Source organism: Polaribacter pacificus (genome assembly GCF_038024035.1).
GTDB classification, from domain to species: Bacteria; Bacteroidota; Bacteroidia; order Flavobacteriales; family Flavobacteriaceae; genus Polaribacter; species Polaribacter pacificus.
In genome coordinates this window covers 461,370-519,040 of sequence record NZ_CP150664.1, presented here as the reverse complement: position 1 = coordinate 519,040, position 57,671 = coordinate 461,370, and the positions used below count along the sequence as shown (strand labels likewise).

Genomic DNA, 57,671 nt, shown 5'->3' with positions numbered 1-57,671 from the left:
AGTATTTGAATCTACTCAACCAACTAAAGTAACTAAAAATGAATGCCTTGATTTAATATCAACAAAAAAAGATGACATCTTAACCTTATTGAAAAACATGAAGGATTTAATGAGAAAAACAGAATAAAACTGTACACAACACTGTATATAATTCATTGCTAGTTCTAGCCTACTTACGAAAATCCTCGCGGATTTTCTATTCGGTTTTTATTTGCTAACTTAGTTGCTTAACCACGCAACAAATCATATACAAACACGTTGGCAAACATTTGAAAAAAAACCTACAACCGAACAAATAAATGGGATTTGGATTTAACCTTGGAATGATTTTTATAATTCTTCCTTTGACTTTAATATTGTTTTTCGGAGGAGCTTTTACGAAAAAAAAAAGGGTTCTTTAAAGCTATTGGTTGTATTTGGATTCCTATACTTTGCATTTTTGTACTTTCTCTTATTGCGGAATTATTTCCAGATAATGTTCTTGAAAAAGAAGATTATTATGGAGAATATGTAATTGACCGAAACTATTTTCCGGGAAAACAAGCTGATTGGCAATACAATCATTTTAAACTGAAAATAACGGAAAATGATTCGATTTTTTTATATACAATGGAAAATGGAAAGGTAATTTCAATAAACAAAGGAACTATAACAACTGTGAAACCATATAATTCTGAACGATTAGTTCTGAATATGGACAAACCTAATCATCATATTACCGAAACGAATCCAACAACTTATAGAGAACCTTGGTGGAATTTTTATTTGGTTTTTAAATCTAAAAAATTTAACAATATGTATTTTAGAAAAGGAAAATGGAAGAAAATAAATAACGAATAAAAACGATTTGCCAACAATGTGTATAGTTCATTGCTAGCTTCGTTTTTAAATCAAAAAGGGTAGGGGTGTTTAAGTTCAGAATATTTCATTAAATTTAGGGCTAAGAATACGCAACGAAACCATACACAAACACGTTGTACGCAATATCCGAAAAGTCTTACGAATACATAAATGTTCAGCTTCAGAAAAAATAATTTAGAAAAAATCAAGTCATTCATTCGGAATTCGGAAGAAATCGAAATTGAAAAAAAGGATAAGGAAAAACTAATTGAAATGATTAGGCCGACAGTTGGAATCAAAACTAAACCGAGTAATGACGAAAACGTAAAAGTTGGAAAATCTAAAATTGGTGGCAAACCTGACTTACCTAAAGATTTTGAATGGCCAAGGGTAAAAGAAAAGCCAATGCTATTTTGTGCACAATACAACCTTTCTGAATTGTCAAAATTCGACAAGGAAAGTATGTTACCAAATAAGGGTCTTTTCTACATCTTTTTGAGTCTTGATGAAAAATGGAATGAATTTAATGGAATAAATCAAGAGTTTAGGTTTTTATATAGCGAATCTGAAAATCTAAACAGAACAGAATTCCCAAATGATCTTGAAGAAATCCAAACCTTTAAAACAGCTTTAATAGAGTATTTTGAGTTCTATACCATACCAGACAACGAGAATTATAAGCTATTTGAGTTCAATAAAAAATACGATGATTTCTATTTTAATTTTTATCAACCAACAGAAGAATATATAATTGAAGAACTATATGAAGATTCAAATGCGATGCATCAAATTCTTGGATACGATAGGTCAATTCAATCAAGTGTAGTTTATGAATTCGCATCTAAAGAATTAGGTCTTTATGGTGCAGAAAGTTCAGAATATAAAAAGAAGTGGAATGATATATTAGAATTGTCAAAAACTTATGAATTACTCTTGCAAATGGATTGCGATGATTCGAATACTGATTTGTCTAAATTTGGCGGAAGTGGAACATATTATTTTGGAATTTCTAAAACTGATTTAGAAAGAAAGCATTTTGACAAAATTAAGATGTCGTTCCAGATGACATAAATACTGCGTACAACACTGTATAAAATCAATTGCTTTAGGCGCGTTTTTAAAACGAAAAGAGTAGGAGTGTTGAAGTTTGTATTATTTCATTAAACCTGCCTGCCGGTAGGCAGGTTTATCGCTAAGAAACCGCAACTAATCTTATACAAACACGTTGTACACAATACGAAAATGACATTCAGAAACATATTTATAATTTTGATTTTGACTTTCTTCTCTTGCAAAACTGCAAAAGTGGAAACAAAAACTGAACAACCAAAAACGGAAATAATTGCATCGGAATTTCCACAAAAAGTTGGTTTTGTAAATGATTTTGAAAATATTTTCACAGAAGAAGAAATTAAGTTTTTGGAAAATATCCTTGTGAAATATGAAAATGATGTTAACCGAGAAATTACAGTAATTACAATCGATTCAGTTCCAGAAAATATGGAATTTGATTCTTATGCAGTTAAAATTTCTGACAATTGGAAAGTTGGAATAAATAATAATGGAAATGGGCTTACAGTTGTGTTGAGCAAATCGTTGAGAAAAGTTAGAATATCAACAACTGACAAAACGAGAGACCTATATTTATCTGACGAATTTTGCAAAAAAGTAATTGACCAAAATATGATTCCTGAATTTAAAAAAGGAAAATATTACGACGGACTTTTACTCGGATTAAATGAATTAATAAGAAAATGGATATAAAAGTACTGTGTACAACACCGTATAAAATTAATTGCTTTAGGCGCGTTTTTAGAACGAAAAGGGTAGGAGTGTATAAGTTTATATTATTTCATTAAATTTATCGCTAAGAAACCGCAACTAATCTTATACAAACACGTTGTATGCCATATGAAAAAAACATATGAATAAATTTCAAAATATTCCTAAACCTAAAGGAAAAGGCAGACTTTCTATCTGTGATTAATTTGCTAACTTTAGTGCTGAAACACGCAACGAAATCATACACAAACACGTTGAAACAATTAGAGCATATTTTAAACAAATGAGTGATAAAATATTTGAACACCCTAAAATTTCTGGAATAGTTTTAATCATAATTGGTGGAGCAATATTAACCTATAATTTAAAGAGAGAGAATAGGTTTAATTTTGAAGATTTTGGATTTTTAGACTGGCAAGCTTTTTTATCTACTTGGATATTAACAATATTGACCTTTGTATATGGTGTAAATTTATTAATAAAATAAAAGGTCTTTGAAACATGAATAAATCAGGGGAATTTGTCCAGTATTGTATAAATAATTTTGTAAATTTAACTCAAGAATGATTGTCAAATGAACTCAAATAAATTCAATAGTTAGGTCAACAAATCGGTCAACATAATTTACAAGGCTAATTCCAAGTATTATAAATACTGGTCATTACGGATTCAGTTCGAGTCCCGTCCAGACCGAAAAAAGCTTCTCAATTTATTGAGAAGCTTTTTTTGTTTCCGTACATATCGAATGGTTTCGGTTATGTTTGGAAACAAAAAAGGTTTAAGCTCACGATAGTGAGCTGTCTTTATAAGAGGCATTTCAAAAACTCATCTCCCACCACCTCCAAAACTTTTTTATAATGCTATTTTTCTTACTTTAGTAAAAAATTGAAAACTAATTATTTACAAGCATAGTCTTTTAACATGATCTTCATGCGAGATAAAAGGATTAAAATGCATTATATTACTAGTTGTATGCCATTTGGAAAAAGAAAAGCCCACCGCACGTTCAAGCACATTTGTCGCTTCGTACCTCAGCAACAAAAGAGCTTTCACCCCCCCTCCGCCACCCAAACTGCATGATTATATTAATGCTCATTTAATGAGATAATAAATTATTATTCCTATTTTGCGGACTGAATTAAACAATTCAATAAATGAACCGAATAAAAGAGGTTTTAGAAGAAAAAGGAATTAAACAAATTTGGTTAGCTGAACAATTGGGTAAGAGTTACAATATGGTAAACTCATATGTCCAAAACAGAAGGCAACCAAGTATAGAATGCCTTTATGAAATTGCTGAAATATTAAACATCAGTGTAAAAGAACTTTTAGTTGAACATGAATAAGAAATATACATTTATAGACCTATTTGCCGGCTGCGGTGGATTTAGTGAAGGATTTTATCAAGAAAAATTTGAGTCTGTAGTTCATGTTGACTTTGATGCGCCAGCCTGTGAAACCGTTAAGGAAAGGATGCGCTATTACAATTATTCGGAGAACGCGATTGAAAGTGCAGTTATATGTGGAGACCTCACTTCTGATGATGTGCATAACCAGATTGATAGTGTTATCGGCAATAGACAAGTAGATGTTTTAGTCGGTGGACCACCGTGCCAGACATTCTCATCTGTTGGGAGAGCACAAGATAAAAATTCAATGCGGAATGATCCTAGAAATTATCTTTTCCGTTCCTACCTTGAAATTTTGGAGAAACACAAGCCTAAGATATTTGTATTCGAGAATGTTTCAGGATTACTTTCAGCTAAACCTAATGGCAACTATATATTTCCTGAAATAGTTGAAAATATGTCAGAGTACTATTCTATCTGTGATGACAGAGATACAATTCTGTTGAATTCAGTTCATTATGGAGTTCCACAAATAAGAAAAAGAGTCATCCTAATTGGTGTAAGAAAAGACCTTAAAATAAACCCTTTAGACATTTACAAGGCTATAGAAAAAACTCATTACAGTCCAGATATGGAAGCTAAGAATGAAACTAATGGTCTCCAAAAATATTTAACAGTAAAGGATGCTATTTGGGACTTGCCAAAATTGTTACCGGGGGAAGGTAAAGAAGAGATTAATCATAAAATAGTAAGCAAGAATTCATTCATACAGATAGTTAGACCTAATGGGTTTTCAAAACTTTTTAACCATGTTGCCCGAAAACATAATAATATGGATCAACAGAGGTATGAACTGTTGAGCAAGAACAAATGGCAATTAAAAGACCTTGCGAAAACAAGACCTGATTTAATTCATCATGACCCAAAACATTTCGGAAACAGATACACTGTTCAAGTAGCAAACAAACCAGGTAGAACAGTTGTGGCTCACTTATATAAAGATGGGAACTTATTTATTCACCCAGACCATAAGCAAAAGAGAACATTTACAGTTAGAGAAGCAGCAAGAGTGCAATCCTTTCCAGATGATTTCAAATTTGTTGGCTCAAGAACAAATCAATATAAGCAGGTAGGAAACGCGGTACCACCATTAATGGCAAAACAAATTGCGAAAGCAATTAAACAATTTTTAAAATAAAGATGGCAAACAAAAAATATAATTTCATTGATCTATTCTGTGGTGCAGGAGGTTTTGCTAAAGGCTTTGTAATGTCAAATAAATTCAATTGTATTGGTGGGATTGACAACAAAAAGGCAGCAGTAGAAACTCATAAATTAAATTTTAAAAATTCAGTATCTGTGCATGCTGATATTCGAGAGCTACCTCCACAAAAATTTCATGAATTAATCAACGGGCAACAAGTTGATGTTATAATAGGTGGTCCTCCTTGTCCTACCTTTAGCACAATTGGTCATGCAAAAATACAATCTGTTAATAAAAATAAAGGTGATTGTATTACGGAAGATCCTAGGAACATTTTGTTTATGGATTATCTTGAATACGTAAAGTATTTCAAACCTAAAATGTTTGTTATGGAAAATGTTCCTCAATTTCTTACGAAATATAAAGGTGCAACATACAAAGAAGTTAAAAGAATAATTGAAAGAGATTTACCAGAATACCATATTGTTGAAGAGGTTAAAGTTCTTAATAGTGTTAATTATGGAGTTCCTCAAAATAGAAGAAGGATGATATTAGTTGGCCATCTAAAAAATCACACATTCAAATATCCAAAAATCACACATTGGTTTGAGGGCTCTAATTACAACATTGATCCTAATGATGAAAATATTGATTCTAATAAACTAAAACCTCATGTTAATGTAAAAAGTGCCATTTCTGATTTGCCTAAAATCACAGATAATTGGCGAATTAATGAGTGTGAATATTCCAAACATGAGAATCTTGATACATATCAAAAACTTATGCGTCAAAACACGAATGGATTAGTCGCTAATAATATCTGCAGAATGTCCAATGAAAGAGCAAAAAAGGTGTTTGGTCACATGAAACAAGGGGATATTTATATGGATTTACCAAAAGAAGTGCGTCAAATCTTGCCTTTCCGTGAAGATATTTTCAAGGATAGATTAAAACGATTGGTGCTGAAAAATCCTTCTTGGACGATTTTAGCGCATATTGGTATGGATGGCTATATGTATATACATCCAACTGAATTGCGCACTCTTTCTGTTAGAGAGGCTGCAAGAATTCAATCTTTCCCGGATGATTTCGTTTTTGTGGGTAATCAGCAAGAAACTTATATGCAAGTAGGTAATGCGGTCCCTCCTATAATGGCAAAAGCAATCGCAGAGAGTGTCTATATTGGTTTAACAAATTCAAACAAATGAGAAGATGATTTATATTAGAAATATTTTCAAACAAGATATGGTAGGTGGCAAGCAAGTTGCCTTTACAAAAGAACCTTCAAATGTGTTTTTCAAATTCAATTACAACACACCTGACCCTGATAGACAGATTACATTTGAATTTAAAGTACAAGATCCAAATTCCCCATTTATAAGTAAAAGTGGCCGAAAAATTACTACTCGCTTATATGCAAACCCTGGAACTGAGGCAAGAATTGACGGAGAATTAAAACAGTTTCTGAGAGATGAATTAAAATGGGAACTTAACGACATAGTAGTTTTTAAATACAAAAAAGATGATTTGTTTGAGTTTGATTTTATTCCTAAATCTTCTAATTCATATAATAGCTACAAGGAAATCTTGAAAAACAACAATCATGAAGTTATAATTAACGAATCCGACTCAGCTATCCAAAATTCAACTATAGAAGAAAAGAACTTTATTGAGTCGAAGAAAATTCGAGAGTTTGTTTTTAGTGTTTTTAAGTTTGTTCACAATGAATTTGGAGATGAATTTCTTATTGAGAAATCAGCAATAGCAAAAAGAAAATTATCTGACATAAATTACGAAGCTTTTATTTTTCCTGATTATTTCAAAACCCAACCAATTTTAGGTTCATTTACTGAGGAGCAATCAGAAAATAGTTTAAAAACATCAAATACGTTAAGATTTTTTGCTGAAAATCTTGAAATACTTGACCAAAAGTATATTTATTTCTCAACGCAATGGGGCTTCCCTGAGTTTCAGAATAGCATTTCCTTTATTGCTTTCAATCAGTTTATCCTTGATTATTCCAACAAAAAATACAAAATCGAATATGATGACAAATCAGAATCATACAAATTGGTTTTGAACAAAGAAAGTACGGTGATAACACCAATAGATTTCAATTTAGAATCATTTCAAACAAAAACAGAAGAAGCAGGATTAATCTTCACCCCTCAACTCATCCAACGTTTTGTTGCCTCATTATGTACCAAACCTTTTGTGATTTGTAGTGGTCTTTCAGGTTCTGGGAAAACAAAATTGGCGCAAGCTTTTGCGCAATGGATTACATCTGACAAATCTCAATATTCAATTATTCCTGTTGGTGCCGATTGGACAAATCGCGAACCTCTTTTAGGTTACCCTAATGCACTTAATAAGGAAGAATATGTAAGCCCAGAAAATGGTGTGTTAGATTTAATGATTAGAGCAAAACAAAACATTAATAATGCCAATGAAGCTACAAAACCATACTTCTTAATATTAGATGAAATGAATTTGAGTCACGTTGAACGGTATTTTGCTGATTTTTTAAGCACTATGGAATCGGGTGACAAAATTCCTTTACATAAAATCGAAAATGAATCATTGATTGTTCCTTCCGCTATAAAACTTCCTAAGAATTTATTCATTGTTGGAACCGTAAATATTGATGAAACCACCTATATGTTTAGTCCAAAGGTTTTGGATAGAGCTAATACCATTGAATTTAGATTAACTGAAAAGGATTTAGAAAATTTTATTGCAAGCGAGATCAAACTTGATATGGATATTCTTACTGCTCAAGGGGCAAATATGGGGCAAAGTTTTATGAGTATGGCATTGCTTGAAACAGATAAGAATTTAAAACCTGTAGAGGATGATTTAAAACTGTTCTTTACCGAATTAAAAAAATCTGGAGCTGAATTCGGATATAGAACTGCAAGTGAAATTGGAAGGTTAATGTATATGCTTGAAGAATTAGGCGAAGCTGGTGAAAACCTTCTTGACTTAGCCATAATGCAGAAATTGCTTCCAAAATTGCACGGTTCACGAAACAAATTAACTAAAGTACTTCCAGTTTTGGGCGGTTTTTGTTTGACAGATAAATCAAATATCAAAGAGGAATACTTGGATAAATACCTAAGCAATAATTTAACTGAAGCAGAGATTAAATCTGACATTAATGTTAAATACAAAATATCATTCGAGAAAATTTGTAGAATGTATAAGAATGCAGTTGAAAACGGTTTTGCAAGTTACGCTGAAGCATAAAAATGAAAATAGAACTTTCACATATAAAACATGGTTTGATTTTAGAAATAAAAGGTGAAGAAAACACCCTTTTTGAAATTTCTGATGAAGATGTTATACAATATGGAGAAGCTAAAATTCAACTCAAAGAAGGATGTACATATGAATATCAATTTTCTGAAGAAACTACAAAATTCAAAGAAGGAAGTAAAAAAAATGCAATTGTTAGTCATTCCAAATTTGGTAAACACAAAGGCACCATTAACCCAAACATATTTGTAGGCACTCATTCATTAGAAATTGAAAATCATTCTACATTATTACCCATTGAAGTACGTTCTGTAAAAAGTAAATATAGGTCTGATTATCGCTATATGCTTGAAAGTATTACAGAAAGATGCACGGACTTAATCATGCAGATAGATTCGCCCATTAATCAACATTTCGAAACGAATTTTGATACTGATAGTCAAACCTTATATCAACGGTTTTCATTTGTAAAATCATTAATTGATTCATTAGAATTTGAGGAGGCCATTCAAAAAATAGTGTCCAATCCTACAACAAAATGGGAAGAGGAACGTGAAGAAAAAGACATACGAAGAATTCGAAGATTTAATCAAAAGAATATAAGGCAATTGGTTACAAATAGTAATCGAATAGAACTAAGCAGAGATCATTATTTAAATAAATCTTTTGGATTAAACTCAATACCAACAAAAATCAATAGCACGCGGAAAATAGAATCTATAGACACTACTGAAAATCGCTTTATTAAATATGCCTTAGAAGAATTTTTATTTTTCTGTGAAAACTGCGAATTGAAATTTGAAAAGTATTCAACCGCAAAATTTGAATCAGGATTACTTGCAGCTAAAATTTCTACTTTATTAAATCAGTCATTTTTCAAACAAATATCAAGACCAACATCATTAAAACTAAATAGTCCAGTACTTCAAAGAAAAAGCGGCTATAGAGAGGTATTAAGTGCTTGGCTAAAATTTGACTTAGCGGCAAAATTGATTTGGCATGGTGGCGATAACGTTTATGATGCTGGTAAAAAAGACATTGCTACGCTATACGAGTATTGGTTGTTTTTTGAATTATTAGAGTTGTTTAAAGAAGTGTTTGATATTGAACCAAAAAGTATTGAAGAATTAATTCAATATGATAAAGGTCAATTGTCGCTTAACTTAAAACAAGGAACTGCCATTGCAATGAAAGGTTTATACAAATCACCTTCAAGAACTCTAAATATTCAATTCTCTTATAACCGATCTTTTGGTGGAGGTAAAACTTTTCCTAATCCTGGGAGCTATACAACCACTCTAAGACCAGATTACACTTTATCCATTTGGCCAGAAGAAATAACAAAAGCAAAAGATGCCGAAAAAACGGAATTGATTACTCACATTCACTTTGATGCAAAATACAAAGTCAAAAACTTCTATGAATTAATATCAAAATCAAAAGACGAAGAATTATCCGAGCAAGAAAATAAAGAGCTTATTGAAGAAGAATCAGAAGAAATTAAGAAAGGAACATTTAAGAATCAGGACTTACTCAAAATGCATGCATACAAAGATGCAATAAGAAGAACTGGAGGTGCATATGTTTTATATCCGGGCGAAGGAAAAGAAGAGCCATTTAGAGACTTTCATGAATTAATTCCCGGTTTAGGAGCTTTTGTAGTTAAACCTAACAAAGACAATAAAGATACAGAGCATTTAAAAAGGTTCATTAAAAAGATTATCGCAAACTTTATTGACAGAGCTTCTCAAAGAGAATATACTGCAGCCAAAATCTACGATATTCATAAAGATGAAAAAGACGACACGAATATTCTAAATGAATCAATGCCTGAATATTTGGACTCAGCTAAAAAAGAAAAATTAATTCCAGATGAAACATTTGTCTTAGTTGGGTACTGCAGGAATAATTTGAATATTAATTGGTATAAGAAAGAAGGAAAATATAATTTCAGAATGGATGATGATAAGGGTTCATTAAGTTTAGAAACCAATGTTGTAAATGCGAAATATTTACTTCTGAGAGAGTCTGGAAAGGATACAGCAAATAAACTTTTCAAGTTAAAAAGTAAAGGCCCAAAAGTTATTCAAGGAAAGCTTTTACCAGATGGTTATATCACTAAAAAACTTAGAGATTATTATTTAGTGGTTGATATCGAAAAAGAAGAAAGTACAGACTTTAACGGAGCTAGTTTTAATTTTAAAGAATTAGAAAAATACAAAAACATTAAATCGAAGAATAATCACGTGACGGCAGCTGGAATTCCTTTTGCAGTCACAGTGACAGAGCTTATGAAAACAAAAGTGAAGAATTAACCTACGCAAGTTCAAGCACATTGCAATCCTCGTTCCTGCGGTTGCAAAGAGCTTTCTCGCCAACGCTAAAAACGAAATGAATAAAATATAAACGGCATACAACAACACCTATACGCAATGCCCTGCGGGACACTGCGCATAGCCAAACCGTTGTACCTAATTTGAACTACATCAGACTTAACTGAAAATATGAACAACGATTTATCTATACTTTCAGATTGTTTAAAGTTCGCTAAAAACACATTTGGTTCAATATATTTAGAGAATTCCGATTATGATACAGTTGGAAAAAAGGAAAATTTAGCAAATAAAATAAAAGCTAAAACTCCTAAAATCATATCCTTATATAAGTCTGCTAAAAAAGAATTTATAAATAACTCTAATATATCCGAATCAACTATCGAGTTCGTCCAATTAATTTTGATGATAAAGCAAGGAAATATTGAACAAGCCTTTTTTAATGAAATTGTTTCAGAGTTAAAAAATCCATTACCTAAGGATTATTACGGTATTAAATGCGAACTGAGTGTTTACCAGCAACATATAGCTTCAGGTATAAAAATAATAAAAATTCCTAAAAACACTACCGAAACGCCAGACTTTAAAATTGAAATAGATGACAAGTTTATCTATGTCGAGTGTAAAAGTATAATTTCTGAGTCTGTAAAATTAACTCCACGATTAAGCTCTTTAATTCAGAAATTGATGAATTTGGTAAAAAACAACTTAGCTGTAAATATTGTTTTAAAATCAAAAAAACCAAACATTTATGAACCTGAGGTGGAAAAACTTGTACGTAACGCAGTTAAAATTAATCAAGAAAAACTATATGATGGAGATTATTGCAGTGTACAATTAATAAAGCCAATAACTAAAAACGGGAATGATGAATTTGTAATTCCAAATTTCAATCCTTCTCAAAACATAGGAGACTTTATTGTTAAAATTATTGATGGAAAAATGATTGGTCGTTGTGTTAATTTCTTTCCATTTTTCCCTAATGATTATAAAAATGAACTTGCTAATCATTTGAAAAAAGGGAATAGTCAAATAAGTAAATTAGGAAAAGGTATTCTTCACATACAATTGCCTTCTATGAATGTTAACGAATTACAAATGCTTATTTCACAACATGGGCATAGAATTCAAGATTTCATTAATAAAAACTCGCTATTAGCAGTAGTACTAAATATTCCTTATTTAATTCAAAAAAACAATGTTAAAAATGAGCTTGTCAACAATATTAATTTATCTTATTTCAAGCCTAGTTCGGTTCTACAAAAACTAGTGGATGAAAAGCCTTATTGGTTAAAAAACTACAAACTCATCGATACAATTGAAAAAGGAAATGTTATATTTTTTGAATTTGAAACCTATACTCCATTAAATTCTTTTGTTTTAAATATTAGAAACTCAAAACTTAGTCTTAACATTAAAGTTTTCATTATTGGAAATCAAGTATTGTACGAAAGTATAATTGAAGAGTCTTGTAAAGTTAGGATTATTAAGATTCCATTGAATTTAATAAAGAAGAGTAATAAACTCGCATTAACAGTTGGAGATGTTGAATCCATATATATAAACGGACAAAAACTAGGTACAACACCGTATAAAATTAATTGCTAGTACAAGCCTATTCACGAAATTACTTGCGGACTTTCTATTTGTGATTTATTTGCTAACTTTAGTGCTTAAACCACGCAACTAATCTTATACAAACACGTTGGGTTTCATTGGGGAATTAGATTTAATATTGAACTTTTAGTTTTTTTAGATTATTTTTTATTGCCGAGAAATTCTTCCATTATCTACATTCTAAAAATACTTTTAGAGGCATGAATGGAGTTAATATTAATCAGCCAACAAATTTAAATTAAGAATGGGATCTCAGATTTTAAAAGAATCAAAATTCAGTTATATAGTTCTATGGGTTCTATCCTGTATTCCATTTGGAATTTATCCTTTTTTACTTTTAACAAATATGATGTCACTTGCTGGACACAGTTCTGGAAATGAATCATTTTTAGATATGCTTTTGCCTTATTCTTTTTTAATTTTCTCAACCCTTTATCCTTTGACTTTTTTATATAGTTGGACAAAAAGGAAAAAGAAAAATTTAATTATTTCACTTCTTCCAATATTTCACATAATTATCAGTTTAATTTTGTTTTTCCTCTGGCTAAACTTTGGAAAAGAGTTTTAAAAACAATTACTTTATTTGAGCAGATGAAAACAGAATAGAACAGCGATTTAAAGCCAAAAAGAGCCATTCTAAGACATTTTTACAAGTCCGAGAGAGATTTGCTATAGTGGTGGAATTGAATACAACTGCGAATCTGAGTTGACTTAGATGCCAGGGTTTTAAAGCGAGAGGACACGAATTAGATCTTGACTTTACTTACAATAATCGACAAAAAACGAAAACCCAACACTGTATAAAATCAATTGCTTTAGGTACGTTTTTAGAACGAAAAGGGTAGGAGTGTATAAGTTTATATTATTTCATTAAATTTATCGCGGTAAGAAACCGCAACTAATCTTATACAAACACGTTGGCAACAAGCTGAAAAATGAACAAAACTCTACAAACTGACTTATTAGAAATTGAATCTCTTCTTGAGCTTGTAAAAAAGCAAGGAATAGAATATTTAAACAAAATAGATGAGCGAAAAACTTCAGCAAATGTTCACAAAGTTGAATTAATAAATCTAGATTCAAAAGGTCTTGGTGCTCGTAATACTTTACAATTATTCAACGAAACATTCGAACCTACAATAGTATCATCTTCTGGACCTAGATTCTGGGGTTATGTTATTGGTGGTTCTACACCAGCATCTATAATGGGAGATTGGTTAGCAACAATCTACGATCAGAATCCACAAGCAATAAATGGAGAAGGAGACATTTCTGCAAATATTGAATTAGAAACTATTCAATTAATTTTAGACCTATTTAATTTACCTAAATCTTTTGTTGGTGGTTTTGTAACAGGTGCTACTATGTCTAATTTTACGTGTTTAGCAGTAGCGAGACAGTGGTTTGGAAAAAATTATGGTAAAGATTTTGCAAAAGAAGGTATTACTGAAAAAATAAATATCCTAACAGCGACACCACATTCTTCTGCTTTAAAATCACTTGCTTTATTAGGTATTGGCAGTAATAATATTATAAAAGTAAACACAATAGAAGGAAATAGAGAAGCCATTTCGATTGATGATTTAGAATCGAAAATAAAAACATTAAACGGTCAACCATTTATTCTTATATCAAGTGCAGGAACAGTAAATACGGTTGATTTTGATAATTTTAATGCCATAAAGAAACTAAAGAAAAAGTATAATTTTTGGTGGCACACAGATGCTGCTTTTGGTGGTTTTGCAGCTTGTTCAGATACTTATAATCATTTTGTAAAAGACTGGGAACATTCTGATAGTATAACCATTGATTGTCACAAATGGCTAAATGTACCCTATGAAAGTGCTGTGTTTTTAATAAAAGAAGAACATAGTTCATTACAAGTTGAAAGTTTTCAAAACTCTAATGCACCCTATCTTGGAAACCCAATGGAAAACTTCAATTATCTTAATTTTCTTCCTGAAAATTCAAGGCGTTTAAAGGCATTACCTGCTTGGTTTTCCTTAAGAGCCTATGGAAAAGAAGGATATAAGAATATTGTAGAAAACGCAATTGATTTAGCAAAATATTTTGGAAGTAAAATAAAGGAGTCCGAAAACTTTAAGTTACTAGCACCTGTAAGGTTGAACAACATTGTTTTTAATATAAATAACAATCGGAACAAAGAAAATATCGACAGTTTTTTAACCCAATTAAACAAAACGGGAAAAGTATTTATGACACCAACACTTTACAATGACCAAAAAGGAATTAGAGTATCATTTGTGAATTGGAGAACAACTAAAAATGATATCGAATTAGTCCTTAAAGAAATGAACCGAATAATAAATACAATTGAATAAAGCCAGTTGCCAACACCGTGTATAGTTCATTGCGGTTGAATTTCCTCATCGGAAATTCACGCATTTTTACTAATTTAGTGCACTGCGGAAAGTGACTCGCGTCCATTTCCGCAACGAAACCATACACAAACACGTTGCCCACAATTTGAAAAACGAAGATACTGAATGACAGAAATTATTGATTTAAGTCAAGAAATTTACGAAGGAATGCCAGTTTATAAAGACCTTCCGCAAGTTAAAATGACAGTTCATAATTCCCACGAAGAATGGAATGGAATAGAAAATCCTGAAACCAAAACACCTGCTGTTCATAAATTGGAATTAGGAGAACATACCGGAACACACGTTGATGCTATAAATCATATGGCAATTGAACATAAAGGGAAATCAATTGACAAGATGCCTTTATCAATGTTCTATACAAAAGGAATCTGTTTAGACTTTTCTCATAAAGGGTTAAAAGAATTAATTGAGCCTAACGAAATTGAAAATGCTTGTAAAAAGGCTGATTTGAAAATAGAAAAAGGAGATACTGTATTGATTTATACTGACCATTACCGAAAAAATTTTAACGGAAAAGACTGGAGTAATGGACCCGGAATTTCGATAGAAACAGCTCGTTGGTTAGGCGAGAAAAAAATATCTGCATTTGGTGTTGAAACTATGTCACCTGGAGTTCCAGGAATCTCAAATAAACAAGTTCATCATATTTGTGGAGAATTGAATTTCACTCATTACGAGAATTTGATAAATCTTCATTTACTAATTGGAAGAGGAAGATTTCAGTTTATTGGGCTTCCGTTAAAAATTAAAGATGGAACAGGCTCGCCTGTTAGAGCAGTTGCAATATTTGAAAAATAAAAACTGTGGGCAACACTGTATAAAATTAATTGCTGGTTCTAGTCTACTTACGAAAGCCCTAGCGGACTTTCTATCTGTGATTTATTTGCTAAATTTAGTGCATAAAACACGCAACTAATCTTATACAAACACGTTACCTGCAAGCTGAAAAGCCAACGCGCAGTCAAGCCCATTTTGTTTTTCTCGTACCTCAAAAAACAAAAAGAGCTTGCCTTTACCAACCACTTACGAAATTTGAAATTTATTTTATACTCATAATATGAGATATTGAAAATACTTTTTATACATTAGACGACTGAATTAAAATGATTCAAAAATGAACCGAATAAAGGAAGTTTTAGAGCAAAAAGGGAAAAAGCAAGTTTGGCTAGCTGAACAGTTAGGTAAAAGTTACAATATGGTAAACTCATATGCTCAAAACCGAAGACAACCGAGTATAGAAATACTTTATGAAATTGGAAAGATTTTACAAGTAGATGCTAAAGAACTATTAATAAGTTCAAAATTATTAGTGCATAATGAATAGTCCTTTAAAAAACAGTTTTCGCGTTCAAATTGAATCTCTAAATTTATTCAAATTTCAAGATTTTATAACTGAACTTTTCATTTTAAGATATGGTTCTGAAAACTATATTCCACCAAGAGAGATAAAAGATAAAGGTGCAGATGGAATTATAACTTCATCAAATACATTAGTTGCTTGTTATGGTCCAAAAAGTGTTGACAAAAATAGATATTTAAAAAAAATTGAGGATGATTTTGAATCATACGAAGATAATTGGATAGACGATTATAAAAATTGGATGTTTGTAACGAACAATGATATTCCAGAATACGCTATAAAAAAAATAAATGCTTTAAAGCCTGATGCGACTCAAATTGGTATTAAAAACATACTACAGTTTATTGAAGAACTAACTAGCTCTCAAAAAAGAACATTAGGCACTTTTTTAAATATCAGTCGTGATTTATTTGCCAGAGATTACTTGAAAGAGTTAATTGAAGATTTAATAAAAGATTCAGAGTTTACTATAGAGAACGTTGATTATAAAACACAAATCTATTTTCCTGACAAAGTTTCAATAAATTTTAAACAGAAAGACATTAATAAGGTTTTAGACGAATATGATAGTTATTTCGAAAATGGAGTTTTCAATGTAATAGGCGGTTTGTTATTTGGTTATGAAGACGAAGATTTTGAAAAGTTAAAACACAAAATAAAATACGATTATACAAATGAATCAGGAAGCTTTAAAAAAAGATTAAAGCAAATGATAGATAAATACTTAAACAAATACTCATCTGAAAATGACGATGAATATTTATATTATTTAAGAGCCATTTTACTATATTTATTTGAGCAATGTATTATTGGAGATAAAACCAAAGCAGAGAAATGATTTTACCACATCCAGAAACAGATTTTTCAACCAACATTTTAGTTGTTGCATCTGATATTATTAAAGAACTTCAAAAACATAAGACATCGGTTCTTTTAGAAAAAATTATGGACTCTTTTTTGAAAAAAGATATAAAACGTACACCAGATTTATTTATCAAAAGCATTACTTTTTTATATAGTTTCGGTTTGATTGAATACTCAAACTATAAAGTAAAATTAATTCCAAAAGAACCTAAATACCAACAACAGAATCTATTTTAATAAAAAATGCTAAAAAAATTATTTTCAAATACAGGATTAATAGATGAAGTTGTTTTTCACGCTGGAATCAATATTATTCTTGGTAAATATTCAAAAGACAAAGAGGCTCAAGGAATAAATGGAATTGGTAAATCTACTTTAATTCGATTAATAGATTACACCTTTTTATCAGATAGTGCTCAAAAAATATTCTTAAATAAAAAATATGATTTTTTAAGAAAAAGTGAACACGAAATAACATTAGAATTTGAAATAAATAACAAACCTTATTTCATTCAAAGGGATTTCAGTACTAAAATGAAAATTCAATTTGGCTCTTCACTTCATAAGTTAGATAATTTTGAAAAAAGTGAATTGAAATCAATATTGACTAATTTGTATTTGCCTGTTGAAAAAAATGACGTATTCTTCACAGGTAACAAATTTAGAACGCTTTTTGACTTCTTTATAAAAGATGATTTAGACAATCAAAAAAGATTTGAACCTCTCAATTTTCTTAAATACAATGCAAATTTAAAAGAAAAAGCAATATTCAATTTTTTCTTACTTGACTTACCTACTTCACATTTGATAGACTATAACGAACAATCAAAAGAGTATGATAAATTCAAATCTGCAATTGATACATCAGAACAAAAAATAAAGATTGACACAGGTAAATCTATTCAAGAATATAGAAGTGAAAGATTTAATATAGAACAAAGAATTTCACTTTTAGAAGAAAGTTTAGATAGCTATCAATTTATAGAAAAATATAAGGATATAGAAAAACAATTAGCAAAAGTAACTAAACAAATAAATGATAAACTGAAAGAATATAATTCTTTAGATATCAAAGTTTCAAAAATAAAAGAAAGTTATGATTTAGACCAGAATGTGGAAACACAAGAAATTAGAAAAATCTATAACGAAGTATTAGAAAATTTTGGAAATCAAGTTGCAAAAACATTAGAAGAAGTTATTGATTTTAAGAATAACATTCTTAATAATAGAAAAAAGTATTTATTACAAAAAGAACAAAAATTACAGTTAGTAATCGATAGCGTTCTTCAAGACATTTCAATACTTGAAAACAAAAGAAGTCAACTTTATAAGGCTTTAGATGAAAAAGGAGCACTTGACAGTATAAAAAACACATACGAAGAACTAGTAATCGAAAAAACAGACCTTGAAAAAAACCTTCAATTAATTAAACAAATTGATGAGTACCAAGAAATGTTAACCAACCTCAATGTTTCAATTAGTGAAGTAAGAAGATTAATTTCTGTAGAAATAAAGGAATTTCAAAGACATATAGATGACTTAAGAAAGTTATTTATAGATATTCTCAAAAATGCAATATTTGTAGATGAATCTTACGAAAATGCATATTTTGATATTACACCCAATCCTTCTTCTAACAGAAAAAAATTACCATTTAATATTGAGATTGAGATACCTAAAGCTGATGCACTAGGACAATCAAGACTTAAAATTGTTGCCTACGATTTAATGGTTTTTTTATACAATATTGAAATTAACAGAAAGGTTCCTGATTTTCTGATTCACGATGGTGTTTTCCACGGAATTTCAATGAAGACGAAAATTAATACAATCAATTATGTTTATCATAAATATCTTGAACATATTGACAAAAAACAATTCCAATATATTTTGACATTTAACGAAGATGAAATAATCACAAATGATGATGACTCGGAGTATGGAATTTTTGATTTTGATTTTCACAAAAGTGTAATAGCTGAATTTCAAGATGTCCAAGATAAAACTATATTTAAACGAATTTTTGGATAGTGGAATTGCCAACGCTTAAAGCCATACACATTTACAGTCGCTTAAGCCAAAACATCACCAAAACTGTAAAAGAGTATAGCTCTGCCAACGCTAGCAAGTTTGCGGAATGAAAAGCCAGCAGGTAACACCGTGTATAATTAATGGCTAGTTAGAGCCTACTTACGAAAATCCTCGCGGATTTTCTATTCGGTTTTTATTTGCTAAATTAGTTGCTTAAACACGCCACTAATCATACACAAACACGTTGGCAAACATTTGAATGAAAACCGAAAAAATTAAAAAAGGTTGTGGAATCACGTTAATAATTCTGATAATTATCATTATCGGATTTTTCTGGATGGTTAGAACTGCATTCGGACCGACTTTTAGAACTGTAAAAATTGACAATCCAGTTGGACAACTAATTTGTGAAGAGGAATATAATGCAGATATGGCTGCTGTCTTTTATGATGTTGACTTTAAATTGGAAACTGGAGAAAAGCAAATAATCGATTTAGGGAAATTATATTTTCAAAAAGAAGATTGGCAAACGGAATTTGAATTAAAAGAAAATGAAAATTGGTATTATTTGAGTTCTAACAATTCTAACATTTATGATTTGATTTTGACCGACAAAATTTCTCAAGAAAATTTTTCCTTCGATATGAAATCTAGTCAGCCTAAAAATAAAGAATTGTGGAAAACAGTAAAATATACCATCTGACTTCCTTATTCTACAAATTTTACAATTGACTCTATAAAACATAATTCACTTTATGTAAAATATGAATATCGGAACAACGAAAATTCTAAACTCATTAAAAATCAATCGGTGGAATTTAAAATTGACAAATTGAATAAATCTTTGGAAATTGAAAATAAATCTGATTTAAAATAAAAAACGATTTGCCAACACTGTATAAAATCAATTGCTTTAGGCGCGTTTTTAGAACGAAAAGATTAGGAGTGTTTAAGTTTATATTATTTCACTAAATTTATCACTAAGAAACCGCAACTAATCTTATACAAACACGTTGCCATTCATTGGCGAAACGAAATAATAATAATAACTAAAAACTAATTGAATATGAATATCAGTATCAAAACAGGATTAATAATTTCAACTATTTTACTTTTTATATCAATAATAACATTACAATATAATGTATTTGGAACAAAAACAATTATAGATATTTTTATTAGTTCTGCCTTAATAATTAATATTTCACTCTTAACTAAAATATTGAAAAATAAAAAAAAGACAGCTGAATAATTACAATGATTTTTCACTCTAATACTGAATGAAAAATTTATTTTTCTGCTTATTTATCAAATCTGGAACTGAACTGAAAATAAAAAACTGAATAATTTTTGGGAGACTAAATAACTAATCTGAATTTTATCTAAAACGGAAAAATTTTCTCTTGCGGGAAATCTGAACAGAATTAAAAAAAATGTAATATTAAGCAATATATTGTTTTGAAAACTGTAGGAAAATCGGAAAATAAAAAGATATATAAATTTCGAAATAAAAATGGAATAAAAACAACGAAATGGCAACACCGTATAAACTTTATTGCTAGTTATAGCTCACTTGGGAAATTCCTTCGGAATTTCGCCGTTCGTGTTTTATTTAGTAAATTCAATGCTTAAACAACGCAACAAAGCTTATACAACAACGTTCTACGCAATTTGAGAATAATTTTGAATTTATACCAATTTTTGGTATATTTGAATTAAATTAATTTCAAAATGAACAAAAATACATCAATATCACTCGGGAATTATTTTGACGAATTCGTTCAAAGTAGTATTAGCGAAGGAAGATTTAAAAACGTTAGCGAAGTTATTCGAGCAGGATTAAGACTCTTGGAAGAAGAAGAGGCCAAAGTGATTGCATTGAAAAATGCAATTCAGGAAGGAATTGACAGTGGAATTGCTCATGATTTTGATCCCAAAAAACACCTTGAATTATTAAAAGCGAAAAAGCACTCGAATGTCTGAATACAAACTGACGAACAAAGCTGTTGCTGATTTATCAAAAATTTGGGAATACACATTTGAAATTTGGTCGGAAAAACAAGCTGACAAATATTATGATGAATTAATTTCAAATTGTGAGGAAATAGCTGGAAATCCAGATTTAGGAAAGAACTACAAAGGGATTTCAAAGCAACTATTTGGAATTAAAGCAAACCGACACATAATATTTTATCGAACATTAAGTGAAGATTATGTCGAAATAACAAGAATCTTACACGAAAGAATGGATTTGAAAAAAAGAATTGTTGAATAAAAACTGCGTAGAACACCGTGTATAGTTCATTGCGGTTGAATTTCCTCATCGGAAATTCATGCATTTTTACAAATTTAGTACACGGCGGAAAGTGACTCGCGTCCATTTCCGCAACGAAACCATACACAAACACGTTGTGTTTCATACATAAAAAGCCACCACACATTAGGCACATTTGTTTTTTGCCAACACAAAAGCCAAAACGAAAAAACAAAAGAGCCTAATTTTTCCAACGCTAAAAGAACTATTGAGTAATGAGTATAAACTGGAATAATATAAGACCTTTAGAAAATTCACAAAATGAAGGTTTCGAGGAATTAGTTTGTCAAATAGCTAGGAAAGAAGATATTGTAAATAAGAAAACTTTCATTCGAAAAGGTAAGCCAGATGCTGGCGTTGAGTGTCTTTGGATATTAAACAATGATGACGAATTTGCTTGGCAAGCAAAATTCTTCACAAGTAGTCTTGAGGAAAGCCAGTGGGGTCAACTCGATAAGTCGGTCAAAACAGTACTAGACAAACATCCAAATCTCAAAAAATATTATATAGCCATTCCCAATGACCCACCAGATGCCAGAATTGATGGACAAACTTCAATGCTAGATAAATGGAATTCAAGAGTTACGAAATGGGAAGGTTGGGCTTCTGGAAAAGGGTTGACAGTAGAATTTATTCCTTGGTGGAGTTCCGATTTAATAGAAAAGTTGCAAAAGCCTGAAAACGTAGGATTGACCTTCTTTTGGTTTAATAAAGAAGAATTTACAGATGAATGGTGCAAAGAACAGACTGGGCTTTCAATTACTGACTTAGGGAAAAGATATACTCCAAAACTTAATGTCAAATTAAAGATTGCCGAAATTTTTGATGGAATCTCAAGAGATGAAAAATTTAATAGCCAAGTAGTAAGTTTATTTGATGATTTACTAATTAAGGGTAATAAAATCATACCCAAAATAAAAGAATTAGATTCTTACTCTTCCAATATTCAAAGTGAATTAAAGGCAATACTTGCACTATTTAGCAAAACAGATTTTAAAGGAATTCAGACTTTGCCAATTGATGAGTTTTTGAATTTACTGAAAAAGGCAAATCAAATAGTAAACCATATTAAGAATTTCTATTTAGATGAAGAATCTAAATTGCAAGTAAAACCTGATGACTACAGGTATTATAAAAAATTCGGTTATGAAATTAGCCATATTAGAGATTTTGAGGACTCAATATATGAGCTTACAAGATTTCTTGAAGGCACAACAATGAAACTAGCTAACCATCCATTTTTATTATTAGAAGGTGAAGCAGGTATAGGTAAATCACATTTGTTAGCAGACATAATTACTACACGCAACATAAATAAACTAATTAGTCTTTTCTTTTTGGGTCAACATTTTGTGACTGATGAAGACCCTTGGACTCAATTATTTAAAAAGAATGATATTCATTGTTCTGTAAATGAATTTTTAGGTGCACTAAATTCTAAAGCTCAAATTTCTGGACAACGAATAATTATTTTTATTGACGCTGTTAATGAAGGAAGAGGGAAATATTTTTGGGATAAGAATATTAAAAGTTTTCTTTCGAAAATAAAAAAACACGAATGGTTAGGTGTTGTGTTGTCAATACGTACATCATACTCTGATTTGATATTTCCAAAGGATGAAATTAAAGAGGATGAAATAATCAGATACACTCATTACGGGTTTAGAAATCAGGAATACGAGGCAACAAAATTGTTTTTCAATAATTATGGAATAGAATTACCAAGCATTCCATTATTGCATCCCGAATTTCAAAACCCCTTATTTTTGATACTTTTTTGTGAGGGGCTAAATAAATCTGGCTATACTAGAATACCAGATGGTTTACAGGGGATTACAGCAATTATTGATTTTTTCATAAATAGTATTAATAACATTCTGTCAACACCATCTAGATTAGACTACCCCAGCAGTATAAATGTTGTTAAAAAAGCAATTGAATCTATAATTGCTTATAAAATTGAAAACCAATTAAGATATGTTTCTTATGAGCAAGCATTTATAATTGTTAATAAACTATCAAATGACTATAGTACTAAAAGAGGTTTGCTAGATGAATTAATATCTGAGGGAATATTATCGAAAAATTTGTTTTGGAATCCTGAAAATCAATATGAAGAAGGTGTTTATCTAGCTTATGAACGATTTGAAGACCATCTTACAGCTACTTTTATTATTGACAAAAATCCTGAGATTGAAGTAGCCTTCAAAGAAGGTGGAGCTTTATTTCATCTTGTTAAAGATGAACGTGATTGCAATATCAATAAAGGGGTAATAGAGGCTCTTACCATTCAAATTCCAGAAAAAACGGGAAAGGAATTTTATGAGTATGTTCCGCATATTAAGGATAGTTATCCAATTGTTGAGTGTTTTGTACAAAGCTTACTTTGGCGAAAAACTGAAACAACCTCTGAAAAATTAATCGGATATGTGAATTCTACAGTTCTTAAATATCAAGGAACTCATGATTTATTTTGGGATACAATTTTATCTGTAACATCTATTCCCGATAATTATTTCAATGCTTATTCACTACATAAAAATCTAATGAAAAGAAGTCTACCAGATAGAGATGCATGGTGGACAATTTATTTAAAAGAACAATTTTATGATGAATCAGCGGTAAAAAGACTTATTGACTGGGCTTGGAATACTCATGATAAAAGCCATATATCTGATGAATCAGTTAAGTTGACTTCAATAACGTTGTCCTGGTTTCATACGAGTACAAATAGAAAGTTACGTGATTCTGCAACAAAAGCTCTAATATGTCTTTTAGAAAACCGAATTCATGTTTTAATAGAACTTCTTAAAGAATTTGAAGACGTTAATGACCCATATATTTATGAAAGACTTTTTTCTGTTGCTTATGGATGTGCGATTAGAACAGAACAACGAGAAAAGCTAAAAGAGCTTAGTAATTATATTTTTGAAACAATATTCAAGGATAAAGAAGAAGTATATCCTCATATTCTTCTTAGGGACTATGCTAGAGGTGTTGTAGAGTTCACTTCTTATATTGGGTACGATTTAGACTTTGATATATCAACAGTAAGACCACCATATAAAAGTGCCTATCCTGCAAATTTCCCATCAAACGAGGAGATTGATAATAAATATAAGTTTGATTACAAGGCTAAGGATTTTAAAGAACATTATTGGGCACAAAATAGCATTTTAAGTTCGATGGTTACCGAATACGGCAGAGGTACGGCTGGCTATGGAGATTTTGGACGTTATACTTTTCAGAGTGCTTTTAGAACATGGGATGTTGATGAAAATGCATTAAGTAATCTTGCTGTTGAATGGATATTTGAAAAGTATGGGTATGATAAAGATAAACATGGGAAATTTGACAGAGAAATTGGTTCTGGAAGAGGACGCGATACTATACCTCATGAAAGAATAGGTAAAAAATACCAATGGATTGCCCTTTATGAAATGCTTGCGAGAGTTTCCGATAATTGTACAAAATATGCTGAATGGAGTTATCGAAATGAGGAAGTAGAAGCATATCAAGGTCCATGGATACCATATGTCAGAGATATCGACCCCACGATGATAATACACAAAACAGGTTCTTATGATGAAGAAGCTCCTAATGACTTTTGGTGGGCTGAAGAAGAATATTCAAACTGGGACTTAGATAATGATGAATGGACAAAAGTGGATAATGACCTTCCATGTTCAAAAAAGCTATTAAATGTCAAGGATACGACTGATGAGGAATGGTTAATCCTTGAAGGATATCCAGAATGGGCAGAATCAAAAAAAATTGGAGATGAGAAATGGGACAAACCTCATAAAAGAATGTGGTATCATTTAAGGAGCTATCTGGTTTCTGAGGATAAATATGAAGAAATGAAAGAGTGGGCAGTACTCCAAGATTTTATGGGAAGATGGATGCCTGAAAGTTCAAGTAGATACGAAGTATTTAGTAGAGAATATTATTGGTCTCCAGCTTATAATTATTTCAATAAGCAATATTATGGTGGAATAGAACAAAATGAAGTCCATGATAATTTAACGGGTGAGTATATTGGAGATGTTTTATTGACGAGCAATAATTTTTTATGGGAAGAAGAATTTGACAAATCAAAAGAAGATACAATAAGTTTTCTGAAACCCTCCAAACACATTTATGAAAATATGAAATTAGTATTTTCTAGGCAAGAAGGTGAGTTTATTGATGAAAATGGAGAAACTATTTGCTTTGCTCCATCAGTTCATAATGATTCAAAATCCTATTTGCTAATAAAAAAGACTCCTTTTATTAAATATTTAAAAGAAAATAAACTAAGAATAATATGGACAGTCTTAGGCGAAAAAAATATAATTGGAGGTCATTCGAGTCGAGATAAATTCTATGAAAGGTTAGAAATTAGTGGAGCATATTATTTTGATGAAAATGATGAGATTATAGGTGAAATTAATACAAAAAATACCTGACGCTAAAAAGGCATACACATTTGCAATTCACACTAGCCAACGCATGACCAAAAATTGCAAAAGAGTATGCCTTTGCCAACGCTATCAACAGAACGAAAAATAAAGTACGAAAACACAACAATGTGTATAATTCATAAGGGTTTCAGAGGTATTCGGTTTTTGTCATACGCATTAAATTTAGTGGGTAAATTGATAGGTTTGAAGTCCGCAATCCCTTACGAAATCATACACCAACCGTTAGCACCAATATAAATCAACCTTCAACTAATGAACAAAAATTCAGAAAAAGAATATATTTTATCAAGTAGGAAAAGACGAATAGCAGCATTTATAATTGACCATTTTACAATGACATTTCTAATAGTGGTAATTGTATTCATATCACTTGGAATAGATTTTATGGACGAAAATAATTTTAGTAATCTAATGACTAAAATCTTGCCAACAATGCTTGTCGGTTTTCTTTTATATTTTGCAAAAGACTCTATAAAAGGAATTAGCCCTGGAAAATGGGTTATGGGAATTATGGTTAGAAATGAAAAGACCCCGAATGAAGTTCCTTCTTTTGGAAAACTGTTCATCCGAAATTTATTTTTAATAATTTGGCCAGTAGAATTTATAGTTCTTGCTTCAAGTGAAGAGAAAAAAAGGCTTGGAGATAAAACTGCGAATACAATTGTAATCAAGAATCCAAACAAACCGACAAAACTTTTGAGAGTTTTAGCGTTAGCTGGAATTGGAATTGCCTTTTTTACATTTATATTCTTATTTGCAGGTTCTGCAATGAAAAATTCTGGTGCTTATAAAGTAGCAATCTCACAAATTGAACAAAACGAAGAAATATTATCTGAAATTGGTGGAATAAAAGATTACGGAATGATGCCAACTGGAAGTGTAAATATTTCAAATGGATACGGAGAAGCACAATTGAACATAAAAGTTATCGGAAACGAAAAAGATTTAAACGTTGTAGTTTATCTGACTAAAGAACCAAATAGAGAATGGAAATTAATTGAACTGAATAAATAATAAATAAATACTGGTGCTAACACCGTATAAAATCAATTGCTTTAGGAGCGTTTTTAGAACGAAAAGGGTAGGAGTGTTTAAGTTTGTATTATTTCACTAAATTTACTACTAAGAAACCGCAACTAATCTTATACAAACACGTTGCCCACAATATAAAAAGAATCGTAAATTGATTGAAAATTTTAGAAAAATTGAATATTTAGAATTCGGAAACGAAAGACAAAAACTTGCCTTTTCTGAAATAAAAAAATATGGGATTTTAGAGAAACTCGAAAAATATAACCCAATTTTGACTGGAACTATTCCAATCGGAATTGATTTACCAGAAAGTGATTTAGATATTATTTGTGAATGTCAAAATCACTCTGAATTTAAAACATATTTATCAGAAATTTTTTCTAACAAAAAAGACTTTAAAGTTTATTCAACTAAACAAAATGGAATTGATTCAACTATTGCGGAATTTAAAACAGATAATTTTTTGTTTGAGATTTTTGGACAAAATATTCCGACCGAAAAGCAAAATGCTTATCAGCATATGATTATTGAAAATAGAATTTTAAAGGAAAAAGGTTCTGAATTTAAACAAAAAGTGAAAGAATTAAAATCTAACGGAATAAAAACGGAACCTGCTTTTGCTAAATTATTAGGGTTGAATGGAAATCCATATTCTGAATTATTAAAACTGAAAAAATAAATACTGTGGGCAACACCGTATATAATTTATTGCTAGTTCTAGCCTACTTACGAAAAACCTCGCGGATTTTCTATTCGGTTTGTATTTGCTAAATTAGGTGTTTAAAACACGCAACAAACCATATACAAACACGTTGCCATACATTTTGACCCGTCCTGAAATAAGGCTACATAATTTTAAACATTATGTATAGAAATGACAAAGTAATTAGACGTTATTCAGAACCTTTTAAATTAAAAATTTTAGCCGAACTTACCACCGGAAAACACACAAAGAGCGAACTTTGTAAACTTTACTCCATAGCTCCTACAACGGTTAACGAGTGGATTAAAAAGTACAATCGTAAAGACTTAATGAATACCCGAGTAAAAGTGGAAACAAAAGACGAAATATCTAGAATTAAAGCGCTTCAAAAAGAGATTGAACAGCTTAAAAAATTACTACTTAAAAAAGATCTTGATGCTATGGTAGAAGAATCCTATCTAGAAGTAGCTGCAGAAGATCTGGGTTACAAATCCATTGCTGAACTAAAAAAAAAGTTAAGTATAAAGCCTTAATTAAAGCTAAAGAGAAAGCTAAGGGATTTGCTTCTTTAACAGCTATAACTCATTGTTTTGGACTTAAACGTAATGCTTATTACAAGCATAAAAACAGAGCTGATAAGCGTTTAAAACTAGAACATCAGATTATAGATATTGTTAGAAAAAGACGCAAATCCCTTCCTAGAGAAGGTGTTCGTAAACTTACCAGATCCTTAGATAAAGAGTTTGTTGATGCTAACATTAAAGTGGGTAGAGATACACTATTTAAAGTACTTATGAAATATAACATGCTAACACTTAGAAAGAAAACAAGCGCTAGAACAACAAATTCGTATCATCGTTTTTATAAATATAAGAACATTATAAAAGACTTAGAAGTTACAAGCCCCAACCAAGTTTGGGTATCTGATATCACATACATTAGAACCATAAAAGGGTTTTGTTATCTCGCTTTAATAACTGATATGCATTCAAGGAAAATAGTAGGTTATGACATTAGTGATAGTCTGGAATTGAAAGGGTGCGTAAGAGCTCTTAATAAGGCCATTTATCAAGCTAAAGACATTAAGAAGCTTATTCATCATTCAGACAGAGGAATACAATATTGTAGTAATGTGTACACACAAATATTAAAAAGGAAAAAGATAAATATTAGTATGACAGAAGAAAATCATTGCTATGAACCTGCCTGCCGGCAGGCAGGAATGCAATGGCAGAGCGCGTAAATGGTATCTTAAAAGATGAATTTTATCTCGACCAAACCTTTGATAATGTGGCTCACGCAAAGAGAGCTGCAAAAAATGCAATAAATTTATACAACGAAATAAGATTACATGTATCTTTAGACTATAAAACACCAAATATGGTATATAAATTATCAGCTTAATTCAATTTTAACCTGTAGCCATATTTCAGGACTAGACATATAAAAACGAAAATTTGAACATCAAAGAAACATATCTGATTTTACTAATTCTGACAATATTCGGATGTCAAAATTATGAAAAAAAGGAAAATTTACTTGTTCAAAAGGAATTCGGAAAATTCAGAAAAGACAGTGACAGTTTGAGTGTTGAATTAAATCTTAAAAAGTTTAATAATTGGAATGAATTAATAGAACGAGCTGAAAGAATTTCTTGCAATGATAGTGTTCCGAAAATTACTTTAAAAACCGAAAAAACATCGAAAACAATATATTTCCAAAATCCTTGTTGGGAAAAATTTGCTTGTATTTTAATAAAGGAAAAGAATGTTATTGAAATCCATAATAATAAAATTAGTAAGAATTCTGGAGAACTATATACTTTAGACAGTTTGAAAAATATTTTAAAAAGAGATTTTGAAAATAATGGAAAAAACCCAAGTTTAAGTGATAATCCCGAAAAATTACTTATTCAAATTTCATATGACAAAAATGAATTCAAAAACTTTGAAAAAACACTTGAAAAATTAATAGAAACTTACGAGGAAATTGCGAAAAAAAGGAATATAAACATTTGGCTGAATGAAAAAATAGAAATTATACCATTAACAAAACCACCGCCTCCAATTCCATTATATTAAAAAAATTTGAATAAAAATACGCACCACAACACCGTACAAAATTAATTGCTTGCTTTTTGCTCACTTACGAAAATCCTCGCGGATTTTCTTTATCAGTAATTATTTATTAACTTTATTGCTAAACCACGCAACTAACCTTGTACAAACACGTTGTACACAATACTGACCCGTCCTGAAATAAAATTCTTTAGAAAAACTAGACAAAATTCACTTACTCAGGTAAAATTTAAAAATGTTTTAAACATATTCTTGGAGAAATTATTATTTACTTTTGAATCTTACAAGAAAAGAGTTTCTAATTCATGATTACTACACAACAAACCAAAAATAAAGTAAAAACAGCATGGCACAAATTTATCAGTATTTCTGCATGGAGTTGGATTCAGAAAGCAATTATACTGATGGTTTTCTCTTTAGTGGTAAATCATTTAGCAACGCGTGATAGTTTTCCAGATAGTGAATCGTATAGATTCCCGATAGAAGGTTTTCTTTCGTCAATTGTTTTATTTGTTCTCATTGGAATCATAGCTTATCTTAATTTTAAATTTTACAAGAAAAAATATTTCTCTAAAAAGATAGAAATTACAGCCATCGTATGGTTTATGGCTTCTACTCTAGGATATATTACAATCATGTATATTCCTGTAAATATTATTTTCAATAAAGTTGCAGATGGACAGACAGAGTTCTATTATTTATTAATCGGTTTGCTAATCACCTTATTAGTGAGTTTTATTTTCATAGGTTTATGGTATGCACAAGACATATACAATTTATATAAGTTATCCATAAAAGATGCTGAAATTACTATTGAAAGCGGCACGAAAATGACGAAGCTTACCTATGAAAATATTGCGTGCTTTTACAGTGAAAACAAAATTGTGTATACGGTTCAAAATAATGGCACAACAATCAGCACCGATTTCACATTGAATGAACTTGAAGAAAAAATAAACGACCAATTGTTTTTTAGAGTCAATCGCCAAATTATCATTCATAAAGATGCCGTAGACCATGTTGAAAAGATTGAAAATGGCAAATTACGAATTAGGTTAAAAACTTCCATTGAAAATGATACGATTGCCAAAATCAACATTAGTCGTTATAAGCGAAAAGAATTTATGGATTGGATTCAATAAAAAATTTCAAAAACTAACGACTATTCAGGTATTAATTTACGACTATTCAGTAAAAAAACGAATATTTAAAGGTTTTTTTAGAGGTTTTGTTCATTATTTCGCTATGAATTTAAAATCAAATAATAATGAACAAAATTACATTACGAAATACGTTAATACCATTATTTACCCTAGCATTTATTTGTTTCATGTACTTTGGACCAATCACCAGAACACCTTTTGAAAATATAATTATCTCTATTATCATTATTATAGCTAATTATATAGAGTACAAGGGAAAACCACTTTCAGCGCTCGGTTTTAAACGTGAAAAATTCAATGCAAAAAATCTCCTTGTACATGCTCCGTTAGTTGCATTAGGCCTCTTTATTTTTTATGTTATTGTAGTGGTTCCTGGAATCGAGATACTAACAGGAGTTGCTATTGATTATTCAAGCATGAGCCAATTGGAAGGAAACCTTAAAGACACAATCATTTGGTTATTGATAGTGTGGTCTACTGCTGGATTTGGAGAAGAAATAATCTTTAGAGGTTATCTTATGCGACAGTTCGTCAAATTCTTTGGAGACACTAAAATCAGTCTTGCTATAAATATTCTAATAATTTGTGGTTTTTTCGGATACATGCACATGCAGCAAGGAATTACAGGGCAACTTGTCGTAGTAATTATCGGAGCACTCTTATCTATAATATTCTACATCCGTAAATACGATTTGTGGTTTTTGATTATGATACATGGTTTTTTTAACACACTAGGTATTTTGAGTTTTTACTTTGGTTTGGCTTAATGACAACTAGAAATACTGGTAAGATTTTTACTTAATCAATGTAAGTGTTTTTAAAAAAATTAAGTTGCTTAAAATAACGAAAGCAAAACACCGTATATAATTAATGGCTAGTTCTAGTCTACTTACGAAAATCCATGCCGACCAGCAGGAAGGTTTGGTTAATATTTATTATATTTATCGGTAAAACCACCTGCCTGCAGCAGGCAGGCACAAACAGGTTGTCAACAATTATAAATCGAAACAATGAAAAAATATTTAGGGTATTTTTCACTTCTAATTTTTGTATCTTTAGTTGTATTCAGAATTTATTCGAATATTATTATTAAACAGGAATTAACAGGTCATTTAAAAAGAGCTGCAGACGCAAATAGTATTGAACTTGCGTCGAATGAATTAAAAACTGCATTAGATTACATTGAAAAAAACAACTTAACAAATGGCTATACTTCAATAATTTATAAAACGCCAGATGAGGATTTAGGATTTTGGTATAGCAATTTAAAAGCAAGCAAACTAGAACTTGAAAAAATCAAAAACTCGACTTCGTTAGAAAAAACAAACGTACTTTTAAAATTAAGGGAAACTTTATTAGACCAAGGTGAAAAAGGTAGTAGAATAACATATCCGAAAGGAATTTCAATATTTCCGAATAATAAGTTGATTGCGATATTATTTCTAATTTCATTAATTTTTATTCCAATATTTTTTAATGAATTAATGAAATATGAAAAAGAGGAAAAACGAAAAAAGAAAGAGAAAAAAAAGGCGAAAATATCAAAAACTGAAATATGAAACTATTGCCAACACAGTTTAAAATCTATTGCTAATTCTAGCCTGCTTACAGAAATCCATACCTGCTGGTAGGCAGTTACAAAATCGTTGTAAACAATGCGAAAAACAATAATAATATTAACAACTTTTGGACTTCTATTAAGCTGTTCGCCAAAAATAAAATCAATCCTTGAATATCAAAAAAAAGGAGATGAATTTGTTCCTAAAAGATATACAGAATTCGATAAAAACGGGAATAAAATTTTGAGTAAAGGAATTGGGAATTTAAGAAGTAACAGAATTATTACAACTGAATTTAAAAATGGCAGAAAGGTTTTTGAAAAATCGTGTGATTACTTTAAAAAGCAAGATACTTGCGTAGTTCGTTCTTTTTCAGAGTTTGAATTTAACAAAAATACGGGAATTGAAAAAGAGACGCGTTTTGAATCAGATTCTAGTGTTAGGTTTATAAGAGAAATTAAAAATTTAAAGACAATTAGAATAACTAAAGTGCATACTTGGGAAATGTTTCCTACTAAAAATCCCAAGAAAGAAGATGCAATGATTCTAATCGACACAACGTATTTAGATAATAAAGGCAGAAAAATTAAAAGTCTTCATTATAATGTTAAACGAAAAGATCCTTGGATTGAAATTTTTAAATATTCCGAAAATGAATATACCAAACAAACAATTGGAACAGCAAGAGATACAATTTTGACCTTTAAGATATCGGATTTACAGAAAATGGCAGATAAGAGAAAATTTGATTTTAAGTTTTATAGTTTAGATAATTATAAATACGAAATGGAATATTATTAAAAGCACAGTTTGCAACACTGTATAAAATCAATTGCTAGAGGCACGTTTTAAAATCAAATAGAGTAGGAGTGTTTAAGTTTGTTTTATTTCTTAGCACTTGCCCGCGTTATGCGGGCACAAACACGTTGACTGTAATATGAAAAAGATATTATTTTTAGTGATTTTTATGTTTTCGTTTATTAAAACGAATGCTTGTAGTTGTCAGATCCCAAAACCAATCGTTGAATTTGAATCAGCCAAATATGTTTTTGAAGGAAATGTAATTTCTAAAGTTTATGCGAAAGATTCTTTGATCTATACTGTAACTTTTGATATTACAAAACACTACAAAAAGAGTGACTCCCCAAAAACACTAGAATTCAAATTTAAATCTGAAGGAAAATATACCGGAGAATGGACTTCTTGTGACTGGAATGTGAATAAAAACGAAAAATGGCTTGTCTATGCATATTATTGGAACGACAAATTGACTTTTGGTTATTATTGTTCCAACTCAAAACCTATTGAAAAAACAGGTATTTCTAAAAGTGAGCAGAAGGTATTGAATAATGCAAATAGTTTTGAAATTGATAGATATACTTTTACAAGTTTAGATGGTCAATTTACAAATGCAAAACCAAAGGTTGATTTAGACTCAATATTAAGAAAGTATAGAGATAAAAACTATGGAGAAGAATATAACGAAAATAGAGTGGATATTGTTATTGACATTGATAAAAACGGGAATCTAATTTCAGCAAATTTAACTTCAAAAGAACATATGAGTATTGAAAACAATGAAATCATTGATTCAATTTATAATTTAAATAAACCAAAAAATATTGAAATCAGAACAACGAAAACAAATTTTGAAAAAGATATTTTAAAAATTGTTAAAAGTTTGATTGCATGGGATAAAACTTTTATTGAAAGAACCAAAACATCTGTAAGAATCAGGAAATTTTTACAGTTCTATAAAAAAACGAATGAAATTAAAGTTTTTTATTAAGAATCTGCCTCAGTTAGGTTAATTACTAAAAAACATACAACAAACCATATGTAAATGGGATGCCACAATTATGATTAACAGACAATGTAAATTCATTTTAACTTTCCTTTTTATTCTAGGAATCTCTTCAAATGTATACTCTCAAAAAGTAATTGAGAACTATGCTCCAAAAAAAAATGATAGTTTACGAATTGGAAAAGGAGAGAATGATTTTATGCCTTTTATTCAAAAAGGTTATACGCTAATGCTTCCTGAAGATAAGGCAATCAAAGGAGTTCTTATTTTCTTAGAGGATTCTGGATATGACAAAAAGAACAAAAGTTCAAAGCAGATGTATCATCAAGCATCAGAAAAAGGCTTTGCCGTGATGTCTGTTTCAACCGATATTCCTTTTGATTTTTACTTTTCTAAATCATCTATGGTTTCTACGCATAAAATAATTGGTGAAGTATTTAATAAATACAATTTACCAAATGATAATATTTTCTTTTTAGGTGCAACTTTAGTTGGGCATAGAGCAATGAAGTATATTGAATTTGTAACGAAAGAGGATTTTGATTTTCAGCTCAATATAAAAGGGATTGTTATTTGTAATTTTACATTAGACTGGACAAGAAAATGGCACCAACACAAACGAGATATAAAAATTAATCGAATTGATCTTTGGGAACCAAGATTTATGAATTATATGTTAGAAACCCACTTGAAAGGAACCCCTATAAATGCTCCAGAGAATTATCACAGTTTCTCATCTTATAGCTTCTTTGATGAAAAGAATAGAAACATTACTATTTACAAAAACTATGCTGTGAGAGCTTATATAGAGCCTGCTATAAAATATAGGTTAAAAAAGTATGTTAGGACTTTGTATGAAAATAATTCAACAGATATGGTTGGTTTTTTAGCTGAGTTAGAACTTGTAGGCAATAAAAACACAGAGTTAATTGTTTTACAACCTGAAGATACTACATCGCAGAAAAAGAATACTCAGTCAACTTGGGATGCAATAAATAAATATGAATTAATGGATTGGATTAAAAACCAATAAAAAACAAAAAAGAAAATACATTTATGACTAAACTAAGCAAAACTGTACTCGTTGTATTTCTCATAGGAATTTCATCAAACGGATTTTCTCAAGACATAACTTTTTTTAATGCTGACGGTTTTTTCTCTATTGGAACACAATCGAATAGGACTGCTTCTATAACACTTTTTGATATTGATAAGGATGGTGATTTGGATGCGCTTGTAGCAAATGGTAGACATTGGGCTGAACAAAATTATGTGTATTATAATGATGGCTTTGGTGGTTTTAAATTAGCACAGCCCGTTGGGAATTATTTAGATGCCTCCTACAAATTGATGAGTGCAGATTTTAATAATGATGGTTTTATGGACATTGTAGTCGCCAATGATCATATAGAGAATAAAATATATTTTGGAAATGCAGAACATAAGTTTTTAAACGGAAAACCATTTGGCTCAAAATCACCTTCTAGAAATATGGAAATTGCAGACATAGATCAAGATGGAGATATTGATATAATTTTATCCAACCGAAAAGCAAAAAACGAAATTTTACTAAACGATGGAAAAGGAAATTTTACGTCGACTATAACTTTTGGAAATGATACTGATCAAACAATTCAAACGAATGTAATTGATATTAATGGAGACGGTTTTTTAGACTTAGTTACTGCCGAGCGAAACACCTTTAACAAAATATACATCAATAATCAAAAATCAGATTTTTCAAGTATTATTGAATTTGGAAAAGAAGAAGATGAAACACGTTCAATTGATATTGGCGATTTCGATAAAGATGGAATTTTAGACATTATTACTGGCAACTTAAATTCAGTAAACAAAATTTACTTTGGTGATAAAAAGTTGACTTTCAAAAAGGAGTATTCTTTTAATATAGAAACAGAAACAGCCTCAATAAAAGTAGCAGACTTAAACAATGATGGATTCTTGGATATTGTCGAAGGGAATTTTGAAGAAAGAAATTATGTGTATTTAGGATCTAAGTCTGGTGAATTCAAAAAAATAGGTTTAAGAGAAGATTTAAAAAATGACACCTATCATATCGAAATTGGAGATTTGGACAATAATGGATTTCTTGATATTATTGAATCTAATTCTGGTTCTTGGAATTTGTTTTATAAAACTAGACAAAAATAACCACAGCAACACTGTATAAAATCAATTGCCTTAAGCGCGTATTAAAACGAATAAAGTAGGAGTGTATATCTTTGTGTTGTTTTATTAAACCTGCCTGCCGAAGCAGTTAAAAACAACTTGAAGTTAATTAAAATTTAAAAAATGAAATTAGGAAAAGTTTTAACTATTATTTTAATAGGATTTTTTAGTAGCTGCGCAAATGAATCTAAAAAAAATGAAGAATGGACCAAGGTTACGCGCGAGAGTAAAACGGTTGATAATATAACTTATTATTTCTCATCCACAATTGATCTTTCAAGAAGAAGTTTAGCTATTCAGGAGTGCCAAAATTCTATTATTGAAAATCTAAAGTTAATTAACGAAACTGATTTTACAAATAAAATGGATATTGAATTCGTGGAATCTAGAAATAAAATGTTAAAGTATACTGGTATGGGGGCACAAGGAATGGCTTTTCCAGAAAGAAACACTTTTTTTACTTTATTAAAAGATGAGGGTTCGCCTATAAAGCATGAAATGATGCATATGATAACTATGTATAAATGGGGTACTCCACCAGAATCATCAACTTGGATGAATGAAGGACTTGCTACTTATTCTGGGGGTAATTGCTCTAATTATTCTTTATCAGAAATTTATAACTATTTTATTCAAAGTAAAAAAGTGATACCAATGAACAATCTAGCTGATAATTTCTATGGTAACCCAGAAATGATAGCTTATCATCAAAGTGCTTTTGTGTGTAAGTTTCTTATTGATAACTATGGCTTGGATAAATTCAAATTATTATGGCAAAAGGGATTTAACGAATTATATACTGTTTATGGATTTAGCGCTAAACAGTTAGAAATGAATTTATTAAAATTTGTGAAAGAAAAACACACAACAGACATAGAATTTAATTGGGAAAAATTTAATGAAGGGTGTTAAAAACAACTAACCTAGTCTTTTCCGGTAGGTTTGGTTTGTATTTGCTAAATTAGTTGCTTAAAACACGGAACAAACCATAAACAAACAAGTTGTGTTTAATTTAAAATAAAATGAAAAGACATCAAATAGTTACGACTTTACTACTAACAATTTTTGTTTTTTCATGCAAAGACAATCAATCTGGAGAAACTCCATTAGTTGATGAAGTTGAAATCATTGAGCCTAAAATTAACTTAGCAGAATTAGAATTAAATTTCATGAACTGGTGGACTTACCACTCAAATAATATTACTTTATCTTCAAATTTTATAAGTTTGAATGAAAATTCTGCTACGATTGACAAAAAAGAATTTTTGGAGAAATTAATTACCTCTAAGTATATTCCAGTAAAGTTAAAGTCAAATAAAGAATTTGATACGTATAAACTTTTTAAGCTTCATTCTAACGCAAATAAGAGTATTGGAAGTACATTAAAAAGTCAATCGTTGACAAATCTTAAGCATTATAATATGGAAGGAATGCACTTCCCTGATTTTGATTTTACCGACCTTAATGGTAATGTCTACACTAATGAAAACACTAAAGGGAAAATTTTAATATTAAAAACTTGGTTTATTAACTGTATTGCTTGTGTGGCAGAATTTCCTGAATTAAATGCCTTTGTAGAAAAATACAAACAAAGAAAAGATATTATTTTCTTGAGTTTAGCATTGGATTCTAAAGCTGAATTAGAGGTTTTTTTGCAAAAAAAAGTTTTTAAATATCAAGTAGTCTCCAATCAAAATGAGTTTATTGGAAAAAAAATGAATTTACAAATATTTCCGACTCATATATTAGTTGACAGTAATGGAACGATCTTAAAAGTGGTAAATAAGGCATCAGAAATGATAGCGTTTTTTGAGAATGAAAATATATTGACTGAAAAAACTGCACCGCCACCGCCACCAATGTAAATAACTATGCATAACACCTTATAAAAATCAATTGCCTTAAGCGCGTATTAAAACGAATAAAGTAGGAGTGTATATCTTTGTGTTGTTTTAATAAACCCGCCTGACGAAGCAGGTAAAATATGATAACCTAATTTTAAAAAATGAAACTACTATCTGAAAAACCACATCTGCTTTTTTTGTTTTCGATTCCCTTCATCATATTGAGTGGATATGTTACCACTAATGAGATCTTGGCGATTAATATTTACGATAGGTATTTTGTTTTTTCGATTTTCTATTTAAATAATTTGATTTCTATTCTTTTCGGACTTCTCGGGTTTGGGTATTGGATTATACTAAAAATGAATATAAAGCTATTAAAATGCTTAAATACAACTCATACACTGTTGAGTTTGGGTGGAGTTTTACTTATTTGGATTTTAGCTCAGTTTTATAGCCAATCAATACTGACTGATTTTAATACGAACCTAACTTTAGTTATTTATTTAGTAGCGTTGATTTGTATTGTAGGACAGATCATATATTTTATTAATATAATAAATGGATTATTAAAAAAGCGAAACAAAACTAGTAGCTAACACCCTGTGTTGTTCATTGCTAGTGGCTTTTTTATACAGAAAAGTATAGTTGTCTTCAAGTTCATTATATTTCATTAAATCTACCTCCAGCAGGCAGGTTTACCGTTATGTAAAGGCAACGAACCTTTAACAAACAGAGTATATGCAAACAGTGATAGTATTGAACTTTTAAAAAAAGGAATGAATAATTTACAGGATTTAAATATAAAAAAGGAGCTACTACCAATATTTGACTATTCTTTGAATATGTTTTCAAAAAAAAGGATTCTCGAGATTTTGGAAAACCCTCTAGAATCAGTTGATCAGATTATTTACCGTCAAAAAATATTAAAAGGGTTTAGGGACAATAATGAAATTTTAAAGAATTATTCCTACACAATTTTATATCTAAACGAAGTTCATTTTTTTTTAAACAATGAAAAAATTGAAGACTTGAGTCACAGGAAACTTAAGTACCGGTTATTTGGATCGAAAAAAGTAAAAAACCGTTATGAAAGTAAGTTAAATCAATTGATTTTACTCTTTTTTCGTTTAGAATCTCATTACTTTTCTAGATTGACTGTTAACAAATTTCCAGAAAAATACATCCAAAGTATTAGGCATATTACAAAAGTTCTTTCAGCTTTTAATCTTGAGAAATATGAATACATAATAAGAGAAGATAGATTAAAAGATAAGCACATTATTGATCTAACGAGAAGAATTAACATACTTAAAGATACTGGTGATCTAGAACTGTTTTGGGAAAACTTTTTTCTGTTCGAGGCTTATCTTTCAATAAACATAGGAATACTCAAGAACGACTTTGTTTTTCCAAGCTTCTCAACTAAAACAATTAAACTAGTTGAGTTATATCATCCATTAATCAAAGACCCTATCAAAAACAATTTTGCTTCTGCAACAAATGTTATTGTATTGAATGGTCCAAATATGTCTGGGAAATCAACATTTTTAAAAGCAGTTGGGCTCTGTATTTATTTTGGTCATTTAGGTATTGGTGTTCCAGCTTCCAAGGCAGATATTCCATTTTTTAATTATTTTTCTATCGAAATAAATAGAAGAGATGATGTTTTAAATGGCTATAGTCATTTTATGACAGAAGTTATGAATGTAAAAACTGTTGTTGAAAATGCAGTGAGTGGTAAGCAGTGTTTTGCTGTTTTTGATGAATTATTTAGTGGTACCAATGTACAAGACGCTATTGAGATTTGCAGAACAACCATAAATGGCTTAAGCAAGTATAAGAACTCTTACTTTTTTATCTCGACCCATATTGAAGAACTTAAAAATGTCTCAAATGAGAATGTCTCAAACTACTTTATAGATTGTGAGTTGATTGATAATTTACCAACATTTACTTACAAATTAAAAAAAGGTTGGTCTGAGATTAAAGTTGGACGAATTTTGTTTGATAAAGAAGGTTTGAATGATCTGCTAAACTAAAAAAGGCTAGGAGTGTTTGTCTTTGTTTATTTCATTGCATCTACTGGTGCAATCAAGAATAACCCAGTGTCCAATATAATTAGGGTAATTTAAAATTAATTGGCTAAATTGACTTTAGAAAAAAATGTCTTAGGAAACTAAAGCGCAAGGGTATTATTAAATCATCAAAAAGAAAATGAATAGAGTTAAACTGATTACATTACTGATCGTATGTCTTTTTTCTTTTCAATCTAATGGTCAAAATTTAACGAATCGTAAATTGATTAAAATTGCAAAAAATGCTCCTGATTCTATTAGTGGTTTTGCATCTGATATTGCAGATTATTTTAAAACCAAGACTAAAGATCCTAAAGAACTTGTTTTTCTTTTTAGTTATTGGATTGGCCAGAACATATCATATAATGTTGAAAAGCATTTGACAGGAGATACAACTTATACAGACATTTGGGACACCCTTAAAACTAAGAAGACAATGTGTCAAGGTTTTTCAGAATTGTTCTCAGAAATATGCTACTGGGCTGATATTGAGAGTGAAATAATCGTAGGCTATGCCAAAGGTATTGACTTTAATGGAAAACCGTTAAAAGGCACCAATCATATTTGGAATGCCGTTCTAATAAACAACAAATGGGAGTTAGTTGATATTACTTGGGCTGTGGGATTTATAGATTTTAGAAATGGGAAATATGTTTTTAATAAGAAATTCAGAAAACAATATATTTTTGCAAAACCTGATGATTTAATTATAACACATTTACCTGTAAAATCTAAATGGCAATTATCAACTAGTTCAATTACATTTAATGAGTTTTTTAGTGATGTACACGAAAAAAAGAGACAAAGCGCTTTCAATCATTAGAAGTATTTTAGATATTTTAAATGCAATCCACTGATTAATAGCTAATACAATTCATCATTAAAAAAAGACAATTCAGAAATAAATTAGTAAGCAAGTAAGAATAAATAAATTTGGTCGAACAAAACAATCGACTAAATGAAAAAGTTTGTAAAAATTTTAAAAAAGCTAATCTTATATACATTCTCTATTCTTTTATTTGTTACTGTAGCGGGTTATATTTACCTCTATGTACTTCCAAAAGGGCCTGAAATTACAACCCCAAAAAAAATCAATATTGGAATAGACTCTTTTGTGACCTATGCCTATACAGACAGTGAGAGGAAAACAATCAAAGTTTGGACTTACAAACCTGAAAATTGGAATGACAAAGACAAAATAGTTTTTGTGATGCACGGTGGAGGCCGAAATGCTGATGACTATCTAAATGCCTGGGTTAAATTAGCTAAAATGAATAACCTTTTGATAATAGCACCTGAGTTTGAAAACAAGTTTTCAAACTATACAACCAATGATTACCAAGAAGGAAATTTATTTACTTTTTTTGGTACTAAAAATCCAAGAAATGAGTGGGCGTTAACAGTGGTAGAAAACATTTTTGATCATATCAAATCAGTTAATACTATTACAAACAAACAATATGACATTTTTGGGCATTCAGCTGGTGGGCAATTTGTACATCGTATGGTAATGTTTATGCCTGAGGCTAGGGTTGGAACAGCTATCGCTGCTAATTCTGGATTTTATAGCTTTCCAAATGATAGACTTGATTTTCCATATGGGATTAAAAATACTGGAATAGATTTACAAAAAGCATACAATAAAAGATTGATTATTTTATTAGGAGAGTTAGATAATGATCCAAGTTTAGGGACTTTTAGAACAACTGATTTAGCGATGGAACAAGGGGAACACAGGTTGGAACGTGGTACTACTTTTTTTAATTCAAATAAGACACTGAAGTATCAAAATAATTGGATATTTAACTGGGAAATGGACACTGTTAAAAATGTAGGACATGATTATTGGAAAATGTCTGGAAAGAGGCTATTGACTGGCTTAAAAAATAGCACTAACACTGTCTATAATAGATCTCTAAAGAAGTATCTTTATCAAAGTAGGCTAGTAGGGCTTAAGCTTGTTTTATTTGATAGATAAAGGAAATATGTAAAATTAAACAAATAACTTTGTATAATATAGCGTAAAAATAAACGCTACAAATAAGCTAAATAATTAAAGAACCGATATGATACATTTAGTTTGGTCACTAATAAACCTTTTAATTCTACTCTACTTTATTTATTTACTTGTTGGGTTTTTAAGAAAAGGCAAGGCTATTTTTAAACCTCAATTTAAAGTTGTTTCAGTTTTTATTCTGGTGGTTGGAATCATACAGGTGATTAGTGCTACTAGTTTAAAGAGTACTACAAATAAAATATTGATAACGGATGCTTATAACAATGTGAATTATTCAAAAGTAGAAGAACTCCTTCTTGAGGAAAATTTGACTTTTGATATTCATATGTCATTGAACTATTCGATAGATCAAAATATGGATGTACCTATATCTAGCCAGAGTGAATTAACTGGATTTGTAAGTGGTTATGAATGGGAATTTAAATCTATAGCTACTGAGACGCATAACCCTGATGAAAATGCAGCGTTTGTTGCTACTGGCATTTTAAAGTGGAATCTCTTGGGAGTTACTGTTTTTAGAGAATTGAAAACATTTAAGGGTTTTATAAATTAGAAAATCAATATAGGAAAATACTTTTAATCAATTTTTCTTCGGTTTTCATTCAAAGCAAAAAAGTTAGGGTGTATTATTATCCCTTTTATTAGATTAATCAATAAGAACACCTAGTAGATCCCTGAACAAGAACTTTAGTAACCAAACGTAAACACTTTTTAGGAAAATTGAATCACAGATTTTATAATAAGAATAAAAAAGAGCAAAATAACTTCTTAATTGTATTAGCGTTAAGCGCTCTTACAATGATTCTTTTGTCAATTATCATATCAATCTTTTCTGGGATATACTTGATTGGGTTTCTGATATTTGCAATAACCTTGTCTATAATTGCCCCATTTTTTGATATGCCTTCATTAAAAAAAAGTGGAAGAATGATTTATTATTCACCTTTATTTCTGTCTGAAACACCAAAAAAAGGTCTCGTTAAAATTCACGGTGGAACCCTGTTTGATTATTGTTTTGTAATTGATAGAAAAATGAATGGGAAACAAAGGACAGATTTTATTATTCAGCAGTATCTCGAGGGGCTTTTGTCATTTATTGAAGCACATAAAAATGATCAGCAATTAAAAGTTCGTGGAACTAGCTATATTATAAATGATAGAACAGCAAAAAAGATTGGGTTTAAAATTGTTAAAACAGATCTTCTGCAAAAATTTATACTAGTTTATAATTACTTTAATATTTTAATTTCAAATACAATTGCTAAGAATAAATTATCATTCCCAAATTTGAATAAAACCAGAACTTTTGAGGCCAATATTAGTCAACTAATTGAAAGAAAAGAATACATTGATAAATTAAATCAATCCTTAAAAAGTACTCTTACTAAAAACTAAAAATTATTATGAGAAAAATCTTAGCTTTTTTAATCGCATTAATACTGTTTTCATGTAGTAAATCTGATGAAATTTCTGGATTTAATTTTGATCAAAAAACTTTTGAGAAAAATAGGCAATTATGGGAGCAAAATAAAATTAACAATTACACTTTTTCCCAAAAATATAGCTCAACATCTATTGGATCTCAACCCAAATTAACAAGTGTAGTTAAAAACAACCAATTAGATTCAATATTTGTTCAATCAAATAACACCAGCATTTCTGACTTAGGTGAGGTTTTTTATTATGGTACGGTCAATAAAGTTTTTCAACATATAGAATGGGTTACCGGATATTATGAAAATATATTACATATTAATGATGGATATATGAAAGGTGTTTTTTTTGAGATAACTTATGATGAAACGTATCATTATCCTACAAAGATAAAGTATACAGGGGATTATTTTGGAAACGTCAATGGGGGTTTAAATGTACTAATTGAACTTAGTGATTTTGATGTTCAATAATAAAATGAAGTTTAATTTTTGAATGAATTGCTATTTACAATAGTGGGTTAATGTTTTCATAGCTATTATCTTTTTAGCATGAAAAATGTACCACAGATACTATGTTTATTAGACATTGAATAGGCTTTTCTGTTTTACTATAATAATTTTTACAGCTTATATGAGATAAACATTTCTTTTATTAATTTCAACTTTAATTTTATTTAATTGTAAAGAGAAAAAAGCCTTAACTGAAAGTGAATTAAAAAACTGGAAAAAGGAAAACAATTCTATAACTCGAGATAGATCTCCAATTTTTATTGTAATCACTGATTCCATAACTCATTTAAATAAAGACCATAACTTGAGCTTAGTTAAACATTTTAAAAACCAGAATCTAGTTATAGACACCAGTAAAATTGCTTTGAATAACAACTACAAAATTGCTTTAACTAAATTAACAGCTAACAACGATAAATTTAAATATAGATCAGAGTTTCCTAAAGGACGTGACTTTTGGAGAACTGAATATAAATTTTATGTTGGATGATCAGCTTAATTTAGTCGAATTTTATTTCATATTAATAGATGCTATGGAGTTTTAAATGCTGGGTTAAGTTATGGTATTTTAAACGGTATTGGATATCGAGTTTTTATTAAAAAAAATGATAAAGGTAAATGGTTTGTTGATAAGGTTATAGGAATTACGATATCATAAAAAAAATAGAATCAACGTTTTGTATAATTCTTTAATTGAATAGTTTTTTAATGAAATAAGATTAAAGTGTTTAAGTTTCTTTTAGTCTTATTTGAATAAAAAAAACTTTATTTGCAAAAACGAATAGATGAATCTAAGAAAATCCAAGCTACATCATATCATCGGGGTTTTAATTATATTTTTAGCTCTTAGTGGCTGCACTAAAGAAGATATTTGCACAGAAAAAGTTAACGTCCCTATTTGGAATAAAGAAAAGCAAATATTTGAAGATAATTTTCAAGATTTTCCTTGTGGTTTTAAAGGGATGTCCAAAAGTGCTCTCGAGTTTACTCCTAAAGAAATATAAGAGGGTAATCTTCCTTTAAAAAGTTAAAAACTAAGGTTATTTTAGAAAAGATTCTCCCTGTATTTTTTATTATAATTGATTTATTGACTTAGGTCAATTAGTTTGAGTTGAGACTACAGTAGTTTTGCCATCAAAATATTAATAATAATATAAAATGGTACTTACAGAATTAGACAGATTTCAAACCGAAGAAAGCCACAGTAAAGAGCGATTAGAAAAAGCATTGGTACATCTTCAAAAAGGAGAAGGAGTTGTTTTACTAGACGATAAAGACAGAGAAAATGAAGGCGATTTGATATACTCGGCTCACCATATGACACTTGTTCAGATGGCACTTATGATTAGAAAGTGTAGTGGTATTGTATGTCTATGTTTGACCAATAAAAAAGCAGATCATCTTAAACTACCTTATATGGTAAAGGAAAACACTAGTAGTTTTCAGACCCCGTTTACCGTTTCTATTGAAGCAAAGCATGGGGTAACCACTGGAGTCTCTGCAAAAGACAGATTAACAACCATCAAAGTTGCTTGTAGTGAAAATGCCAAAAGCGATGAGCTGTCTAAACCTGGGCATATCTTTCCGTTAAGAGCAAAAGACAATGGTGTATTGCAGCGAAAAGGACATACAGAAGGCAGTGTAGATTTAATGAAATTAGCCGGTTTAAAACCAGAAGCGGTTCTGTGTGAAGTGATGAATGACGATGGGACCATGGCAAAAACAGCTAGTCTAGTCAGTTTTGCAAATGAGCATAATTTGATGGTGTTATCAATCCTAGACATTATTCATTATCGTAAATTTGTAAGAGATTATAAATAAATGGTAAACTATATTGAACTCACAAATTTTATAAAAAAGAATATTACTATTGATGACGAAGATTTAAAAACCGTGTTGTCATATTTTAAAACGATTAAAAAAAAGAAAAATGAAATTTTACTATCAAATGGTAAAAATAGCCAGGTAAGTTATTTTGTCAGAAAAGGCTGCTTGCGGCTCTTTTATATTGATGAAGAGGGTAAAGATGTAACCCGTTATATAGCCTTTGAAAACCAATTTGCCACAGAGCTTGTAAGCTTTATTACCAATGAACCTGCACAAGAAACGATTCAGGTTATTGAAAACAGTGAGCTTTTATATATCACTCACGATGATTTTAGACACCTAATGACGATTGTTCCTAAATGGAAAGATTTTTATAGCATCTATTTAGAAAAGGCCTACGTAAATAACTCTAAAAGACTGGTGTCATTTACCGCCTTAGATGCCACAGAACGATACAAACAATTATTTAAAATTAACCCTAATATCGTTAAGCGCTTACCCAACAAAATAGTGGCCTCTTATATCAATATTTCACAAGAAACTTTAAGCAGGATTAAATCAAAACTTTGATAAAAACTCACACTACATTAAAAAGATGAAACATAAATATATGATGGTAATTTTTGCTTCTGTTGATTCTTTTTATTTAATTTAACCTAAAAATATGTTGTCTTTTAGATTTTAAAAATAAAAAACTATGAAAAAGCTACTTTTATTCATCTTCTTAGTCTCAACGATTTCGATAACCTCCAATGCACAGAAAAAGATAACTTATGGGCTTAAGGGAGGAGTTAGTATTTCAAATATTTCTTCAGATTCATATTATAAGTCAATAGGTAAGAAAGGAATTTATCTTGGAGGTTTGGCAGAGTTTTATCTTAAAGAAAAATTCTCTATTCAAGGAGAAGTGTTATTCGCTATATATGGTGCTGAAGTATATCCAATTACCTATGGAGGAAATGGCACTAAGACAGAGATAGATTTAGATTATATTTTAGTTCCAGTATTAGCCAAATTTTATATGTCAAAGCACTTATCAGTTGAGATTGGACCATCATTTAATTTTTTGATAAATGAGAAAGGGTACAGGCCTAATCTCCCTGATATTATTGACTCAAATGGAAATTTTTTGAGAAGCCAAAAAGAGATGGATCCATACGGAAGCAGTATTGAATTAAGCGCTTTAATCGGTGTTTCCTATAAACTAAGCAGAAACCTATCAATAAATCTTAGATATACTCGAGGGTTAACGAACACCTTTAATCCCCCTTTTCAAACTAGCAAAAAAGGAATAAATGAAGCTTTTCAGTTGGGTATTGACTTTCTATTTTAACAATTGCTATTACAGTGAGTGTTGATTTTTATTTTACTAAGTTTAGTCTTTAAAGAAATCATCTAAACATAGACAAATACTAACTGTATTTATGTAGTTAATTTATTGATTTACATTCGTTTACTTTGTTTATATTATCAAGAGAAATGGAAGAATTATTCGCTTTTATAAATAAAATTAGCCCAATTAAACTAGATACATTTAATGAGTTGCAAAAATGTTTTAAACCCTTGCAACTTACTAAAGGTGATTATTTTGTTAGAGAAGGTGAATATGCACAACAAATAGGATTCTTAAGAAAAGGGGTTGTTAGAGCTTTTTTTATAAATGAAGAAGGAAAAGAATACACCAAACAGTTTTTTGTAGGCTATTCTATCATTGGAGCTTATACATCACTTCTCACAAAACAACCAAACAAAATAGGACAACAAGCCTTAGGTGATTGTGAAATACTCACTGCTGATTTTAGAGAAATAGAAAAACTCTATGAAAGGTTTCATGATTTAGAAAGATTGGGTAGAAAGATTGCTGAATTTTATTTTTTAGAGAAAGAAGAAAAAGAAATCGAAATGGCGCTACTTGATGCTGATAAGAGATATTTACTTATGAAAGAAAAATTCCCTTCTTTAGAGCTAACAATTCCTCAATATCAGATTGCCTCATACTTGGGCATTACTCCAACTCAATTGAGCAGAATTCGAAGAAAATTTAAAGAATCTTAGTTTCCTCGACATATGTAAATGTATAAACAAAAAGCTTCATTTAGTTTTGCTCTAAGTTAAAAGTAAAATTAGATGAATCGATTTTTAGGATATTTATTAATTACCGTTTACTCAATATTTATTGGAAGTCAAATTACGGAAGGGCTATTATTTGTTCCATACTGGAAATCCTTATCTCCTGAGGAGTTTTATGATTATTATTCTCAATTTGGATTGCTTATTGGACGATTTTATACGGTGTTAACGATTATAGCAGCATGTATTTCAATAGCCACGAGTCTATATTGTATGTATGTAAAATCGAAAGCACTGAGGGATTCATTAGTATCTTCGGTTTTTATTCTTTTGTGTATCGCTGTCTTTTACTTGTATTTTAAAGATACTAATCAACAATTTTTTACCGCTAATTTAAACCCAGTTCAATTAAAATTAGCATTAGAAACCTGGGAATATCTTCATTGGTTTAGAGTATTTTTAGAATTTTTAGCTCTATTTTTTTTAATCAGAACCCTAAATACGTTAACAAAAAAAGGATTCAATAATAGGTGACAATCAACTTTAAAATAAAACAAATATGAAATATTTAAGCATACTTTTTACAATGGCTATATGTATCACAGTTAATGGGCAAACTATTATTGGACAATGGGAAACTTTTGATGATAAAACCAAAGATAAAAAAGCAATCATTGAAATTTATAAGACAAAGAATGTTTATTATGCCAAAATAGTTAAAAGTTTTGTGGGAGAAAAAGATGCCATTTGCGAGACATGTACTGGCACAAAAAAAGACACACCAATCATTGGTTTAGTGATCATTGAAAACCTCAAAAAAGATGGAGATGAATTTAATGGTGGAACTATTCTAGATCCAGAAAACGGAAAAACCTACAAGTGCTATCTAGAGTTGATAAATAAAAACAAATTAAAGGTTAGGGGCTATCTTGGAATTTCACTATTTGGAAGGACTCAATATTGGAGTAGAAAGGAATAAATTACATAAAATTATTTCTTAAATTTCCATGCATTATTTGAATTTATGTTTCAACAATGATTAGGTGCATTATTAATACTAACGCAATTTATCAATTGACTTCTAAAGCAAAAAAGCCATGGTGGTGTCAATATTTGTAACTATGTTTCCAACAGAATAAACTAAATTTGTTGTAATGTGGTTGCAGCCTATTATCACGATCATATTTTTGTAGATAAAAAAGATACAACAAAAGCCATGGAGATTTTAAATGCATTTTCTAATTAAAGCACTTACTTTTAACATAAAATATAAACGGATGAATTGGGTACTATTAATCATTGCAGGACTCTTTGAGGTTGCCTTTGCAGCTTGTCTAGGAAAAGCAAAAGAAGCAACAGGAACTGAGTCAACTTATTGGTATATAGGTTTTCTAGTTTGTCTAGGAATCAGTATGGGTTTGCTTTTAAAAGTAACACAGCATTTGCCCATTGGTACAGCCTATGCAGTTTGGACAGGCATTGGGGCCGTTGGAACTGTTTTGGTTGGGATTTTTATTTTTAAAGAACCCGCAACATTTTGGCGACTATTTTTTATCACAACACTAATTATTTCTATTGTCGGACTAAAAGTGGTTTCTCATTAATGATATTCAATAATGAAATCCTCCACAATTACATTTATTGTGATCGCTAATGGAGTTTTTAGATTAAAAAGAGTAGGTGAGCTAAGTTGATTTCAAGTTTGTAATATTTCATTACATTTATGACATAGAAAATGTAACCAAACGATATCTTCGGGTTAAGCATACCTAACAAGTTGATGAAGTGAAATTACTGTATGCCTAGATAGTTAATAATAAACAATGATTTCTCTAAATAAAACAATCGCTTATACCAAAAATTGGAAACATACGCTTTGGATAGGATTATTACTGGGTGTATTGCTCCCAACCTTATTAATGACCCTGGAACCTTTTGATAATAGTAATAGTTTTTCATATAAATATTTAATTTTATCAGGCTACGGATTTTGTATCCTAATTCCGATTCTGCTTGTTCATCCAATTGAAAACTACGTTTATAAGCTACAAACAAATCGGTGGTTTATTATAAATGAGTGTTTGTATGTTTTAGCAACACTCTTTTTAATGCTGCTGTTTTCTTTTTTCTACCATTTTTATGTAGTTAGTGGACTACCTACATTTACATCTAAATTAATTTGGGGTTTTATAAAATCTTTTGGACTCCCATTTATCCCACTTATCGTTCCTCTATGGCTTTACTTGCGTTCTAAATATGGCTTGATTGAGGTACCAATTTCAACAAAAGAACAGCCCAAAAAAATGAAGTCTATAACTATAGTTGGGAACAACAAATCTGAAAGTTTAACAATTTTTGAATCTGATTTTATTTTTGCAAGAGCTCAGCAAAATTATGTAGATGTTTATTTTAATACAGAAACTGGGATGCAACAAGAAACATTTCGGAGCACACTTTCTAATATTATGAAACAGTTGCCAAAAGCATGGCAAGTGCATCGATCTTACTTGGTCAATTTAGATTATTTACAAACGGTTGAAGGAAATGCTCGAAAGCGTTTTATAAGAATCTCGCTAACTGATGAAACGATTCCAATTTCTCAAGTTTACTATAAAGCCTTAACAAAAAGACTTTCAAATTCATCCCAAGAACTTCAAAACTAGCCCAAGAACTTCAGTTTTATCCCAAAAAAGTCAAGTCAGTCACACTCTTTTTTTTCTCTTGTATTTATGTGTTCTCTTTGTTGTGAACTTAAAACTAAACACATGAAAAATCGTACACTTTTTATTCTCGCAACATCTTTTTTATTATTAGCAAGCTGCTCTTCTAGTAGGTATGTAAATTATTTAAAAGCACACACAGAAGTTGTTCAAATGACAGATTCACTTGAGTTTACTTCATTAGATAAAGATTTTTACAACAACAAACTCTTTTTAGTAGGAGAAGTACATGAGGTTGAAACATCACCAAGAATTGATTTTGCAATGTTTACGCAACTCAATGAAAAAATTAAGATTGACACATATTTGACTGAAATGGATATTGCTCAAGCCTATTACCTTCAAGAATATTTAAAGGGATCTAATAAAGTTGAACTTAAAAATATATTAAAAAACTGGCCAGTATATATTGGGAGTATCTCCAAACAATACAGAAATAAATGGGTAAAATTAAGAGCATATTATTCTCAACTTCCTGAAAACTCAAAATTTAAACTTGTTGGTATTGATAGATTAGCAGACTTTGATTTGGTTCGAAAATTGTTAAAAGCTAAACTTCCAAACAACTATCATAAAGAAATCCTTTTAGATAACGATTCTTTGATTTCTTGGTCAAAACAAAGACTAAACAGCATACTCGAAAATGAGAAATCAAATTTTGATATCGCTACTATGGATCTGTTGAGAAACATAGAATACAATCTAACTACTTATAATCAAACCAGAAATAGAGATACTTTTATGTATCAAAATTTTAAAAGATTATATACTCAAAATCAATGGAAAGGCAAAAATATTTATGGAGGATTTGGGTTTTCTCACACACTACAAGCCTACAGCTACACATTTGCAGGAAGAATCAAAAAAGATTCAACATTACCGTATACTAATACTATGGTTAGTTTAAACACCTTGTATGTAGATTCTAGATTAACTGTTGATAGTAAAGCATTGCCAAAGTTTATGCAAGATAAAGGCAAAGAGTTTACAAGATTTAAGTACTCTCAAGACAGTAGATTGTTTATGTATATTAAAGGAATAGCAGATTACAAAAAGGTAACAAAACCAAATAGTATAAGCTTACTAAAGCTAGATGCTGAAGGATCACCTTATTTAAATTCAACAAGAGGAGCTAAGGTTAAGAAGTTGATAACTATTTGGGATGCTTATGAATTACTCGAAGGAACCTCTACAACGGATTATGCACAATATGTGTTTTTTGTTAGAAATGCAGACTGGATTGAACCTGACAAAAAATAGATGTGGCTAACACATTATAAATCAACTCTTAATCGAGACCTATCCACCAATGTAATCTTAGACCTTCTAGTTGTGATTATTTAGTTAACTTTAACGCTTTATCAGACATTAGTTTATACAGAAAATTAAGATTAAAAGAATAGATATAAAATACTTATGAAACGAATCGCCTTTTTAATAATTCTAAGCTTCTTTGGTAATAATATAATAGCACAAAATGAACAAGCTTTTAAGGAAATCCAATTTTTAACATCAGACGGGATAAAAATTAGTGGAGCAATCCAATATCCTTCTCATTTTAAGCAATCAAATCTACCTGTTGTTATTCTCATTCACCAAGGAGGTTCCTCAAAAGAAGAGTGGTTAGCCTTACCCATAACAAATAAACTTTTAAACAACGGATTTGCTGTATTGGCTTATGATATTCGGCTACATGGAAAGTCTGGGAAAGATGTTAAGTTTACAGACCTCTATAACAACCCTAACAGAGCTCCCTTAGATTTATTAGCAGCCATAGAATTCTTAAAAAAGGACCAACATATTGATGTAAATAGAATTGGAATTCTTGGAGCTTCTATTGGAGCAAATTTAGCATGTATGGCCGTGTCTTCAGACAAATACCCTGTAAAATCTGCAGTTTCATTATCTGCTAAAACAGAGGCAGTTCAAAATTTAAGCGGTCTGACTAAGACCATTACTCCTAAAAACATTTTTTACATCGCTTCTGAGCATGAGCAGAATGGAAAACGAGTAATATGGGCAAATGAGTTGCACAGTCTTTCAACAGGCCTGAAAAAAGTTAAAATTGCTTCTGGAAATAAACACGGTTCTTATATTTTAAAAGAGAACACCTATCTGGAGAACGAGATTGTAAAGTGGTTTCAGATGTCTTTAAAATAATTGCTTAGAATGAGGTTATTTTATTAAATTTAGAACCTGTCCCTATCTTTTTAATTAAAGACGAAACGAACCTTTTTTAAAAACGATTGTAGTAAAAAATAACGAATGGAATTTAATAAAGATCAATATAAAATTTATACTTGGAAAAATTGGATGATGCTTCATTGGATTTTGAATCCAGGTTTAGCCATTAATGAATTAATTTTTGGGCAACGTGTCCCTAAGATTAGTTTGGAAGACAAGCGCATTGAAAAGCCACGGATAGAAAGATCTTTTGTTCCTTGTCCTCATTGTAATACACTACATGATGCTAGAACCTGGTCAACAGAAAACGGAACAGGTTTTAAAAATTGGTTTGGACTGTATTGTTCTAATTGTGGTGGCATCATCCCTTGTTTGAGGAATGGGCTTAGTTTTATTATTCTAGTGGTGACATTTCCGATTTGGGGCTTGTTTATAAAAAAAATGAAAGCAAATTGGCTGGACAAACAAGCCAAAAGATATGAAAACATAAACATTGAGCATATTCCAAATCCTTTTGATAAGAAGAGCTGGCTAAAGACCGGTTTAATATGGGGTGCGTTTATGTTTTTACTAATGACCTTTGTGTTTCCTTTTTTTGACGGACAAGAAATCACTTTAAAAACCATACTAGTTGGTTTGGTGTTTTGGACACTTGGAGGACTGGGCTTTGGTTATTTTATGAAAACATTTTTGAATAAGAAAGGTGCAACTACTGATGCAAATTCTTCTTCGGTTTAATTGGTTAAATGAAGCTAAAGAGTTGCTAGGATAAACCATTAGAAAGGCTATTTAGTGACACTGAAATTATCGAGAACATGGAAGGAGTATTAACAATAAAGACCTATACATGAGTTTGTTAAGGTTTTTTTACTATAAAAGAGTACTTTATGGATTATCACAGTTTAGCAAATTCTTCATCAAAAAACAATGCAGTAATTAAAATTAAAGAAACTGAAATTGTTTTTGGTACTACTCCCGAATCTTCTGACAATTTAGCAAACCCTGCAGAATTGTTTTTAGGATCATTATCAGCCTGTATTTTAAAGAATGTGGAACGTTTTTCAATTTTTATGAAATTTGAATATTCACATGCAGAAATCAAAGTTCATGCAACGCGTTTGGAAAAGCCTCCGAGAATGGACCAAATTAACTATGAATTAATTATTTACAGTCGTGATGGTAGTTTAAATCTTAGTTTGCTTAAAAAAAATATCGAGAAATTTGGGACCATCTTCAATACAGTCAAGGCTTCTTGTTCTATTGTGGGTGAGGTGAAACAAATACACGAATACTGATTTATTAGAACTAATGTCTATAAAATAATACCTAGTTTAATGCTCTATCCATGCTTTATCCATGACTTATCTATAATTTTGTTGGTTCTTCTAAAGAAAACCACTAAACACAAAAAAGACTATTCTTACTTGCAGTTATTGTAGGTGATTTGAAAAAAAAATATGAAAAAACTTCTCTCAATTTCAATTTTCACACTTCTATTTATCAGTTGTCAAACAAAGCCAACTCTAGCCACTATAACTAGCTTGAATCCTATTGAATACTCTATGGATAATGCTGCAAAGTTGATTTTGGAAAACCCAGAAATTAATTCAATCTCAATCGGGGTTTATAAGGATAAAAATACCTTTACGAAGTATTATGGAGAAATTGATACAGGGGTAGGCAACACCGCTAATGACCATTCAATTTTTGAAATAGCATCAGTAACAAAAACTTTTACCGCCTATATTACTGCTCAAGCTGTATTGGATGGGAAATTAAGTTTGGATGACGACCTTAGAAAATATTTAGATGGTGCTTATTACAACTTAGAGTTTGATAATCGCCCTATCCTTATTAAAGACATCGTGACCCATACTACAGGGATCCAGAGAGCCGATTTTTCTAAGGTTTTGTCAAAAATGTTTTCAATTGATATAACAGAACAGGAGCGAAAAGCTATTACCGACTATAGCAAAAAAGATTTTATAGAAGATTTACAACATTACCAGCATAAAACCACTTCTGGAAAAGTATATGACTACTCAGGTTTTGTAGCACCAGAATTATTGGCTATGGTTTTGGAAAGAGTATATAAAAAACCATATAGCGAACTTTTGGAAGAACTTATACTAAAAAAGGCTCAAATGCAGCATACTACCATGCGTGTTGCAAAAGAGGATGAGAAATATGTTTTAAATGGGTACACCAATAATAATCTAAAGGTAGCGCCGCTGCAAACACCCTTAACAGGAGCCGGTGGTGGATTAAAATCAACAGTTCCTGATTTATTAAAGTATATTGAGTTTCTTTTAGATAAAGACAATAAAGTAGTAAAAGAAATGAGAAGGCCGCTGTTTTATGATGAAAATGAAGATGAAGAATACGGCTATTTTTGGATGGTAAATGGGGATGACCTTATGCTGCATAATGGCGGAACAGGAGGAAGTACTAATTGGTTGATTTTATTGCCAAACTTAGACAGTGGGTTTACTGTTTCATTTAATTATAATGGTGATAGAGCTGGTGATTTAATAAACACTATAGCTTCTTTCCTTATTTCAGATCTTTTAAATTTCCCCACTAAAAATGCATATTATTTAATTAGGGATTATATTAACAATAACCCAGATACATGGTTAGAAAAGTACTATCAATTAAAGAAAGAACACAGTAAGCAATACAATTTTGATGATGCTTCTATGTTAGATGATTTGGGCTATGAATTTTTAGAATTAAATAAAACGAACCAAGCAATTGAAGTGTTTTTACTATTGGTGTCTGAATTTCCTAATTCTGCTTATTCATATAAGAGTTTGGCTGAGGGGTATTTTCTTAATAAACAATACAAACTAGCGCTAACTAACTATAAAAAATCACTGGAATTAAAGCCGAAAAACAATAGAGTGATTGAAATGATTAAAAAGATTGAACAAATAGAAAATAAATAAAAAATATCATAAATTATTAAGTTGATTAAGAGAAACTTATTAAATTGCTCATTATTATAGTTTTGGATCAATCTTAAACGCTATTTGTTACCGTCTTTCGATCCAAAAAAACAATTAAACTACTAACCACTTAGCTTATTTATGAAAAGAATTCTTATCATCTTACTTTCGGCGTTTTGTTTGACGTCTTGTACAGAAAACCCATCCAAAAAATACATCTTATTTTCGGGAAAAATTGAAAATGCCACAAAAAAAGAATACAGAATGGTTAAAAACAAAGGTGGATCTGGTAGGGTTGATATCATCTTGGCAGAAGACGGTTCTTTTACAGATACCATTACTTCTGGCACAGGTCATTATATACTAACTGACTCTAGAAACAGAGCAGATTTTTATCTAACTGATGGAGGTGAGTATCACTTTACTGGGGTTGCAAATGATTTTAGAAATACTGCAAAATTAACTGGGACTGACCCAGATGCTTCTAACTATTTAATGACTAAATATGAACGTATTAATAGAGTGAGAGGTGATTATACCGAATACAACTCATTAAACGAATCTGATTTTCTTACTAGAGAAGCAATGCTAAATAAAAGCTACCTTTCTTATTTAGACAGCTTTGCAAATATTCCTGAGGAATTTGCTCAATTTGAACGTGATGAATTGTATAATTATCATCTTTTAAGTTTAATCAAGTATGAGTTTTTACATGGATACTACACCAAACAACCTGATTTTAAAGTTTCAAAAGACTTTCTTAAAGAATTGGAAGGTGTAGATTATGTAAACGAAAAAGCTTATAAGCTTAGAGGTTCTTATAATAAATTAGTCATAGAGCATTTTAAAAGAAAGGCAAGCGATTTTTCAGAAAGTGAAGGACTTGATGAATATTTAGCCAAATTAAAAGTGTTTGGAGATATCCCGAATGATCATATAAAAAATGATTTACTATTGTCAGCAGCCAAATACGATATCGGTTATACTGATGATTTTGAGAAGTATTATAAAAACTACCTTTCTGTTTCTACTTCGGATGAAAATGATAAAATCATTACCGAAAAGTATCAAGGGTTAAAAAAGCTTACTTTAGGTCAACCTTCACCTGTTTTTAAAGATTATGTAAACCATGCAGGCGGGACAACTTCTTTAGCTGATTTTAAAGGAAAATACGTATACATTGATGTTTGGGCAACTTGGTGTGCTCCCTGTTTAGCAGAAGTGCCTTCACTTAAAAAAATAGAAAAACAATACCATGGAAAAAACATTGAGTTTTTAAGTATTTCTATCGATATAGAAAAAGTACGCCCAGCTTGGAGAAAAATGGTTACAGATAAAAAATTAGGAGGAACTCAATTAATCGCAGAAAGCGACTGGAGCAGTGAATTTATTAAAGAATACCAAATAAATAGCATTCCGCGTTTTATTATGATAGATCCATCTGGTAAAATAGTCAATTCAAATGCACCTAGACCTTCAAGTCCTGAGTTATTAGACTTGTTTAATGAGTTAGGAATTTAATTTGTATAACATTAAAAGGTGAGGGGTATTGTGTTGATTGAACACTATATTCCTCACTACTTTTTTTGGTGGTTTTTATTTTTTTAATAGAACCTGTAACTTTTTTTATACTTGTTAGACTAATTAAAAAAACATAGAATGATGAAAAATAACTCAAAAAGAAAGACATT

General features: G+C 30.2%; 58 protein-coding genes (2 of these 58 cut by a window edge). All 58 read left to right on the top strand.

Annotated elements, in window-relative coordinates:
* Nucleotides 1–127: the end of a hypothetical protein gene (locus WHC90_RS02330; RefSeq protein WP_188599605.1), read on the top strand. 725 nt of this gene lie to the left of the window's left edge; the window shows 127 of its 852 coding nt (coding positions 726–852); its start codon lies off the left edge, out of view; the stop codon is at nt 125–127.
* A 566-nt stretch (nt 128–693) separates the two neighbouring features.
* Nucleotides 694–840, top strand: a complete 147-nt coding sequence (locus WHC90_RS02325; RefSeq protein WP_188599604.1) for a hypothetical protein — start codon at nt 694–696, stop codon at nt 838–840.
* A gap of 273 nt (nt 841–1,113) precedes the next feature.
* A complete protein-coding gene (locus tag WHC90_RS02320; protein ID WP_188599603.1) occupies nt 1,114–1,911 on the top strand; it encodes a DUF1963 domain-containing protein in 798 nt (265 codons plus the stop codon).
* A gap of 234 nt (nt 1,912–2,145) precedes the next feature.
* Nucleotides 2,146–2,604: a TPM domain-containing protein gene (locus WHC90_RS02315; RefSeq protein WP_188599602.1), complete on the top strand. Its 459-nt coding sequence runs from the start codon at nt 2,146–2,148 to the stop codon at nt 2,602–2,604.
* A 301-nt stretch (nt 2,605–2,905) separates the two neighbouring features.
* Nucleotides 2,906–3,109, top strand: coding sequence for a hypothetical protein (locus WHC90_RS02310; protein WP_188599601.1), 204 nt, complete (start codon nt 2,906–2,908; stop codon nt 3,107–3,109).
* Between the two features lie 667 nt (nt 3,110–3,776).
* Nucleotides 3,777–3,968, top strand: a complete 192-nt coding sequence (locus WHC90_RS02305; protein ID WP_188599600.1) for a helix-turn-helix domain-containing protein — start codon at nt 3,777–3,779, stop codon at nt 3,966–3,968.
* A complete protein-coding gene (locus WHC90_RS02300; RefSeq protein ID WP_188599619.1) occupies nt 3,961–5,169 on the top strand; it encodes a DNA cytosine methyltransferase in 1,209 nt (402 codons plus the stop codon). The genes WHC90_RS02305 and WHC90_RS02300 overlap by 8 nt, the downstream gene beginning before the upstream one ends.
* A gap of 2 nt (nt 5,170–5,171) precedes the next feature.
* Complete coding sequence (locus tag WHC90_RS02295; protein WP_188599599.1) at nt 5,172–6,383, top strand: DNA cytosine methyltransferase; 1,212 nt, start codon at nt 5,172–5,174, stop codon at nt 6,381–6,383.
* Nucleotides 6,384–6,387: 4 nt separating this feature from the next.
* Complete coding sequence (locus tag WHC90_RS02290) at nt 6,388–8,421, top strand: McrB family protein (protein ID WP_188599598.1); 2,034 nt, start codon at nt 6,388–6,390, stop codon at nt 8,419–8,421.
* A gap of 2 nt (nt 8,422–8,423) precedes the next feature.
* Nucleotides 8,424–10,745, top strand: coding sequence for a DUF2357 domain-containing protein (locus WHC90_RS02285; protein ID WP_188599597.1), 2,322 nt, complete (start codon nt 8,424–8,426; stop codon nt 10,743–10,745).
* A gap of 189 nt (nt 10,746–10,934) precedes the next feature.
* Nucleotides 10,935–12,371, top strand: coding sequence for a hypothetical protein (locus WHC90_RS02280; RefSeq protein ID WP_188599596.1), 1,437 nt, complete (start codon nt 10,935–10,937; stop codon nt 12,369–12,371).
* A 944-nt stretch (nt 12,372–13,315) separates the two neighbouring features.
* Nucleotides 13,316–14,722: a pyridoxal phosphate-dependent decarboxylase family protein gene (locus WHC90_RS02275; RefSeq protein ID WP_188598619.1), complete on the top strand. Its 1,407-nt coding sequence runs from the start codon at nt 13,316–13,318 to the stop codon at nt 14,720–14,722.
* Nucleotides 14,723–14,887: 165 nt separating this feature from the next.
* A complete protein-coding gene (locus tag WHC90_RS02270) occupies nt 14,888–15,583 on the top strand; it encodes a cyclase family protein (RefSeq protein WP_188598620.1) in 696 nt (231 codons plus the stop codon).
* Between the two features lie 316 nt (nt 15,584–15,899).
* Complete coding sequence (locus tag WHC90_RS02265; RefSeq protein WP_188598621.1) at nt 15,900–16,109, top strand: helix-turn-helix transcriptional regulator; 210 nt, start codon at nt 15,900–15,902, stop codon at nt 16,107–16,109.
* On the top strand, nt 16,102–16,983 hold the full coding sequence (locus WHC90_RS02260; protein ID WP_188598622.1) for a hypothetical protein: 882 nt from the start codon (nt 16,102–16,104) through the stop codon (nt 16,981–16,983). Before WHC90_RS02265 ends, WHC90_RS02260 begins: the two co-directional genes overlap by 8 nt.
* Nucleotides 16,980–17,246, top strand: coding sequence for a hypothetical protein (locus WHC90_RS02255; RefSeq protein ID WP_188598623.1), 267 nt, complete (start codon nt 16,980–16,982; stop codon nt 17,244–17,246). Before WHC90_RS02260 ends, WHC90_RS02255 begins: the two co-directional genes overlap by 4 nt.
* Nucleotides 17,247–17,252: 6 nt before the next feature.
* Nucleotides 17,253–19,040, top strand: coding sequence for a DUF2326 domain-containing protein (locus WHC90_RS02250; protein WP_188598624.1), 1,788 nt, complete (start codon nt 17,253–17,255; stop codon nt 19,038–19,040).
* Between the two features lie 259 nt (nt 19,041–19,299).
* Nucleotides 19,300–19,743, top strand: a complete 444-nt coding sequence (locus WHC90_RS02245; protein WP_188598625.1) for a hypothetical protein — start codon at nt 19,300–19,302, stop codon at nt 19,741–19,743.
* A gap of 1,028 nt (nt 19,744–20,771) precedes the next feature.
* Entirely contained in the window at nt 20,772–21,023 is a 252-nt protein-coding gene (locus WHC90_RS02240) for a type II toxin-antitoxin system ParD family antitoxin (protein ID WP_188598626.1), read from the top strand.
* Nucleotides 21,016–21,315 (top strand): type II toxin-antitoxin system RelE/ParE family toxin, encoded by a 300-nt coding sequence (locus WHC90_RS02235; RefSeq protein WP_188598627.1) that lies wholly within the window; start codon nt 21,016–21,018, stop codon nt 21,313–21,315. The genes WHC90_RS02240 and WHC90_RS02235 overlap by 8 nt, the downstream gene beginning before the upstream one ends.
* Before the next feature lie 254 nt (nt 21,316–21,569).
* Nucleotides 21,570–25,802 (top strand): AVAST type 2 anti-phage system protein Avs2, encoded by a 4,233-nt coding sequence (gene avs2 / locus WHC90_RS02230; RefSeq protein WP_229664917.1) that lies wholly within the window; start codon nt 21,570–21,572, stop codon nt 25,800–25,802.
* A gap of 267 nt (nt 25,803–26,069) precedes the next feature.
* Nucleotides 26,070–26,831 carry an RDD family protein gene (locus tag WHC90_RS02225; RefSeq protein WP_188598628.1) on the top strand — a complete coding sequence of 254 codons (762 nt, stop codon included), beginning with the start codon at nt 26,070–26,072 and terminating at the stop codon, nt 26,829–26,831.
* Between the two features lie 169 nt (nt 26,832–27,000).
* Entirely contained in the window at nt 27,001–27,528 is a 528-nt protein-coding gene (locus WHC90_RS02220; RefSeq protein WP_229664918.1) for a DUF4269 domain-containing protein, read from the top strand.
* 185 nt (nt 27,529–27,713) lie between these two features.
* Nucleotides 27,714–28,085: a transposase gene (locus WHC90_RS02215; RefSeq protein ID WP_188598629.1), complete on the top strand. Its 372-nt coding sequence runs from the start codon at nt 27,714–27,716 to the stop codon at nt 28,083–28,085.
* Nucleotides 28,085–28,795 (top strand): IS3 family transposase, encoded by a 711-nt coding sequence (locus tag WHC90_RS02210; protein ID WP_188599264.1) that lies wholly within the window; start codon nt 28,085–28,087, stop codon nt 28,793–28,795. Before WHC90_RS02215 ends, WHC90_RS02210 begins: the two co-directional genes overlap by 1 nt.
* On the top strand, nt 28,780–28,956 hold the full coding sequence (locus WHC90_RS12375; RefSeq protein ID WP_188598630.1) for an integrase core domain-containing protein: 177 nt from the start codon (nt 28,780–28,782) through the stop codon (nt 28,954–28,956). Before WHC90_RS02210 ends, WHC90_RS12375 begins: the two co-directional genes overlap by 16 nt.
* Nucleotides 28,957–29,009: 53 nt before the next feature.
* A complete protein-coding gene (locus tag WHC90_RS02205) occupies nt 29,010–29,633 on the top strand; it encodes a hypothetical protein (protein WP_188598631.1) in 624 nt (207 codons plus the stop codon).
* A gap of 302 nt (nt 29,634–29,935) precedes the next feature.
* On the top strand, nt 29,936–30,772 hold the full coding sequence (locus WHC90_RS02200; RefSeq protein WP_188598632.1) for a LytR/AlgR family response regulator transcription factor: 837 nt from the start codon (nt 29,936–29,938) through the stop codon (nt 30,770–30,772).
* 125 nt (nt 30,773–30,897) lie between these two features.
* Entirely contained in the window at nt 30,898–31,560 is a 663-nt protein-coding gene (locus WHC90_RS02195; protein ID WP_188598633.1) for a CPBP family intramembrane glutamic endopeptidase, read from the top strand.
* Between the two features lie 243 nt (nt 31,561–31,803).
* Entirely contained in the window at nt 31,804–32,352 is a 549-nt protein-coding gene (locus tag WHC90_RS02190; protein ID WP_188598634.1) for a hypothetical protein, read from the top strand.
* Nucleotides 32,353–32,448: 96 nt separating this feature from the next.
* Nucleotides 32,449–33,153 carry a hypothetical protein gene (locus tag WHC90_RS02185; protein WP_188598635.1) on the top strand — a complete coding sequence of 235 codons (705 nt, stop codon included), beginning with the start codon at nt 32,449–32,451 and terminating at the stop codon, nt 33,151–33,153.
* Between the two features lie 136 nt (nt 33,154–33,289).
* Entirely contained in the window at nt 33,290–34,141 is an 852-nt protein-coding gene (locus WHC90_RS02180) for a hypothetical protein (protein ID WP_188598636.1), read from the top strand.
* Between the two features lie 70 nt (nt 34,142–34,211).
* Nucleotides 34,212–35,189, top strand: coding sequence for a hypothetical protein (locus WHC90_RS02175; RefSeq protein ID WP_229664919.1), 978 nt, complete (start codon nt 34,212–34,214; stop codon nt 35,187–35,189).
* A gap of 23 nt (nt 35,190–35,212) precedes the next feature.
* Nucleotides 35,213–36,328, top strand: a complete 1,116-nt coding sequence (locus WHC90_RS02170) for an FG-GAP repeat domain-containing protein (protein ID WP_188598637.1) — start codon at nt 35,213–35,215, stop codon at nt 36,326–36,328.
* A gap of 141 nt (nt 36,329–36,469) precedes the next feature.
* Nucleotides 36,470–37,258, top strand: a complete 789-nt coding sequence (locus WHC90_RS02165) for a peptidase MA family metallohydrolase (RefSeq protein WP_188598638.1) — start codon at nt 36,470–36,472, stop codon at nt 37,256–37,258.
* Between the two features lie 110 nt (nt 37,259–37,368).
* Nucleotides 37,369–38,211: a TlpA family protein disulfide reductase gene (locus WHC90_RS02160; protein ID WP_188598639.1), complete on the top strand. Its 843-nt coding sequence runs from the start codon at nt 37,369–37,371 to the stop codon at nt 38,209–38,211.
* A gap of 1,133 nt (nt 38,212–39,344) precedes the next feature.
* Complete coding sequence (locus WHC90_RS02155; protein ID WP_188598640.1) at nt 39,345–40,232, top strand: MutS-related protein; 888 nt, start codon at nt 39,345–39,347, stop codon at nt 40,230–40,232.
* A gap of 175 nt (nt 40,233–40,407) precedes the next feature.
* On the top strand, nt 40,408–41,091 hold the full coding sequence (locus WHC90_RS02150; protein WP_188598641.1) for a transglutaminase domain-containing protein: 684 nt from the start codon (nt 40,408–40,410) through the stop codon (nt 41,089–41,091).
* 135 nt (nt 41,092–41,226) lie between these two features.
* Nucleotides 41,227–42,246, top strand: coding sequence for a hypothetical protein (locus tag WHC90_RS02145; protein ID WP_188598642.1), 1,020 nt, complete (start codon nt 41,227–41,229; stop codon nt 42,244–42,246).
* An 88-nt stretch (nt 42,247–42,334) separates the two neighbouring features.
* On the top strand, nt 42,335–42,838 hold the full coding sequence (locus WHC90_RS02140) for a hypothetical protein (protein WP_188598643.1): 504 nt from the start codon (nt 42,335–42,337) through the stop codon (nt 42,836–42,838).
* A gap of 374 nt (nt 42,839–43,212) precedes the next feature.
* Nucleotides 43,213–43,680, top strand: a complete 468-nt coding sequence (locus WHC90_RS02135; protein WP_229664920.1) for a hypothetical protein — start codon at nt 43,213–43,215, stop codon at nt 43,678–43,680.
* An 8-nt stretch (nt 43,681–43,688) separates the two neighbouring features.
* Nucleotides 43,689–44,192, top strand: a complete 504-nt coding sequence (locus WHC90_RS02130) for a DUF6174 domain-containing protein (RefSeq protein ID WP_188598645.1) — start codon at nt 43,689–43,691, stop codon at nt 44,190–44,192.
* Nucleotides 44,193–45,016: 824 nt separating this feature from the next.
* On the top strand, nt 45,017–45,235 hold the full coding sequence (locus WHC90_RS02125; RefSeq protein WP_188598646.1) for a hypothetical protein: 219 nt from the start codon (nt 45,017–45,019) through the stop codon (nt 45,233–45,235).
* A 154-nt stretch (nt 45,236–45,389) separates the two neighbouring features.
* Complete coding sequence (gene ribB, locus WHC90_RS02120; protein ID WP_188598647.1) at nt 45,390–46,052, top strand: 3,4-dihydroxy-2-butanone-4-phosphate synthase; 663 nt, start codon at nt 45,390–45,392, stop codon at nt 46,050–46,052.
* A complete protein-coding gene (locus tag WHC90_RS02115; protein ID WP_188598648.1) occupies nt 46,053–46,628 on the top strand; it encodes a Crp/Fnr family transcriptional regulator in 576 nt (191 codons plus the stop codon).
* A 127-nt stretch (nt 46,629–46,755) separates the two neighbouring features.
* Nucleotides 46,756–47,391, top strand: a complete 636-nt coding sequence (locus WHC90_RS02110) for a porin family protein (RefSeq protein ID WP_188598649.1) — start codon at nt 46,756–46,758, stop codon at nt 47,389–47,391.
* Between the two features lie 146 nt (nt 47,392–47,537).
* On the top strand, nt 47,538–48,113 hold the full coding sequence (locus WHC90_RS02105; RefSeq protein ID WP_188598650.1) for a Crp/Fnr family transcriptional regulator: 576 nt from the start codon (nt 47,538–47,540) through the stop codon (nt 48,111–48,113).
* A gap of 72 nt (nt 48,114–48,185) precedes the next feature.
* A complete protein-coding gene (locus tag WHC90_RS02100; protein ID WP_188598651.1) occupies nt 48,186–48,662 on the top strand; it encodes a hypothetical protein in 477 nt (158 codons plus the stop codon).
* A gap of 25 nt (nt 48,663–48,687) precedes the next feature.
* On the top strand, nt 48,688–49,107 hold the full coding sequence (locus WHC90_RS02095; RefSeq protein ID WP_188598652.1) for a DUF2147 domain-containing protein: 420 nt from the start codon (nt 48,688–48,690) through the stop codon (nt 49,105–49,107).
* A gap of 298 nt (nt 49,108–49,405) precedes the next feature.
* Nucleotides 49,406–49,732, top strand: coding sequence for a DMT family transporter (locus WHC90_RS02090; RefSeq protein ID WP_188598653.1), 327 nt, complete (start codon nt 49,406–49,408; stop codon nt 49,730–49,732).
* Nucleotides 49,733–49,951: 219 nt separating this feature from the next.
* On the top strand, nt 49,952–50,791 hold the full coding sequence (locus tag WHC90_RS02085; RefSeq protein ID WP_188598654.1) for a LytR/AlgR family response regulator transcription factor: 840 nt from the start codon (nt 49,952–49,954) through the stop codon (nt 50,789–50,791).
* Nucleotides 50,792–50,893: 102 nt separating this feature from the next.
* The gene (locus WHC90_RS02080) at nt 50,894–52,108 is read left to right on the top strand and encodes a hypothetical protein (RefSeq protein WP_188598655.1); all 1,215 of its coding nucleotides are present in this window, start codon (nt 50,894–50,896) and stop codon (nt 52,106–52,108) included.
* A gap of 156 nt (nt 52,109–52,264) precedes the next feature.
* Nucleotides 52,265–53,008 (top strand): alpha/beta hydrolase family protein, encoded by a 744-nt coding sequence (locus WHC90_RS02075; RefSeq protein ID WP_188598656.1) that lies wholly within the window; start codon nt 52,265–52,267, stop codon nt 53,006–53,008.
* A gap of 105 nt (nt 53,009–53,113) precedes the next feature.
* Complete coding sequence (locus WHC90_RS02070; protein ID WP_188598657.1) at nt 53,114–53,770, top strand: hypothetical protein; 657 nt, start codon at nt 53,114–53,116, stop codon at nt 53,768–53,770.
* 149 nt (nt 53,771–53,919) lie between these two features.
* Complete coding sequence (locus WHC90_RS02065; RefSeq protein WP_188598658.1) at nt 53,920–54,327, top strand: OsmC family protein; 408 nt, start codon at nt 53,920–53,922, stop codon at nt 54,325–54,327.
* 162 nt (nt 54,328–54,489) lie between these two features.
* Nucleotides 54,490–55,980, top strand: a complete 1,491-nt coding sequence (locus WHC90_RS02060) for a serine hydrolase domain-containing protein (RefSeq protein WP_188598659.1) — start codon at nt 54,490–54,492, stop codon at nt 55,978–55,980.
* A gap of 141 nt (nt 55,981–56,121) precedes the next feature.
* On the top strand, nt 56,122–57,501 hold the full coding sequence (locus tag WHC90_RS02055) for a TlpA family protein disulfide reductase (RefSeq protein ID WP_188598660.1): 1,380 nt from the start codon (nt 56,122–56,124) through the stop codon (nt 57,499–57,501).
* 138 nt (nt 57,502–57,639) lie between these two features.
* A protein-coding gene (locus tag WHC90_RS02050; protein ID WP_188598661.1) for a hypothetical protein crosses the window boundary here: on the top strand, nt 57,640–57,671 show its start. The gene runs 154 nt beyond the window's last position; only the first 32 of its 186 coding nucleotides appear in the window; its start codon is at nt 57,640–57,642; the stop codon falls past the right edge of the window.

Excerpts from the sequence above, each read along its gene's own strand:
- WHC90_RS02325 (WP_188599604.1), top strand. The coding sequence starts at position 694 with ATGGACAAACCTAATCATCATATTACCGAAACGAATCCAACAACTTAT.
- WHC90_RS02320 (WP_188599603.1), top strand. The coding sequence starts at position 1,114 with ATGATTAGGCCGACAGTTGGAATCAAAACTAAACCGAGTAATGACGAA.
- WHC90_RS02310 (WP_188599601.1), top strand. The coding sequence starts at position 2,906 with ATGAGTGATAAAATATTTGAACACCCTAAAATTTCTGGAATAGTTTTA.
- WHC90_RS02305 (WP_188599600.1), top strand. The coding sequence starts at position 3,777 with ATGAACCGAATAAAAGAGGTTTTAGAAGAAAAAGGAATTAAACAAATT.
- WHC90_RS02300 (WP_188599619.1), top strand. The coding sequence starts at position 3,961 with ATGAATAAGAAATATACATTTATAGACCTATTTGCCGGCTGCGGTGGA.
- WHC90_RS02295 (WP_188599599.1), top strand. The coding sequence starts at position 5,172 with ATGGCAAACAAAAAATATAATTTCATTGATCTATTCTGTGGTGCAGGA.
- WHC90_RS02290 (WP_188599598.1), top strand. The coding sequence starts at position 6,388 with ATGATTTATATTAGAAATATTTTCAAACAAGATATGGTAGGTGGCAAG.
- WHC90_RS02285 (WP_188599597.1), top strand. The coding sequence starts at position 8,424 with ATGAAAATAGAACTTTCACATATAAAACATGGTTTGATTTTAGAAATA.
- WHC90_RS02280 (WP_188599596.1), top strand. The coding sequence starts at position 10,935 with ATGAACAACGATTTATCTATACTTTCAGATTGTTTAAAGTTCGCTAAA.
- WHC90_RS02275 (WP_188598619.1), top strand. The coding sequence starts at position 13,316 with ATGAACAAAACTCTACAAACTGACTTATTAGAAATTGAATCTCTTCTT.
- WHC90_RS02270 (WP_188598620.1), top strand. The coding sequence starts at position 14,888 with ATGACAGAAATTATTGATTTAAGTCAAGAAATTTACGAAGGAATGCCA.
- WHC90_RS02265 (WP_188598621.1), top strand. The coding sequence starts at position 15,900 with ATGAACCGAATAAAGGAAGTTTTAGAGCAAAAAGGGAAAAAGCAAGTT.
- WHC90_RS02260 (WP_188598622.1), top strand. The coding sequence starts at position 16,102 with ATGAATAGTCCTTTAAAAAACAGTTTTCGCGTTCAAATTGAATCTCTA.
- WHC90_RS02255 (WP_188598623.1), top strand. The coding sequence starts at position 16,980 with ATGATTTTACCACATCCAGAAACAGATTTTTCAACCAACATTTTAGTT.
- WHC90_RS02250 (WP_188598624.1), top strand. The coding sequence starts at position 17,253 with ATGCTAAAAAAATTATTTTCAAATACAGGATTAATAGATGAAGTTGTT.
- WHC90_RS02245 (WP_188598625.1), top strand. The coding sequence starts at position 19,300 with ATGAAAACCGAAAAAATTAAAAAAGGTTGTGGAATCACGTTAATAATT.
- WHC90_RS02240 (WP_188598626.1), top strand. The coding sequence starts at position 20,772 with ATGAACAAAAATACATCAATATCACTCGGGAATTATTTTGACGAATTC.
- WHC90_RS02235 (WP_188598627.1), top strand. The coding sequence starts at position 21,016 with ATGTCTGAATACAAACTGACGAACAAAGCTGTTGCTGATTTATCAAAA.
- avs2 (WP_229664917.1), top strand. The coding sequence starts at position 21,570 with ATGAGTATAAACTGGAATAATATAAGACCTTTAGAAAATTCACAAAAT.
- WHC90_RS02225 (WP_188598628.1), top strand. The coding sequence starts at position 26,070 with ATGAACAAAAATTCAGAAAAAGAATATATTTTATCAAGTAGGAAAAGA.
- WHC90_RS02215 (WP_188598629.1), top strand. The coding sequence starts at position 27,714 with ATGTATAGAAATGACAAAGTAATTAGACGTTATTCAGAACCTTTTAAA.
- WHC90_RS12375 (WP_188598630.1), top strand. The coding sequence starts at position 28,780 with ATGGCAGAGCGCGTAAATGGTATCTTAAAAGATGAATTTTATCTCGAC.
- WHC90_RS02200 (WP_188598632.1), top strand. The coding sequence starts at position 29,936 with ATGATTACTACACAACAAACCAAAAATAAAGTAAAAACAGCATGGCAC.
- WHC90_RS02195 (WP_188598633.1), top strand. The coding sequence starts at position 30,898 with ATGAACAAAATTACATTACGAAATACGTTAATACCATTATTTACCCTA.
- WHC90_RS02190 (WP_188598634.1), top strand. The coding sequence starts at position 31,804 with ATGAAAAAATATTTAGGGTATTTTTCACTTCTAATTTTTGTATCTTTA.
- WHC90_RS02185 (WP_188598635.1), top strand. The coding sequence starts at position 32,449 with ATGCGAAAAACAATAATAATATTAACAACTTTTGGACTTCTATTAAGC.
- WHC90_RS02180 (WP_188598636.1), top strand. The coding sequence starts at position 33,290 with ATGAAAAAGATATTATTTTTAGTGATTTTTATGTTTTCGTTTATTAAA.
- WHC90_RS02175 (WP_229664919.1), top strand. The coding sequence starts at position 34,212 with ATGATTAACAGACAATGTAAATTCATTTTAACTTTCCTTTTTATTCTA.
- WHC90_RS02170 (WP_188598637.1), top strand. The coding sequence starts at position 35,213 with ATGACTAAACTAAGCAAAACTGTACTCGTTGTATTTCTCATAGGAATT.
- WHC90_RS02165 (WP_188598638.1), top strand. The coding sequence starts at position 36,470 with ATGAAATTAGGAAAAGTTTTAACTATTATTTTAATAGGATTTTTTAGT.
- WHC90_RS02160 (WP_188598639.1), top strand. The coding sequence starts at position 37,369 with ATGAAAAGACATCAAATAGTTACGACTTTACTACTAACAATTTTTGTT.
- WHC90_RS02150 (WP_188598641.1), top strand. The coding sequence starts at position 40,408 with ATGAATAGAGTTAAACTGATTACATTACTGATCGTATGTCTTTTTTCT.
- WHC90_RS02145 (WP_188598642.1), top strand. The coding sequence starts at position 41,227 with ATGAAAAAGTTTGTAAAAATTTTAAAAAAGCTAATCTTATATACATTC.
- WHC90_RS02140 (WP_188598643.1), top strand. The coding sequence starts at position 42,335 with ATGATACATTTAGTTTGGTCACTAATAAACCTTTTAATTCTACTCTAC.
- WHC90_RS02135 (WP_229664920.1), top strand. The coding sequence starts at position 43,213 with ATGATTTATTATTCACCTTTATTTCTGTCTGAAACACCAAAAAAAGGT.
- WHC90_RS02130 (WP_188598645.1), top strand. The coding sequence starts at position 43,689 with ATGAGAAAAATCTTAGCTTTTTTAATCGCATTAATACTGTTTTCATGT.
- WHC90_RS02125 (WP_188598646.1), top strand. The coding sequence starts at position 45,017 with ATGAATCTAAGAAAATCCAAGCTACATCATATCATCGGGGTTTTAATT.
- ribB (WP_188598647.1), top strand. The coding sequence starts at position 45,390 with ATGGTACTTACAGAATTAGACAGATTTCAAACCGAAGAAAGCCACAGT.
- WHC90_RS02115 (WP_188598648.1), top strand. The coding sequence starts at position 46,053 with ATGGTAAACTATATTGAACTCACAAATTTTATAAAAAAGAATATTACT.
- WHC90_RS02110 (WP_188598649.1), top strand. The coding sequence starts at position 46,756 with ATGAAAAAGCTACTTTTATTCATCTTCTTAGTCTCAACGATTTCGATA.
- WHC90_RS02105 (WP_188598650.1), top strand. The coding sequence starts at position 47,538 with ATGGAAGAATTATTCGCTTTTATAAATAAAATTAGCCCAATTAAACTA.
- WHC90_RS02100 (WP_188598651.1), top strand. The coding sequence starts at position 48,186 with ATGAATCGATTTTTAGGATATTTATTAATTACCGTTTACTCAATATTT.
- WHC90_RS02095 (WP_188598652.1), top strand. The coding sequence starts at position 48,688 with ATGAAATATTTAAGCATACTTTTTACAATGGCTATATGTATCACAGTT.
- WHC90_RS02090 (WP_188598653.1), top strand. The coding sequence starts at position 49,406 with ATGAATTGGGTACTATTAATCATTGCAGGACTCTTTGAGGTTGCCTTT.
- WHC90_RS02085 (WP_188598654.1), top strand. The coding sequence starts at position 49,952 with ATGATTTCTCTAAATAAAACAATCGCTTATACCAAAAATTGGAAACAT.
- WHC90_RS02080 (WP_188598655.1), top strand. The coding sequence starts at position 50,894 with ATGAAAAATCGTACACTTTTTATTCTCGCAACATCTTTTTTATTATTA.
- WHC90_RS02075 (WP_188598656.1), top strand. The coding sequence starts at position 52,265 with ATGAAACGAATCGCCTTTTTAATAATTCTAAGCTTCTTTGGTAATAAT.
- WHC90_RS02070 (WP_188598657.1), top strand. The coding sequence starts at position 53,114 with ATGGAATTTAATAAAGATCAATATAAAATTTATACTTGGAAAAATTGG.
- WHC90_RS02065 (WP_188598658.1), top strand. The coding sequence starts at position 53,920 with ATGGATTATCACAGTTTAGCAAATTCTTCATCAAAAAACAATGCAGTA.
- WHC90_RS02060 (WP_188598659.1), top strand. The coding sequence starts at position 54,490 with ATGAAAAAACTTCTCTCAATTTCAATTTTCACACTTCTATTTATCAGT.
- WHC90_RS02055 (WP_188598660.1), top strand. The coding sequence starts at position 56,122 with ATGAAAAGAATTCTTATCATCTTACTTTCGGCGTTTTGTTTGACGTCT.